Raw genomic sequence first — 57525 nt, forward strand, 5'->3', positions numbered from 1 at the left:
GAATTGATTATCGTGGGTTTCCAAACCCACGTTCAAGGTTCCACAAGTTTCAGTTTTGTTCAATTTTCAAGGTCCTGCTGTGCTGTCGCGTCTCCGTGACAGCTTGTATATTATAGCCTGTCCAACCAAAAATGTCAATAGGGTTTTTAAAAGTTTTTTGGATTTTTTTCAGAAGGGGCATTTGAGGGGAAATTGGGTGGTATAGGCAAGGCGGAGGACCGGGCATGCCCGGCCCCTACGGCGCAACAGATGGGGGAAAGTTGGTGATGCGGGCAGGGTGCGCGGGCGGCATATATGCCGCCCCTACGGGTGGGCCGTTGGGTGAGTGGTTGCCGTAAAGGGTTTGGTTGCGGGGTGCATCGGGGGAAAATATCTGCTTGCGCATCGTGCGGAAAAGCTTTATACTGATACTATAATAATGTATGGGTGGAACGAGCCATGATGAAGATTTACCGCACGCAGGACAAGCAGCTGACGCGGGTCGATGATATGAGCGAGGGGGCGTGGATCTGCCTGACCAGCCCCACCGATGAGGAAGTGCGCCGGGTAGCGGCAACACTGGACATCGAGCCTACCGATATCGTCGCGGCGACCGACCCCGAGGAATCGGCGCGTATCAGCCTGGAGGACGGCTACACCGTCATCATCGTGGACATCCCCATCAAGGTGGATGGCGCGAGCGAGGGCGTGTACACCACCATCCCCCTGGGCATCCTGCTGACGCAGGAGCTGATCGTCACGGTCTGCTCCGCTGATACCGCCGTGGTCGGCGATTTCGCCGCCTGCCGTGTCAAGGGGTTCTCAACGCGAAAGAAGATGCGGTTCGTCTACCAGCTTTTGTACCGCGCCGCCACTATGTATCAGCAGGAACTGCGGCTCATCGACCGCCGCCGCCAGGCCATTGAGAAGAATCTTGCCGGAGAGCTGAAGGACAGCGACCTGATGGAGCTGCACGCGCTGGAATCCACGCTGGTCTACTTTGCCACCAGTCTGCGCGCCAACGCCACGGTGCTGGACCGCCTGACCCGCTACAAGCGGCTGGAGCAGTACCCCGACGACCGCGAATTGCTGGACGACGTTATCGTCGAAATTCGCCAGGCCATTGAGATGACCAGCATCTACCGCGACGATATCAAGGGCACACGAGAGCTGTTCAGCTCGATTTTGGACAACCGCCTGAACAACGCCATGAAATACCTGACCAGCATCACCCTGTTGATGGCCGTGCCCACCGTTATCAGCGGTTTGTACGGCATGAACGTCCAGTCCGACGGTATGCCGTTTGCCAACACCACCGCCGGGTTTGCCATTGTGCTGGCGCTGACGCTGGCTTTGTGCGTGTTTGCGGCGTGGGTGCTGCACAAAAAGCATATGTTGTAAGGCGGGCACACACAAGTGCACCCCCACAAAAATGTAACGCCTGCCGCAAAAAGCAGGCGTTTTGTGTAACATTTGCAGGGCAAATCCCTACCTTATATATAAAGGAGGTCAAAACCATGGAGGACGCTTTGATCGTGGACCTGTACTGGGCCCGGGACGAGCAGGCACTGGCCGAGACGGCGGCCAAGTTCGGCACGTACTGCCGCAAAATTGCCGACAACATTCTGCACAGCGCCCACGACGCCGAAGAATGCGAGAACGACACCTGGCTGGCCGCGTGGAACAGTATGCCCACCAACCGCCCCGCGCGGCTGGCGCCGTACCTGGGGCGCATCACGCGGAATCTGGCGCTGGATCGCTTTGACAAGGCATCGGCCCAGAAGCGTGGCAGCGGACAGACCTGTGCCCCGCTGGACGAGCTGGCTGAGTGCGTCGCCGCGCCGGGCGGCGTGGAGGACAGTTTTGACGCCGCCGAAACCGGACGGATCATCAGCGATTTTCTGCGCACTTTGCCGGAAGAAACACGCAATATATTTTTGCGCCGCTATTGGTATTGCGACGCCACGGCAGATATTGCCGCGCGGTACGGTCTGACCGAGAGCAAGGTGCGGGTGACGCTGCACCGCACGCGCGGCAAGCTGTCCGCATACTTACAGGAAAGGGGTGCCGCGCTGTGACAGAACGTGAATTGTTTGAGGCCATCGGCCATGTGGACGATGACCTGATTTTGGCCGCCGACGCGCCGTTGAAAAAGCGCCGCAAACCGCCGGTATACTGGCGGCAGCTGGTGTCGGTGGCGGCGTGCGCGTGCATTTTCCTGGGCGGCGTGGCCGTGTGGCAGAGTGACGGATTCCGCAAAGCCAACATGACCAGCGAAGCCGCTGCCTTTGCCGACGACGCCCCGGAGGAAGCCGCCGAGATTGCCCCCGCACCGGATGTACCAATGCTGAGCGCCGCTGCGCTGCAGGCAGACAATGGGGACGCGGCCGCCAAGGAGGGGGCAACAAAGGATTCTGCCGAGTCGTCTATCGCACTGGGCCTGGCACGGTGCGTGCAGATCGACGGCGTGCGTTATTTTGAGTCGCCGAAGGTGATTGATTTCATCGCTAACCGCGACCCGGACGGCGTGATCTCCGACAGCGTCGACAGAGACGCATTCCCTGAGACAGACAGGTGCTCGAATTTTGGCACGGGGTATTCGTACTGGGTGACCGGGGACAACGCCGTGGTCGTGGAGATCGACGGGGAATATTGCGAGTTTGAGGCGAATTGAGGGTTCTACTCGCCTTCCCCTTTGGGGGAAGCCATGCTCACACAAAGTACAAATGACCCATGAGAGGCAGCCACCGTCTCCATGGGTCATTTTTTATCCCGCTCTTTGGCGGCGCTCAGGGCTTCGGGTTTGCGGGTCTCGGGGGTCAGCAGTTTGGCGCGGGTCACGGCGGCACCGCCGAACTTTTTCCGCAGGGCGTCTGCGGCGCGGTCGAGCTTTTCCTGCTTGTCGATGCGGGCGGCATCCGTGAACAGGTCCATCTGCTCAAAGTTGTCCTCGCTGGTTTTTTCGGCGCTGACACCCACCAGCCGCACCGGGCGCGCGGGCCACATCTGGCGCATCAACTCGGTGGCGACGTGATAGAGCCGGTCGGTGGAGTTCGTCGGATTGGGCAGTGTCGTCTGGTGGCTGGTGCGGCGAAAGGCGTTATCCACCAGCTGCACCGTCACCACGCGGGCGGTCTTGCCGTCGGCCCGCAGGCGGCGGCCCACCGAATCACAGAGCGCCAGCATCGTGGCGTCGGCGTCCTCGGGCCGGGGCAAGTCCCGGGGCATCGTTACGCTGTTGCCGTAGCTGTTGTCACGGCTGCCCTGCTTCGTCACCGGGTCAGACTCGCGGCCGTTGGCGTAGTTCCACAGCGTATCGCCCCGGGTGCCGAACAGCCCCACCGCCGTCTCGCGGTCGAGCTTGGCGAAATCGCCGATGGTGTAGACCCCGCAACCGTTCAGCCGCTTGGCCGCACTGGGGCCGACACCGAACAGATCGCCCACCGGCAGCGGCCACATCTTCTTTTCGACCTCGTATCTATATAAGGTATGGACCTTGTCGGGCTTTTCAAAGTCGGAGGCCATTTTGGCAAGCAGGCGGTTGGGCGCGATGCCGACATTGACCGTGAAGCCCAGCTCCCGGCGCACACGGCGGCGGATGGTGTGGGCGGCGGTCAGCGGCGGGCCGAACAGCGCCTCGGTGCCGGTCATGTCAAGGAAGGCCTCGTCGATGCTGTATTGTTCAACATCCGGGGTGTAGTCGTTCAAAATAGCAATCAGTGCCTTGCTGTTTTTGACGTAGAAGTCAAAGTCCGGCGGCACGATGGTCAGCCCCGGGCACTTGGCGCGGGCGGCGAAAAGGCTCTCCCCTGTCTGGATGCCGAATTTTTTCGCAGGGGCGCTTTTGGCCAGCACAACGCCGTGGCGCTTGGCCTCGTCGCCGCCCACAACGGCGGGGATGGTGCGCAGGTCGACGGTTCCGCCGTCCTGCAGCGATTTAAGCGCCGACCATGAGAGGAAGGCCGAGTTGACATCGACATGGAAGTAGATTTTGGGCATGGGTGAGGCGGCCTCCTTTCCATTCTCTTTGCCTTCTCCCCGAGGGGGAAGCCTTTATAAAGATTATACCACAAACTCGCTCTTGCACATAGCCTGCAAACGTGGTATAATCATATGTATATTTATACAGATAATACGTATATTTACAAAAGGAGCAACCATATGGACCTCGTAGGACATGATTTTTTGACGCTGTTGGACTTTACCCCGGCTGAGATTGGCGGCCTGCTGGACCTGGCGGCCGAGCTGAAAGCCAAGAAAAAGGCGGGCATTCCCCACGATACGCTGCGCGGCAAAAACGTGGCGCTGATTTTTGAAAAGACCTCCACCCGCACCCGCTGCTCGTTCGAGGTCGCGGCCCACGACTTAGGGATGGGCACCACCTACCTGGACCCCACCGGCAGCCAGATCGGCAAAAAGGAGTCCATCGCCGACACGGCGCAGGTGCTCTCCGGTATGTTTGAGGGCATCGAGTACCGCGGCTACGGCCAGGCCATTGTGGAAGAGCTTGCCAAGTACGCCAGCGTGCCGGTGTGGAACGGCCTGACGAACGAGTACCACCCCACCCAGATCCTGGCCGACTTTTTGACGCTGCGTGAACATTTCGGCAAGCTGCAGGGCCTGAAATTTGCCTACATGGGCGACGCCCGCTACAACATGGGCAACAGCCTGATGATCGGCTGCGCGAAGATGGGCCTGCATTTTGTGGCCTGCGCACCCAAAGCCTACTGGCCGAACCCCGAGCTGGTCGCCAAATGCCGGGAGTTTGCCCGCCTGAGCGGCGGCAGCATCACACTTTCCGAGGATACCGACGCTGTGGCCGGGGCCGATGTGGTCTACACTGATGTGTGGGTCAGCATGGGTGAGCCGGTGGAAGTGTGGGAGGAGCGTATCAATGCCCTGGCCCCCTACCAAGTCAACGCGCAGCTGATGGCGAAGGCCAAGGGCACCGCCGTGTTCATGCACTGCCTGCCCGCCTACCACGACCACAAGACCGCCGTGGGCAAGGAAATGGGCGAGAAATTTGGCCGCGACGCCATGGAAGTGACCGACGAGGTATTCAACGGCCCGCAGTCCATCGTATTCCAGGAGGCCGAGAACAGAATGCATACCATCAAAGCCGTGATGGCGGCAACGCTGGGGGCGTGAGTCCCAAGCCTTCCCCTGTGGGGGAAGGTGGCCCCGCAGGGCCGGATGAGGGGCAAAGTTTGCCGTGGCAACCCGATTGCGGGCGACAATGGTAAGGTTTTTCCTCATCAGTCAGCGGGCGGGGCCGCTGACAGCTTCAGTCTCCGCGCTAAGAGCCGCCTACGGCGGTTGCGCTCCGACACGCGCCTGCGGGCGCAGCCCCAAGGGGGAAGCCAGACACAGAAAAAGGCACGTCCAACGCAGGACGTGCCTTTCCATTTATAAAGAATTACTCCTCAACATAACCATACTGCAGGTACCAGTAGCCGTAGGGGCTGTGCCAGGTGCCCTTCAGAGAGGGGCTCTGCAGCCAGAAGTCGTTGTAGTACGCAACGGGGATGCAGGCGGCGTCGGCCATCAGCATGTCCTCGGCCTCGTGCAGCTTCTCAAAGTGGGTAGCCTTGTCGGCAACGCGGGACTCCTCGATGACCTTGTCGAAGTCGGGGTTGGCGTACTTGCCGTCGTTGTTGCCGTTGTTGGTGGTGAACAGCTCCAGCATGTTGGAGGGGTCGTTGTAGTCCATGGACCAGCCGTTGCGGCTGATGTCATAGTCACCGGCGCGGCGCATCGGCAGGAAGCTGGCCCACTCGACCTTGTTGATGTTGACGGTGATGCCCAGCTCGCCCCAGGCCTGCTGGACGTACTCAGCAACAGGGATGTGGTAGCCGGCGTCGTTGGCGCTGTACTCAACAACCGGGAAGCCCTCGCCGTCCGGGTAGCCGGCCTCGGCCATCAGCTGCTTGGCCTCCTCGAGGTTGGCCTCGTAGTCGTCGCCGATGTAGGGCTTGCCGCCGTTGGCATTGTCCATGAAGTAGCCCTCGTTGTCCACGATGCCGGGGCCAACCAGCGCAGTGGCGGGGGTGTAGATGCCCTGCATGATGGTGTTGGCAACGTAGTCGCGGTCAATGGCCAGAGACATAGCCTTGCGGACATTGGGGTCGGTGAACGGCTCCTTCTGATCGTTCAGGGAGATGTAATAGGTGCCCATGATCTCATCGAGATAGAAGTCGCCGCCGTCCTCGGCCCTGGTCAGGCTGGGGATCTCATCGGTGGGGACGTCCTTGACGAGCTGTGCCTCACCGCTGTTGTAGGCGGCGTAGGCAGCGCTGGAATCCTCGAGCAGAAGCAGGGTGATGGTGTCAGAAACGATCTTGGAGGAATCCCAGCCGCCGACGTAGTTCGGGTTCTTGGACAGAACAATACGCTCGGAGGGAGTCCACTCGGTGATCATGTAGGGGCCGTTGCAGACGTAGGTGTCGGGCTCGGTGCACCAGGCGTCGCCGTTGGCCTCCACAGTGGCCTGCTGCACGGGTGAAGTGGCGACGAAAGCGGCCAGCTTGTCAAAGTAGGAGCAGGGATAGCTCAGGGTGATGGTCAGGTCCTTACCGTCCTCGCTGGCAACGACGTTCAGGGCATCCCAGTCGGGATCGGTGGTGGTGTTGCCGTCCGCATCGGGGTTGCCGATGGCATCCTGATAGCCGTCGATCATGCCGACAACCGTCTCAGCATAGGGGGCGGCGGTGTCGGGGCAGGCCAGACGCTTGAAGCTGTACTCGAAGTCGGCGGCGGTCAAATCGGAACCGTCGCTCCACTTCAGGCCGTCGCGCAGATGGAAGGTCCAGACCAAGCCGTCATCGCTGACTTCGTAGCTCTCGGCCTGACCGGGCTGGATTTCGTTGTTCTCGTCGATGATGAGCAGGGGCTCCTCGATGGTGATGAGGGTGTTGCCGCCGTCGACGGCAGCGTTCAGGGCCGGGTCCAGGGTCTCGGGGTTGGGGCCGAGCTGGACGGTGAAGCCGGTGCCCTCGCCGGTGGCGGCGTCAGCAGCCTCGGTGGTGGCAGTATCGGCGCTGCCGTTGGTGTCAGTGGTGCTTGCGGAAGAACCGCAGGCTACCAGAGAAACTGCCATGCCGGCAGCCATCGCCGCGGCGATGATTCTCTTGTTCTTCATGTTGCTTGTATCCTCCTGATGGATCTTTCTTACACTCGTTGTCTGTCCGTGACAGGCGAACATTGACTATTATAATACGCGCAACACAGGATTGCAAGTTCGGCAACGATATGTTACTGTTTTGTAACGGTTTTGCCTTCCCCAAGAGGAAGCCTCACCAACAAAAAAAGGCACGGCCTTTTAACAGGTCGTGCCCTTTATAAAGGTTAGTTACTGCTCAACATAACCGTACTGCAGGTACCAGTAGCCGTAGGGGCTGTGCCAGGTGCCCTTCAGAGAGGGGCTCTGCAGCCAGAAGTCGGTGTAGTAAGCAACGGGGATCGCACCGGCATCCTCCATCAGGATGTCCTCGGCCTCGTGCAGCTTCTGGAAGTGGACGCTCTTATCGGCGACCTTGGAGGCTTCGATGGCGGCATCGAACTCGGGGTTGCTGTACTTACCATCGTTGTTGCCGTTGGTGGTGGTGAACAGCTCGATCATGTTGGAAGGATCGTTATAGTCCATGACCCAGCCGTTACGGCTGACGTCGTAGTCACCGGCGCGGCGCATCGGCAGGAAGCTGGCCCACTCGACCTTGTTGATGTTGACGGTGATGCCCAGCTCGCCCCAGGCCTGCTGGACGTACTCAGCAACGGGGATGTGGTAGCCGGCGTCGTTGGCGCTGTACTCGATGGTGGGGAAGCCCTCGCCGTTCGGGTAACCAGCGTCGGCCATCAGCTGCTTGGCCTCCTCGAGGTTGGCGTCATAGTCGTCGCTGATGTAGCGCTCGCCGCCGTTGGCGTTGTCATAGAACATACCAGTCTCATCGACGATGCCGGGGCCGACAAAGTTATAAGCAGGCTCGTAGGTGCCCTGCATGATGGTGCCGGCAACATACTCACGGTCGATGGCCAGGCTCAGAGCCTTGCGGACCTTGGCATCCGTGAACGGCTCACGCTGGTCGTTCAGAGAGATGTAGTAGGTGCCCAGGATGGTGTCAACGTAGAAGTCGCCGCCGTCCTCGGCCTTGGTCAGGCTGGGGATCTCATCGGTGGGGACGTCCTTGATGAGCTGTGCCTCACCGCTGTTGTAGGCGGCGTAAGCAGCGCTGGAGTCCTCGAGCAGGAGCAGGGTGATGGTGTCGGAAACGATCTTGGAGGAATCCCAGCCGCCGACGTAGTTCGGGTTCTTGGACAGAACAATACGCTCGGAGGGGATCCAATCGCTGATCATGTAGGGGCCGTTGCAGACGAAGGTGTCAGGCTGCGTGCACCAGGCATCGCCGTTGGCCTCAACAGTAGCCTGCTGCACGGGGCTCATAGCCGCGAAGGCGCAGAGCTTATCGAAGTAGGAGCAGGGATAGGACAGCTGGACGGTCAGGGTCTTGCCGTCCTCGCTGGCGTGGACGTTCAGGGCATCCCAGTCGGGATCGGTGGTGGTGTTGCCGTCCGCATCGGGGTTGCCGATGGCATCCTTATAGCCGTCGATCATGCCGACAACGGTCTCGCCGTAGGGGGCTGCGGTGTCGGGGCAGGCCAGACGCTTGAAGGAGTACTCAAAGTCCTTCGCAGTCAGGTCGGAGCCGTCGCTCCACTTCAGGCCGTCCTTCATGGTGAAGGTCCAGGTCAGGCCATCCTCGGAGACCTCGGGCAGCTCTGCCTGGCCGGGAACAACCTCGTTGTTCTCGTCGATGAGCAGCAGCGGCTCAAAGGTGGTGATGATGGTGTTGGCACCATCGATAGAGCTGTTCAGCGCGGGGTCCAGGGTCTCGGGGTTAGGTCCGAGCTGGACAGTGAAACCGGTAGCGTCGCCGGTAGCCTCGGTGGCTTCGCTGGTCGCAGCTTCGGTGGATGCAGCGGTGCTGGTCTCGGTGGAGGCTGCGGTGCTGGCAGAGCCGCCGCAGGCAGCGAGAGAAGCAGCCATGCAGCCGGCCATAGCCACGGCAGCAACGTTCTTCATCTTCATGTGAAATACCCTCCAAATTCATTATACTTTATACCCAATCCCCCTCGGGGGCAGCGCCCCCAACGGAGTGAATATTTATACTTTACCACTCTAAAGCGGCATTTGCAAGTGTTCTGTAATTTTTGTAACTGTTTTGATAGAAAATCCGTTTGTATCTCCACCGTGGACAATTCTGTGTGTCGCAGATAGATGTCTCTCTGTCGCATACAATTTTGCTTAAAACGCAAGGCGGCCACGGCTGACCGCCTTGCATATGTATAAATTTCAGGCCGAGTGAAGTCAGTCAGCGGACAGAATCGTCCAAAGGCCCTCACGGCCGCCGTCCAGCAGGTTGCAGGGGTGTCGAGGACGCCGCCCCCCCTACTTATTTTACCTTATCCAGATGGTGGCAGGCTGCCCAATGGCCGCTGCTGACCTCCTTGAACTCCGGCACCTCGGCAGCGCAGCGCTCATCGGCGTAGGGGCAGCGGGTGCGGAAACGGCAGCCGCTCGGCGGGTTCAGCGGACTGGGCACATCGCCCTGCAGCACAATGCGGTGGCTCTGGCGGGCCATCACGGGGTCAGCCACCGGAATGGCCGAGATCAGGCTGCGGGTGTAGGGGTGGACGCTGTGGGCGATCAGCTCAAAGCTGTCGGCCAGCTCGACCAGCTTGCCCAGATACATAACGCCGATGCGGTTGGAAATGTGCTTGACAACGCTCAGGTCGTGCGCAATAAAGAGGTAGGTCAGCCCCATCTCCTGCTGCAGATCCTCAAACATATTGACGACCTGTGCCTGAATTGAGACATCCAGCGCGGAGACAGGCTCGTCGCAGACGATGAACTCAGGGTCCACAGCCAGCGCACGGGCGATGCCGACACGCTGACGCTGACCGCCGGAGAACTCGTGCGGGTAGCGGTTGGCGTGCTCACTGTTCAGGCCGACACGCTCCAGCAGGGAGATGATCTTGTCGTGACGCTCCTTGGCGTTGGCGCACAGGTGGTGGATGTCGATGCCCTCACCGACGATATCACCGATGGTCATGCGGGGGTCCAGGCTCGCGTAGGGGTCCTGGAACACGATCTGCATACGGCGGCGGTAGGGCAGCATATCCACCGCGATCTTCTTTTTCTTGTCAAACAGCACCTTGCCGTCATAGATGATGGTGCCGTCCGTCGGTTCATACAAACGCAGCAGGGTGCGGCCGGTGGTGGTCTTGCCGCAGCCGGATTCGCCGACCAGACCCAGGGTCTCGCCCTTGCGGATGGCAAAGCTGACGTCATCGACAGCCTGCACATACTGCTTTTTCTTGCCCACGCCGCCGGCCGGGAAGTACTGCTGCAAATGCTTTACTTCAACAAGATTCTCGCTCATTCGGCTTTGCCCCCTTTCTCAAATTCTTCTTTCTGGCGCAGCCAGCAATAGGTGTAATGGGTGTCGCTCAATTCGGTTTTGGGCGGCATCTTATTCAGGCAGATCTTCATGCAGCTCTTGCAGCGCGGCGCGAAGGGGCAGCCCGCAGGCGGATTCAGCAGGTCGACCGGCTGGCCCTCGATGGGCACCAAGCGTTCCTTCTCCTCGGCGTTCAGCTTGGGGATGGAGTTGATCAGGCCCTTGGTGTACTCGTGCTGGGGATTGTAGAAAATCTCGTCGGTGGTGCCGTACTCGACGATGTGACCGGCGTACATGACGGCGATCTTCTCGCACATCTGGGCGACAACACCCAGGTCATGGGTGATCATGATGATGGACATACCCAGCTTGTGGCGCAGGTCGTTCATCAGCTCAAGGATCTGCGCCTGGATCGTGACGTCCAGCGCGGTGGTCGGCTCGTCAGCGATCAGCAGCTTTGGCTCGCAGGCCAGCGCAATGGCGATCATAACACGCTGGCGCATACCGCCGGACAGCTCGTGGGGGTACTGCTTTAGGCGGCGGTCCGGCTCGTTGATGCCGACCAGCTCCAGCAGCTCCTTAGCGCGGGCCCAGGCTTCCTGCTTGGTCTTTTTGGTGTGCAGCAGGATGACCTCGACGATCTGGTTGCCGATGGTGTACACCGGGTTCAGACTCGTCATAGGGTCCTGGAAGATGATGGAGACCTCGTTGCCGCGGATCTTGCGGAACTCCTTCTCGGTCATTTTGTCGATCTGGTGGCCGTTGAACCACACCGTGCCGCCGACCAGACGGCCGGGGTAAGCGGTCAGGCCCATGATGGAATACGCCGTGACAGACTTGCCGGAGCCGGACTCGCCGACGATGCCCAGCACGTCGCCCTGGTTCATGCTGAAGGACACGCCGTTCAGCGCTTTGACTTCGCCCGCGGGGGTGAAGAAGGACAGGCGTTCGTCCTTGATTTCAAGAATTTTCTCGCTCATGTTTGCTTCTCCTCCCCTCTCAGCTCTTCAGTTTCGGGTCAAATGCGTCGCGCAGGCCATCGCCGAACAGGTTAAAGACCAGGATCATAACGCTGATCATCAGCGCGGGGGCGATCAGCAGCACCGGGTAGGTGTTCATGCCCTTGACGGCGTCGGTTGCCAGAGAGCCCAAGGACGGCATAGGCGCAGCAACGCCCAGGCCGAGGAAGCTCAGGTAGCTCTCGGTGAAGATGGAGGACGGGATCTGCAGGGTGGTGGTGACGATCAGGGTACCCATGCAGTTGGTCAGCAGGTGCTTTTTGATGATGCGGCCGCCGGATGCGCCCAGTGCGCGGGCAGCGGTGACATACTCGCTCTCTTTCAGCGTCAGGACCTGGGAGCGGACGATACGCGCCATGCCGACCCAATACAGCAGCGCGAAGATGATGAAGATGGACACCATATTGGGGCCGAGGGTCTGCATCCAGCCAAAGCCGGGCTTGGTCGCCAGCGCTTCCAGCGGTTCCTTGATGGCCATAGCCAGCAGGATAATGAGCAGGATGTCGGGGATGGTGTAGAGAATATCGGTAATGCGCATCATGATGTTATCGACCCAGCCGCCCGCAAATGCGGAGATAGCGCCGTAGGTCGCACCGATGAGCAGGACCAGCACAGAGGCCAGCAGGCCGACGGACAGGGAGACGCGGGTGCCCATCATGACACGCACGGCAAAGTCACGGCCCATACGGTCGGTGCCCAAAATGTGGGGGAATACGTTCTCGCCCTGGTCGATGAGCTTCTGCTCCGCGGCAGAATACTCAAACGGAGCCAGGTTGTTGCTGCCCTTGATCTGCTGCTCGTAGCTGTACGGCCAGAAGCTGGGCAGAATGTAGGCCATGAAGGCAATCAGCAGGATGACCACCAGGCTGACCATGGCGATCTTGTTTTTCTTCAGGCGGCGCATGCCGTCCTTCCAGAAGTTGACGCTCTCACGCATGATAACAAGGCTCTTCTTCTCGTCGTTGGATGCGGGGGCGAAATCTTCCACGTTGAGTTGCAGGCTCAACGGATTCTTTTTCAGATTTTCCATTTTGTCTGCTCCTCCTTACTTCAGCTTGATGCGCGGGTCGATGATCTTGTACAGGATGTCAACGATGACGTTGGCAACAATGACGAGGGTCGCCAGCAGAATCGTGGTGCCCATGATCATCATGTAGTCACGGTTGGTGATGGCAGACACGAAGTCACGGCCCAGGCCGGGGATGGAGAAGATCTTTTCGACAACAAAGGAACCGGTCATCAGACCTGCCAGCATGGGGCCGACATAGGTGACAACAGGCAGGATGGCGTTGCGCAGGGCGTGCTTGAACAGGATCTTCACGCTGGAAACGCCCTTGGCGCGGGCGGTGCGCATGTAATCCTGACCCATGACGTCCAGCAGACTGGAACGCATCAGGCGGGTGATGTAGGCGGTGGGGTAAATAGCCAGCGCCGTCACGGGCATGATGTAGGCCGCCGGCTCATTCAAACCGACGGTGGGCAAAATTTTCAGATTCATGCCGAAGGTGTAAAGCAGCACGACGCTGGAAATAAAGCTCGGGATAGCGATGCCGCAGGTGGCGAAGACAATAATAAGGTTGTCAGCCCATTTTCCTCGGTTATACGCAGACAGACAGCCCAGCGGAATGCCAACGCACAGGGCGACCAGAACGGCCAGACCGGCGGTGCGGGCAGACACAGGCAGCTTGGAGAAGATGATCTGGTTGACGGTACGGCCGCGCTGTTTCAGGCTCAGGCCCATATCGCCGTGGACAAGGCTGTTCATGTAGTTGAGGTACTGCACACCCAGGGGCTTGTCCAGGCCGTATTTTTCGGCCAGAGCCTGCTGGGCTGCTTTACTGATGGACTTTTCCGCCACGAACGGGCCGCCGGGGACCAGGTTCATGATGAAAAAGGTAAGGGTCGCGACGATGAACACGCTGAAAATGCCCATTGCCACGCGCTTGACGATGTACTTCGCCATGGTTTAGTGCCACTCCGTTTCTTAATGGAATACAAATTGGGGTCGATTCTGGTTTATCTGTTTAATGTTCTGTACTGTGCACGCGCATTTGTGCGTACACTGTGGACACGAAAGAGAATAAAAAAGCCGATGGCGGCTGCGATTGCAAACACCATCGTTCGTAATCCAAAATCTATGAATATTATAAAATGTTGCAAAGTATTTGTCAATTCTCTGTCGCGCTCCTGGCAACGACAAACAGCCGAAAAGCCGCGCGTTTAGCTGCAAATTTTCGGTAAAGATGCCCATTTGCGGATTTTTTTGAGTTTTTTTGAAAAACCGCTTGACTTTCCCCACCGCCGGCGCTATAATAAAACACGTTCTCCGGCGAGAACGCCAAGAGAATATGCGCCGGTAGCTCAGCTGGATAGAGTGTCTGACTACGAATCAGAAGGTCGGGGGTTCGAGTCCCTTCCGGCGCACCAAGGTCACTTGCATTTGCAAGTGACCTTTTTTGTTTATTATAGTCAGGTTTCCCCTGCAAAGCAAGTGCCCCGGCAGCTGCAAACTGCCGGGGCCTTCCTTAATTATATACTATCTGACTATCTGCGTTTGTTCCAGGCTGTGCCAAAGCCCACTACGCCCGCGCAGAGCAGCGCGGCCAGTGCCTCCAGCGGGAAAGCATCCCCGGTCCGGGGCAGGGCCCCCACCGGGCGGGCCGTGTTTTTTATGGGGCGCGGCATCGGCGCGGCGCTCGGCGCATGTGTGGCCGTGGCCGCCGGGGTGGGCGAGTCATAGCGGTTGGTGAACACCACCCCCGCCGCTTTAGCAGTTCTGCCGCTGCGCACCGCCCACAGTTCGGTATCAAGGCTACCGTCGGCGGCGGTCATCACCCGCACCGTCACAGTGTAGGTGCGGCCGTCGTAGGTCGTATCGGCGGCGCGGCCTTTTACCTGGGCCAGCTTATAGCGGTAATCCCCCGGCGCGTCAAAGGTCAGGCCGGTAAAATACACCGTGCCGCCGCCCTTGACCTGCACGCTGGTCTGGGCCGGTGCCGGGGCGTTATCCAGCGGGGTGATCTCCACCGTGTACACCGTGTCGCAGGCTGCGCCGTCGGTGCGCACCGTCACCGGGATCTCGGCCCCCGCCCGCGCCGCAAAGACCGGCAGCGGGCAGAGCAGCGCCAGCACCAGCGCCGCCGCGGGCAGCCAGCGCCGCAGGGTCGTTTTGCCAAAACTCATTGTGTTTCATCTCCTTCATCCAAAGTTGCCGGGCGCAGCCGTCCCAGCAGCACCACACGGCCGTTCGTCTCGGCCCCGGCGCAGGTGGACAGGGCGATCAGCCTGTCCTGCGAGCCCACATCCAGCGCCCGCTGCTGCACAGCCCGGGCCTGCACCGCGTCAAGCAAGGCGGCAGTGTCGGCGGTGTAGCGCTCCACAGCGTAAATCTCCGCGTCGTAGGCGTCTGCCTCCAGGCAGACAAACAGCTCGATCTCATACGCTGCATCGGGCAGTATCAGACTGCCGGAAGGGTGCGCCGCAAAGTAGTCTGCCTGCACAAACTTCGATACATCGCCGAACATTGCGCCATTCTCCATATGGTGGGCGTAGACAATGGAATACCCGTCGCTGAAATCCGCCTTGCTGCGGCTGTCCAGAAACACCGCCCCCGACAGCGAAAATTCGCCGTAGACGTCGCGGTTGATGTAGTCCATATTCGTCGCGCCCTGCACAAGCGGGTAGTCGATGTGGGTGCCGTCGATGGTCAGCCAGCCGCAGACGTCGGGGTTCAGCGCCTGCAATTCGGCCAGTGTCGGGGCAGCAGTGTTCTTGTCGGCGGGCTTATATTGCAGCAGGTCCGCGCTGGCAAATGCGCCCCGGCTGACGGCTGCGTCCTGCCAGAGGGCGAACCCGCCGAAAGCCAGCAGCACCGCCATCAGCACGGCTGCCAGGGCGCTGACCACCGCACTGCCCAGCCGGGCCAGGTGTGCCGCTGCGGAAAGCATCAATCACAGCGGCGCTTGCGGAACACCACCGCACCGCTGCCCACCGCCAGGGCCAGCATAGCGCCGTAGGGCGCAGCATCCAACAGCAGGCCGGTGGGCGTGACCGCGTCACGGATGTTCGTGACCGTGATGGCCGCGTCTGCCGTACCGATGGTCTGCCGGCCCAGGCTGGTGCCTGTCCCGGTGCCGCCGGGGAACACCCAGGTGGTCGAGGTATATTTCGCCGCGTCGGTGCCGCTCTCATCGATGGTATAGGTCGCGCCCTCGGGCAGGCCGGTTACTTCCAACTGCTCGTTGCCCTTGAGAGTCACCTTGATCTCCTTCTCGCCGTTCTCCAGGGTATACACCGTGCCGGGGCCGCTCAGCTCGTCGTCTGCCTGGCCGGTGCGCAGCGTCACCGACGTCATATGGTTTTCGGTGTCAGGATCTGTGATATGCAGCGTAAAGTCAAAGCTGTCGCCATAGCTGGCAAAGTCACCCGCCAGCCGCTTGGTCACGGTCAGGCTGTGGGTCGTGTACTCGTTGGTGACGAGCTCGGCTTTTGTGCCGGTCTCTTTCTCGGCCAGGATGGCATACTCCAGCTTGAAGTGCTGTCCATCCGGCTCGGCCTCGCTCTCATTGGCGACGCTGACCTTCAGCAGGTAGAGCGGCGCGGTGGACAGACCGCTGATGCCGTGGGCCTGCTCGGTCAGACGGTAGTAGTAGATGCCGGGCTTTGTGAACTTGTCCATATTGAAATCAACGGTCACATTGCTCTCGGTGTTGGCTTTTCCTTGGGCATCGGCGGTAAATTCCGCCGTGGCCGTGGTACTGGCAAGCTGATCCGCCGTGCCGAGCATTTCGTCCGCGGTGTGGGCCTGGGGCAGGTCGCCATCCTGGCCTGGGGCCACGTTGAAAGTGATCGTGCCCTTGATGCCGCCCGCGCCGGGGGCTTTGTCCAGGTTGATGGCCTTTTTAAGGATGATGCTGCCGCCGCCGACCGTGATGCGGCTGGCAGGTCTTTCGGCATCGGCTGCATAGGCCGCCGTGGACAGCGCCCCGGCCAGCACAGCAGCGGTGAGAGCGGCAGAAAGTTTGATGGTGTTCATGGTAAGTACCTCGTTTTTATGTGATGGATGGCTCGGAAGGAAAGGCGGACGGCAGCGGCAAGGCCGCCCCTTTATATCCCATTCCGCCGCAATACAGCGATCACGCGGCCCTGTATCTCCCCTGCCTGCACCGGGCCGAACCAGCGGCTGTCGCGGGCGCCTGCGCGGGCGTCGCATAATATAAAATATTCGCCGTCGGCCAGGGTCAGCGGGTAGGTCACGTTGCTGTCATATTTCGGCGTTTCTTCGTAGATATCAGGCTCCGCCACCGTGCTGCCGTTGATGACAAGCGCCGCCGCGTCGGTCACTTCCACCGTGTCGCCGCCCCGGGCCGCGACCCGGCCTGTGCGGCGCTGGCCATCCTTGGTAAAGACAACGACCTCCCCTGCCGTGCAGCTGCGGGGCAGCCGGTAAAACAGCAGCAGGTCGCCGGGCTTCAAATGCGGGTGCATCGCGGCATCGGGCTGGATGTACAGCCCGAACACGACGCCGAACAGCATGACCAGCAGCGCGGCCAACGCCCCGGCCCGCACAAGAAACTCCCGGATATCCGCCCAGGCTGCCCGGCGCCGGGTCTGCGGCTCCATAGGTCACGCCCCCTTGCGGCGGCGCAGGCAGACCAAGCCCAGCAGGGCGCAGAGCAGCATCCAAACTGCCGGGGCCGTGTCCGGGCCAAATCCCGTGGGCGGTGCGCCGTCCTTGTTGTTGACACAGGTAAGCGTGGCGCTCTGTGCGCCCAGGGTTCCCCCGCCGCTGGTGCCGACCTCGACGCTGCCATCAAGGTCGAAGCTCGTCTCATAACCGGTGTTGTCGGTTTCGGTCACGGTGAAGGCATCCCCCGGGCGCAGGTGGCCGATGGTGATGCTGCCCCGGTGGCGCAGCGTGAAGCCGCTCCCGGTCAGGGCCGCGCCTTCCCCTTTCGTCACATAGGCGCTGGCGGCGGTGATGGCCTGGCCGGCGACCGTGGCCGTGAAGGGAAACTCACGGCGGGCGTCGCCCAGACCGCCTGTCACCTGCTTGGTGATGGTCAGCGTCAGGAACGGCGCATAGCTGTTCGTGATGGTCACTTCTGCCGTCTGGCCGGACATGACCTGCACTTCGGCCGCGGCATCGTCGGCGGTGGTCGTGCAGTAGTAGTTTGCCAGGTCGGGGTGGGCCGTCTCGGTCACGGTATAGCGGTTGACCGGGATGTCTTTCAGCGTCACGCCGGTGAGGCCCTTCAGCGCAATGGTCAGCGCGCCGCCCGCCGTTAGTTCCCGCGTTTCGGTCGTACCATCATCAAATTGCAGTGTATAGCTGCCGATGGGCAGGCTGCTGACCGTGAAGGTGTTCGTCACTGCGTCGGCTTCCGCTTGCTGCGCCTCGTCGGCCACAGCCTTGGTCAGGTGCAGGCTGCCGGTGGGGCGGGCGTAGATGTTGCGGAACTCTGCAGTCGTGTCGGCGCTTGTGGTCAGCGTAATGTCCGCCAGGCTTGTGCCTGTCTGCTCATTGTCACCGTTCACCGCCGCCTGGGTGCCCAGGTAGAGCAGGCCCGCCGGGGCATCGTGGCCAGTCTCTTCCACAGTGTAGGTGTAGTTTACGCTGCCGTCGTCGCTGGTCAGCGGCAGGTCGGTCAGGGTATAGCGGCTGCGGGTGGGGTCAGCACTGTCCACGGTCATATCCGCACCGTGGATCGTCGCGACCGTACCGTTCTGGTTCGCCACGGTGAACGTCAGGTTTGCCCGCGCGGCGGTCAGCTCCTCGGCAGTCAGGCCGCCCGTTATGGTTTTGCGGATGGTCAGATTTGCGCGGCCCGCCACCGCCGGGGCAGGGTTGGTGCTGAACCAGACGTTGTCCAGCAGATTGCCCTCGGTGCGCTTGTCGTCCTGGGTTTGCACCGCCAGGAAAAAGAAGCGGCTCACATACTGCCCGCCAGGGACCTGGTATGTGCCCTTGTGTGTTGCCCAGTTGACGACGCCATCGGTCATTTCGCCGCCGACCATAAAAGTGCTGATGGGCACCTTCTGGCCGTTGTACTCGACCAGATCGTTCAGGGCATTGCGCACACTGTCTTTAGCCTCGTTCTGGGCGGCGGCAGTCAGCGTTTTGGTGATTGCTTCGGCCACCGTGACCGGCGCGATCAGCAGCACCATCGTGTCCGCGCCGTTGCGGCCCTTGTGGGCCAGCGACCAGTTCAGCGTGGAGCCGGGCACGGTCAGCACATCCTGATAGAGCGCACCGTAGGCTTCGCAGTTCAGCTCGGCGAACTGATTGCCGTCCTGGGCGCTGCGGGTGTTGTAGCTGACCCTGGGGTCGTTGTTTTCTAAGTCGTCATTATAGTTGTGGTTGGTTCCGTCTACAATTTCTATGTAGTTGGCCCACTGGGTTTTATCGGCGCGTGTTTCTTCCTCGTCCGTCCAGTGGTAGTACAGGCCCGTCGTGTGCCATACAAGCCCCTGTGTGGTGTCCGCCAACTGGGCAAAATGGCTTTTTATGGTCTGCTCTTTGTCCTCCGGTGCGTAGGAAAGCACGCCGGTCCGGGTATGCTCCACCGCCATGCTGTGCAGGCTCGGGCTTTCAAAGCTGCCGTTTTGCAGCTGCAAATGGTAGGGCACACGGGCTTCGGCCGCCTTAGTACCGTTGAAGCCGGTGACTTCCACTTTGTAATACAGCCGCTCGGTAGGGCCGACATTGGCGATGCAGGAATCAATGGCGGCGTTCAGCTTGTGCTCGCCGCCCTCGGTGATGTTCCACTCGCTGCCGGTGCAGATGCGCGGCGTGACCTGCTCCCAGTTCTGGCCATCGTGGCTGCGGTACCAGGTGTAGGTCACGTCCTGCCGTTCCGCGCTGCCGTTGACGACAGCGGTAAAGCAGCCGTCTGTGCTGATGGTGTCCTGTACTTCCAGCGTGTCCACTACAAGGGGCACGGCCGTCGGCTCTGGTATAGGCGCTGCCAGCACGGCGGCATATTTCGTCTCCTCCGCAGTCTGCTGTGAAACCGGGCTGGCCGTGGGCTGCGGTGCCGGGCTGGCCGTGGGCGCGGGGGGCACGGTAGGCAGCGGCGCAGCGGTAGGCTGCGGCGTTGGGGCCACCGTCGGCTCCGGGCCAGCCGGGGCCTGGGTTGGCGCGGCGGTGGGGTCCGGGATGGGCGGTTCCGTCGGTTCGGGGGCAGGTTCCGCCGTCGGCTCGGGTGTTGTCTCGGCTGTCGGCTCCGGGGCAGGGGCCTCGGTGGGCATGGGTTCCGGGGTCGGCTCGGCAGCAGAGTCCGGCGGGGTTTCGGTGGTTTCCGGAGCCGGTTCCGCCGTGGGGTCGGGCACTTCGGTCTCGACCACGACTTCTTCCGCCGCAGGCGGGTCAGGGTCAGCCGGGGCAGCCACGGCGGGCAGCTCGGCCAGGGCGGGCAGATCGTCCGCCGCGAACACTGTGCTGGCCGTGCTTGCCGCCATACAGCAGGCCAGAAACACAGCCAACAGACGTTTTCTCATATGCTGTTCCTCCTCACACAGTCTCCCATGGGGGTTGTCCCCCACAGGGATCGCTTTGGAGTATACAGCCCCCGCCCCGCAAAAGGCGTCGAGGTGCGTGGATGTGCAAAAGGTTATATTTTCCAGCAAAAAGAAAAAGCACCCGCCAAAACTGGCAGGTGCTCGGGTAAATTATGCAGTTTTTACGCCTGGTCGTACTTGCTGGGCACGGCGCGCAGGGAGATCGTGCGGTCAAAGGTGCTGTATGCGGTCAGGTAGGCGGTAAAGCAGCCGTCCATCCGGCCCATGCTGCCCTCCTTGCCGGCGGTGTAGTTATGCTCGGCAAAGCAGGGGCCGACCGAAATACCGTTCACGCCCTTGGATGCGACCAGCGTGCCGTCCTTGACGACGACACCGCCGCCGTCATTGCCCTCGAGCATGAAATGCTCGTTCTCGACGCGGCAGCCCGCGTTGAAGGCCAGTTCCACCCGCAGCGGGCCGCGTCGCTGTATTGCAGGGCGTAGTTCTGCTCGGGGTCCCCCACCGGGGCCACGCCGAACCGCACGCCGTACCGCCGGGCCGTGGCGTGGCACAGCTCCACCAGCGCGTTCACGTTCTCCCGCCGCCAGTCGTCCTGGGTCAGCGCCGTGCCGCTGGCCGCGTAGTCCGCCGCGTCAAAGGCCGGGTCGGTGGTGGGGTAAAAATAGTCGTCGAAATGGATGCCGTCCACATCATAGTTGGCGCACAGCTCTCCCACCGCGTCGGCTATGTACTGCCGCACCGCCGTGTTGGCCGGGTCCAGGTACGCGCCGGTGTCGGTGTATTTGACCCAATCGGGGTGCAGCTTGGCCGGGCTGGCGCCGCAGAGCGCCGGGGTCAGCCCAGCCTGGATGCGGTAGGGGTTGACCCAGGCTTCCAGTGCAAGCCCCCGGTCATGGGCGGCCTGCACCAGCAGGGCCAGCGGGTCATAGCCGGGGTCCCGCCCCTGCTGCCCGGTGCAAAGGTGGCTGAACGGGTAGTAGCTGCTGGGGTAGAGTGCATCCCCAAAGGGCCGCACCTGCGCCAGCACGACAGTGGCCCCCAGGTTCCGGATATTGTCCAGTATGACCGCTATATCGCCAGAAAACGTCTCCGGCGTGGAAAAATCCACCTGCTGCCATTCCAGGTAACTGACCCACACGGCGCGGTAGGGCGCGGCGGCGGTTGGCTCTGCCGTGGCCGTGGGCGCAGGGGTGGCAGCGGGCGCAGTCTCCCCCCGCCGGGGCAGTGCTGCCAGCGGGGCCGCCAGAAAAACAGCTATTATAAATAGATAGAATACAACTCGGCGCATAGGTCGTCCCCCCTCACGGTACAAGCCTATGCGGCGCTGCCCACGGTTATGTACGACATCGCCACAAACAAATTGACATTTTTCGCCGCACGATGTTATACTGTTGTAGTATATAACACAATAAATCCACAAAAGGCGGCAGAATATGACCAGAGAACAGGTCGAAAAGGAAATGGCCCAATACCGCACGATTTTTACGGTCGTGCGCCTGTTGGAGGCTGCGCAGGTCGGCAGTGACAAGACTCTCAGCGACTACTGCAAATGCTACGACTTTTGGCAGAAGCACACCCAGTGCCAGAACTGTATCTCGGCGCAGGTCCTGCGCGACCACACCCAGCGCACCAAGCTGGAATACATGGGCAGCCAGGTCTTTCAGGTCACGGCGGTCTACCGTGAGGTGGACGGCCAGCCCTGCGTGATGGAGCTGATCCAGCAGCTGGACAGCGAGACCCTTATTGACCCCGAAAACAGCAACCGCCTGATGGACAGCGTGACCGGCTACCACTTCAAGCTCTACCACGATGCCCTGACCGGCGGCTACAACCGCCGTTATTTTGAGGATGTGCTCAAGGACAAGACCGCCCCTGCCGGTGTGGCCGTGCTGGACCTGGACGACTTCAAGCTCTACAACGATACCTACGGCCACCACGCGGGCGATCTGGCCCTGCGCACCGCCGTGGAGGTCGTGCGCGCCAACATCCGCAAAAGCGACAGCCTGATCCGCTACGGCGGCGACGAATTTCTGCTGGTGCTGCCGGGCATTGAGCGGGGCGCGTTCAACGCGAAATTACAGCGCATCTGCAAGAAAATCCACGCCGCCACCGTGCCGGGGTACAGCTGTCTGCAGCTTTCTGTCAGCATCGGCGGCGTGATGTCCCAGCCGGACGAAACGGTGGAGCACGCCGTTGGCCGCGCCGACAAGCTGATGTACCAGGCCAAGAACCACAAAAACACGGTCGTGACCGAGGACACCGCCGCCCCCAGGGCCAGCACCGCCGCCGGGCGCGAGAACCAGACCCGCCAGAACATCCTGATCGTTGATGATTCCGAGATGAACCGCGCGATTTTGTCGGAGATTCTGGGCAGCGACTACAATATATTGGAAGCCGCCAACGGCGAGGAATGCCTGGCCATGCTGGAGCAGTACGGCACCGGCATTGCGCTGATTCTGCTGGACATCGTCATGCCGGTGATGGACGGCTTTGAAGTGCTGGCTGCCATGAACCGCAACCACTGGATCGAGGATATCCCGGTCATCATGATTTCCAGCGAGGACTCCGACCCGGTCGTGCGCCACGCCTACGAGATGGGCGTCTCGGACTATGTCAGCCGCCCCTTTGACGCGAGCATCGTCTACCGGCGCGTCTTTAACACCATCAAGCTCTACGCCAAGCAGCGGCGGCTCATCTCGCTGGTGACGAGCCAGACCCGCGAGAAAGAGAAGAACACCCAGATGATGGTCTCGATTTTGAGCGAGGTCGTTGAGTTCCGCAACGGCGAGAGCGGCCTGCACGTGCAGCACATCGGCACGCTGACCCAGCGCCTGTTGGAGCGCCTGACCCAGAAAACCGACAAGTACGACCTACCGCCCGAGAAGCAGGAGCTGATCGTGCTGGCATCGGCGCTGCACGACATCGGCAAAATCGCGATAGACGACAAGATTTTGAACAAGCCCGGCCGCCTGACGCAGGAGGAGTTCAACATCATGAAGACCCACACGGTCATCGGCGCAAATATGCTGGACAAGCTGGGCATATACCGCAGCGAAGCACTGGTGCGCACCGCGTATGAAATCTGCCGTTGGCATCACGAGCGTTGGGACGGCCGCGGCTACCCTGACGGCCTGTCCGGGGACCGCATCCCGATTTCGGCGCAGGTCGTCTCGATGGCCGACGTGTACGACGCGCTGGTGAGCAAGCGCGTGTACAAGGCCGCCTACGCCCCCGACACCGCTGTACAGATGATTTTGCACGGCGACTGCGGCACGTTCAATCCCCTGCTGCTGGAATGTCTGGTGGAGATACAGGACGTGCTGAAAGAGGATGTTACCGAGGTGCTACCGAATTAAATCAGTGGATTGCATCAGAGAAGCAGGAACTTGCGACAGTCATGGAGCGATATGGTGTGGAATAGCTGCAAAAGGGTACACATGAGAAACATTTGTCGGTGCTTGAATTTGAAAAGAAAGAGCGGGCAAGGGAAGTAGCTGAATTGGATAGCCAGAAGCGGGAAATATCTTCGGTGGTTGCACAGCTTGGAGAAGAGGTTTCTGTAAAGAAACAGGAATTAAAGAACCATGTTTGAAAGGGTGAATTAGATGATATTAAGCGTAAGTAGAAGAACTGATATTCCTAATTATTATTCAGAATGGTTCTATAATAGAATAAAAGAAGGATTTTTATATGTTCGTAATCCGATGAATGCTCATCAGATAAGTGAAATAAAAATCACTCCAGATGTTGTAGATTGCATAGTGTTTTGGACAAAGAATCCGTTGCCAATGATGAAAAGGTTAAACGAGATAAAAGATTATAATTACTATTTTCAATTCACATTGACTGGATATGGAAATGATGTTGAGGTTAATTTACCAAATAAAAAAACAGAAATGATTCCGGTATTTCAAGAACTGTCAGAAAAAATTGGCAAGCAGAAAGTGATTTGGAGATATGATCCTATATTCTTTTCTGATAGATATACGAAAGAATATCATTTGAAGGCATTTAAAAGCATTGCTGAGGCTTTAAGTGGATACACGGAAAAATGCGTGATTAGTTTTGTTGATATGTATCCTAAAAATCAAAAAAATATGGATGGATTGTCAAGTTATGAATTAAATGATGATGAGCTGCGGGAATTTGCTGAGAAATTAAGTAAGATAGCTGCGGATAATAATATTAAGATTGGAAGTTGTGCAGAAAAAATAGATTTGGATGAATGTGGTATAATTCATAATTGTTGCATAGATAGAGAATTAATTGAAAAAATTATCGGATGTAAACTTAATGTTGGCAAAGACAAAAATCAGCGCAAAGAATGTGGATGCGTTGAAAGCGTTGAAATAGGTACTTATAATACATGCAAAAATGGATGTGCATATTGCTATGCAAATTATAGTTCAAAAAGTGTAGAAACAAACGCTGCCAAATATGATTCTTCGTCACCTCTTCTATGTGGGCAAGTTCAAGAAGATGACAAAATAACGATTAGAAAAGTTGAGTCATTAAAAGAAACACAGCTAAGTATTTTTGATATGTGAGTTCATTATTATAACGTATATTTTTAAGAGTATATTTGGCTCCATTTTAGCTCTAAAAATTTTAGATGAGGTACACAAAAAATGCGAAATAAGATGAATATGACGAATAAAATGCACAAATGTGCACCTAGAAACAGCCAGATAAATCTCTCCGCCCAAGAGTTTGAATAATGCCTGCGGCGGCCAGAGGACCGGCCACCTTACAACACGATAGGGGCGGAGTTCTGCTCCGCCCCCTACAAACACACGCCGCTTATTTCCCGATTTCTTACAGATTTATTACGCTTCAGCGGAACTATGTTGAAAATTGTCTCGTTTTGTGATAAAATACAGTGATATGTGTGTCATTGCATTGTATGCCGCCGCTATCATGCGCGGCATCTGCCACTATATACGAGAGGAATCTTCACCGATATGACGAGCAAACGTGAAAAATTACAGTATGCTTATGTGTTTCTCACCGATTTTGTGACCACGGGCATCAGCGTTGTGCTGGCATGGCTTATCACGGATAACGTGTTCAACAAGCTGCAGGATTACGCAACTTTTGACTGGATCCAGGCGCTTTGCCTGCTGCTGCTGGCCTTTGTGCTGACGTTTTTGTGCTTTGATCAGGATCAGAACATCGTGACCCGCTCCAAGGGCGACGAAATCATTCTGGCGCTGAAATTCAACGTCGTGCTCGGCGTCGTCAATGCGGCCTGCCTGGTGCTGGCGAAAGCCACGCTGCTGGACTCCCGCTATTTTGCGGTCATGGTCCCCATTGTGAACGTGGTGCTCATGCCCATCACCCATGGGCTGCTGAAGAAGTTCCTGCTGAAATTGCAGCACAGCCGCGGGTCGGAGAGCCTTGTGGGCTTTGTGACGACCGGCGACCGCGCCGAAAAGCTCATCGCCGAGATCCAGGGCGACTGGTCCCGCCGTATCATCGGCGTAGCCCTGCTGGAAGCCACACCCGAGACCGTCGGCACCAGGGTGGCCGGGGTCGAGGTCAAGGCAACGTTTGATGATTTCATGGCCTGGCTGCGGCGCGAGGCGCTGGACGAGGTCTATGTGGACGTGCCGATAGACAGCGGCGAGAGCTTCATCCCCTACCTGGAAGAGATGGAGAGCATGGGCTTGACCGTGCATTTCCGGCTGCCGCTGCTGGACCATATCGAGGCGCGCTGCTGCGACGAGACGAGCTCGGCACGGCTGAGCCGCACGCTGGGCCGTTGCGCGGGGGGCAACATCGTGACGATGGGCACCGTGGAAACGAAGCTGCGGGACCGCGTTGCCAAGCGCGCCATGGACATTGCCGGTGCCATTGTGGGCTGCGCCATCAGCATCCCCATCATTGCGGTGGTAGCCATCCCGCTGAAGATCGAAAGCCCGGGGCCGCTCTTCTTCAAGCAGAAGCGCGTGGGCCTGAACGGCCGGTATTTCTACATCCACAAGCTGCGCAGTATGTACATGGATGCCGAGGAACGCAAGAAAGAGCTGATGGCCAAGAACGAAATGAACGGCCTGATGTTCAAAATGGAGGACGACCCCCGCGTGACGAAGGTGGGCAAGTTCATCCGCAAGACGAGCATCGACGAGCTGCCGCAGTTCTTTGATGTGCTGCGCGGCGACATGAGCCTCGTGGGCACCCGCCCGCCGACGGTGGATGAGTACAAGCAGTACGAGAGCCACCACAAGCGCCGCCTGTCGATGAAGCCGGGCATCACCGGCCTGTGGCAGGTCAGCGGCCGCAGCAACATCGAGGACTTTGAGGAAGTCGTCAAGCTGGACGTGACCTACATTGATAACTGGTCGCTCTGGAACGACGTAAAGATTTTGTTCAAGACCGTGTACGTGGTTTTCGCGGGGCGCGGCGCGAAATAAAAGCACATTCCCGGGCGGCTCACCGTGAGCTGCCCGGGATTTTTTGCGGGGAAGTCTTTGGCAGTCTGTGCTTTCCCCCTTTGGGGAGAAGGTGTCTGCGGCCCCGACCTCAAACGGATGAAGGGGAAGTTCACGGCCGCAGTCTGTTTGCGTGCAGCCTCGGCAAGGCTTGCCTTCATCCGTCACCTTCGGTGACAGCTTCCCCCGTGGGGGAAGCCTTTTCCTCCCACGCCAAAATGGGGTCTGCCGGTCGGCAGGCCCCATTTTGGTTGGTATAGGAAAATAAGGGAATGGCTTGTTTTGCCCCGCGTTACACGATCTTGCGGGATTTGTGAACGCCGGTCTTTAAGAACTCGACCCACTCGGCGATATTGACCGCGTGGTCGCCCAGGCGCTCTAGGTATTTGTCGATCATGAACAGATCCAGCGCCGTGCTGGCGTCGTCGGGGTGGGCGGCGATGTAGGCGGCAATTTCCTGGGAAATGCGGCTGAACATCGCGTCACACTCGTCGTCGCGGGCAATGACCCGGGCTGCGGTGGACAGGTCCACCTGCACGTAAGCGGCAATGGAATCCTTGACCATCCGCAGGGCGATATCGCCCATGGTGTACAAATCATCCAGCACGCCGACGGTGCGCGCCCCCTCAGGGTGCAGATGCAGGGTGATTTCGGCAATATCGCTGGCCTGGTCGGCAATGCGCTCGATATCCGTGACCATTTTTAAGGCCGTGGACACCTTGCGCAGGTCGCCCGCCACCGGCTGCTGCCGCAGGAAAAGCGTTAAGCAGCGGTGCTCGATCTCATGCTCGGCGGAGTCGATCTCGCTGTCCCGGGCGATCACGCTGCGGGCCAGCTCGGTGTCGCCGGTGCGCAGGGCGGTCATGGCGCTCTCGATGGCGCCGCCCGCCGCGTGGCCCATGCGGGCCAGCATCGTGTCCAGCTGCAACAATTCCGCATCGTACATTTTGCGTACACTTGTACCCATTGTAAACCTCCTCAACCGAAACGGCCCGAGATGTAATCCTCGGTACGTTTGTCCACCGGCGTGGCAAAGACGCGCTCGGTCGGGCCCATTTCCACCAGCTCACCCAGCAGGAAAAACGCCGTCTTATCGCTGATACGCGCGGCCTGCTGCATATTGTGGGTGACCATGACGATGGTGTAGTTCTCTTTCAGCTCGGTCGCCAGTTCTTCGACTTTCGAGGTCGAGATGGGGTCCAGGGCGCTGGTGGGTTCGTCCATCAGCAGGACCTCCGGCTCGACCGCCAGGGCGCGGGCAATGCACAGGCGCTGCTGTTGGCCGCCGGACATACCCAGTGCGCTCTTGTTCAGGCGGTCCTTGACCTCGTCCCAGATGGCCGCGCCGCGCAGGGATTTTTCGACGATCTCGTCCAGCTGCGCCTTATTGCGGATGCCGTGGGTGCGCGGGCCGTAGGCAATGTTGTCGTAGATCGACATCGGGAACGGGTTCGGCTTCTGGAACACCATGCCGACGCGCTTGCGCAGGACGTTGACGTCCATCTTATCCTTATAGATATCGACGCCGTCCAGTTTGATATCGCCGGAGATGCGGCAGCCCTCGACCAGGTCGTTCATCCGGTTCAAGCTCTTCAAAAACGTGGATTTACCGCAGCCGGAAGGCCCGATGAAGGCAGTGATCTCCTTTTCCGGGATGTCGATGTTGATATTTTTCAGCGCATGGAAGCTGCCATAGTACAAATCCATGCCGCGGACTTCAAATTTGTTCATGAAATGACCTCTTTGCTGTATCTTTGTTTATAGACCGCATATATGCCTTTGCCGAGCCGTAGGGGCCGGACATGTCCGGCCCTCAGCCTTACGGAAGCAGAGCGGTAATGGGTCTGCCGAGGGCCGGGCATGCCCGGCCCCTACAAGCTGCTGCGTATGCAGGGGGCGGCGTCCTCGACGCCCCGCAGGCGGCTTTACTTCTTCGCCAGCTTGCCGGCCAGAAAGCCGGACAGGCAGTTGATGACCAGCACCAGCACCAGCAGCACCACGGCGGTGCCGTAGGTCTGGCCGATGTAGAGACCCTCGTTGGAGAGCAGGTACATATGCACGGCCAGCGTACGGGTGGAGCTGAATACGCTGGTGGGGATCTTGGCGACCGAGCTGGCGGTGTAGATCAGCGCGGCAGTCTCGCCCACGATGCGGCCCGTGGCGAGGATAACACCGGACAAAATGCCGGGCATGGCGCTGGGCAGCACGATGGTGAACACTGTGCGCAGCTTGCCCGCGCCGAGGCCGAAGCTGCCCTCGCGGTAGGAGTCGGGCACGGCGATGAGCGCTTCCTCGGTCGTGCGCATGATGACGGGCAATACCATGATGGCCAGCGTGAATGCACCGGCGATCAGCGAGTAGCCCCAGTGCAGCTGGGTGACGAAGAACAGCATACCGAACAGGCCATAGACGATGGACGGGATGCCCTGCAAGGTCTCGGTGGTGACGCGCACGACCTTGACCAGCTTGCTGCCGCGGCGGGCGTACTCGACCAGCCAGATGGCGGCAAAGATGCCCAGCGGCGTGGCGATAAGCAGCGCGAAGGCGGTCATCAGCACGGTATTGATGAGGGCGGGCATCAGCGAGACATTCTCGGAGTTATACTCCCATGCGAAAAGCTCGGGCTTGAGGTTGGGGATGCCCATGACGAGGATGTAGCCAATCAGGAACACCAGCACGGCGGCCGTCAGGAAGGCGGCGATCCGCACCAGCCACCGCAGCGCGGCAGCCTGTGCGCGGGCGGCGCGGCGGTTCTGCCTGCCGCTGGGCATGAACTCATGGGGTTTTGCGTAGGTCATATCGGCAGCCGTTTGCGTTGCGGTGATCTCAGGCATGGTCGCTGCCCCCTTTCACAAGGCTGAAGCAGAGGTTGATGAGCAGGATAAAGATGAACAGCACAACGCCGGTGGCGATCAGCGCCTCGCGGTGGAGGTCGGCGGCGTAGCCCATCTCGATGACGATGTTGGAGGTCATCGTGCGCAGGCCCTGGAACAGGCCCTTGGGCATCCAGGTCTGGTTGCCTGCGACCATGACGACCGCCATCGTCTCGCCGATGGCACGGCCGATGCCAAGAATGACCGCCGACAGCACACCGGACCTGGCGGCGGGCAGCACCGCGCAGAAAACGCTGCGCTCATGGGTCGCGCCCAGGGCCAGGCTGCCCTCATAGTAGCTGTTGGGAACGGCGTCCAGGCTCGTCTTGCTGACCGTGATGATGGTGGGCAGGATCATGATGCCCAGCAGCACGGCGGCGGTGAAAAGGCTCATGCCCTTGCCGCTTTTGACGTGGAGCACCGTCTTGAAGAAGGGCGTCTTGACCATGGCCTGCACGGCGGGCACCAGCACGATCATACCGAAGAAGCCGTACACGACCGACGGGATACCCGCCAACAGCTGCACTGCCGGGAGCATGATTTTGTTGATGCGGGGCGAGGCAAACCTGGACATATAAATGGCGGTCAGCAGGCCGATGGGCACGCCGACGAGGATAGCCCCCGCCGTGACGTAGATGCTGCCCAGGATCATCGGCAGGATGCCGAAGATATCGTTGCCGGGCTTCCAGGTGGTGCCGAGCAGGAACTTGAGCGGGCCGATTTTGAACAAAGTAGGCACACCGTTCGCAAACAGGAAGATGCAGATGAGCGCCACTGCCAGAATGGATACACAGGCGCAGAGTGTGAACACTACCTGCATGACGCCTTCTTTTAGCTTGGAGGTCATTTCCTATACTCCTTTGGTTATATGCCATGTAGGGGCCGGACATGTCCGGCCCGCGGCCTTCCCATAACCGCGCGGTCACGGGTACGCTGCGGGCGGGGCATGCCCCGCCCCTACGGTGCTGCTATACTTTACTGCACATCGGCCCAGGTGGTCAGCTCGCCGGTGTAGATGCCCTTGATCTGGTCAACGGTCAGATCCTCGGTGGTGTTGGCGGGGTTGACGACGACTGCGATGCCATCCAGTGCCAGAACGGCAGCCTTGGCACCGCCCTCGACCTCGGAGTCCTTCAGCTCACGGCTGGCCATACCGATGGTGTAGGTGCCGTCCAGCGCACCGGAAACACCGGTGGTGGAGTCGGTGGTCAGCAGCTCAAGCTCGGCGTTGGGGTTGACGGTCTTGTAGGCCTCGATGAGCTTCTCCATCAGCGGAGAGACGGAGGAAGAACCACCGACGGTGATCTTGCCGGCAGGCTGGGCGGAGGTGTAGTCCGCGCCGTCCTCGCCGATGTAGCCCTTATCGGTGGCGAGTGCCTGACCGTCCTTGCTCAGGCAGTAGGCGATGAAGTCCACGGCCACGGGATCGGTGGCATCGCCGTTGGTAACGATGTTGAACGGACGGGCCAGTACATAGCTGCCGTCCTTGACGGTCTCGGCGGAGGCGGCCACACCGCCGACCGTAACGGCCTTGACGGTGTCGTTCAGAGAGCCAAGACTGATGTAGCCGATAGCGGTCTCATCGTTGGCAACAGCGGTCATGACACCGTTGGTGCTGGACTGGATGGCGGCTGCCTCGGTGGTGTTGTCGACCTTCTTGCCGTCGGCGTTCTTCTCCTCAACGCCGGTCAGCTCAATGAAGGCACCGCGGGTGCCGGAGCCGTCCTCGCGGGAGATGACGGTGATATCCTGGTCGGTGTCGAAGTCGCCAGTGCTCTCGGCAGGGGCAGCCTCGGAAGCAGCCTCCGAGGAGACAGCCTCGGTGGAAGCCGCCGTGCTCTCGACGGCGGTGTCAGCGGTGGAATCAGCGGAGCCGCAGGCGGCAAGGCTCAGTGCCAGAGCGGCAGCGGTAAAAGCAGCGATTGCAGAAGTACGTTTCATGTAAAGTATTCTCCCTTTTCCCCAATATTGTTTTTGGTATAGTGTTTTGGGTGTGTTCTCATCGGAACGACCCTATTGTACCGCCTTTTTTTGCGGGTATCGACCATGGTACGGTACAATCGCGGTAAAGCTTTTGCAAAGATGTCCCCGGTTTTGTGTGGGAACGGTAAAGTTTGTAAAGAATATGCAAAAACAGCGGGGGTGCGGGATGGGAAGAGAGGCGGAGGGGTGAGGGCACCCCGCCCCCTGCGGCTTTACACAAATTTTACACAACATTTACTTTCCTGTGGTGGTGTAGCCTGCGCGCATACATTATAATAGAAGGCGGTATAGTGTAAACAAAATAAGAGAATGGATGTGTAACACCGGATGACCATTTTTAATGTGTTCACCCTGATGGGCGGCATTGCCATGTTCCTGTATGGCATGGACCTGATGGGGAAAGCGCTGGAGCAGACCGCCGGCAGCAAATTACAGGGTATCCTGTCCACCATGACCAGCAGCCCCATCCGCGGCTTGCTGCTCGGCATGGCCGTCACCGCCGTGATCCAGTCCAGCGGCGCCACCACCGTTATGGCCGTTGGTTTCGTCAACTCCGGTTTGATGGAACTGCACCAGGCCATCAGCGTCATTATGGGCGCGAATGTCGGCACCACCGTCACCGGCTGGCTGCTGTCGCTGTCCGGCCTCGAGGGCGACAACTTCATCACCCAAATGCTGAACCCCACCGCCTGGAGCCCGATCCTCGGCTTCATCGGCATCTGGCTGTATATGATCGGCAAGGACCGCAAGCGCGGCGTCGGTAAAATCCTGCTGGGCTTCTCTATTTTGATGGCCGGCATGAACACGATGTCCCATGCCATGTCCCCGCTGGCCGACGAGCCGTGGTTCATGGATCTGTTCCTCAGCTTCAAAAATCCCATCCTCGGCGTTATCGCGGGCGCAGTGCTGACGGCTGTTTTGCAGTCCTCGTCGGCCTCCGTCGGTATCTTGCAGGCGTTGACCAGCACCGGCGCGGTCACCTACTCCGCCGCCGTGCCCATCATCATGGGCCAGAACATCGGCACCACCGTCACAGCGCTGATTTCCTCCGCCGGTGCCAACAAAAACGCCAAGCGCACCGCCTTTGTCCATCTGTATTTCAATGTCATCGGCACGATTCTCTTCCTGTGCGGGTTCTACGGGCTGAACGCGCTCATCCAATTCTCTTTCTTTAACGAGACCGCCAACACCTTCGGCATCGCCATCGTTCACACGGTTTTCAACGTGGTAACGACCGCTATTTTGCTGCCCTTCAACCGCCTGCTGGAAAAGCTGGCCATCCTGACCGTGCCCGACTCCCCCGCCGACAAAAAGCAGGAGAACACCCTGCTGGACGAGCGTCTGCTCACCACCCCCTCTGTGGCTGTTGGCCGCGCCATGCTGACCGGCAGCGATATGGCGGAAATCTGCCGCACCGCGCTTTTGCAGGCCATGTCCACCACCCGCGTCTGGAACGACGCCATTGCGGATGAAGTCCTGCGCAAAGAGGACGCTGTTGACCATTATGAGGACGTGCTGGGCACCTACCTGGTCAAGCTGAGCGCCAAGCATCTTTCGGGCGAGGATAACCGCACCATCAACACGCTGCTGCACACCATCGGCGATTTTGAGCGTGTGTCCGACCACGCCGTGAACATCATCAAAACGGCCGAGGAGATCCGCACGAAAAACATCAAATTCAGCGAGGAAGCCCTCAACGATTTGTCCGTTCTTGAAGCCGCCGTGCAGGATATCGTCAACCGCACGGTGGACGCATTCCAGAAGGGCGACACCTACGCCGCCGGCAAGATCGAGCCGCTGGAGCAGGTCGTGGACGGCCTGGTGCGCGAGGTCAAGACCCGCCACATTGCCCGTTTGCAGGCCGGTGTCTGCACCATCGAGTACGGCTTTGTGCTGGATGATCTGCTGACGAACTACGAGCGCATCGCCGACCACTGCTCGAACATTGCGGTCGCGATGATCGAGGTTGCGGCGGACAAGTTCGACACCCACGAGTATCTTGCCAACGTCAAGCACGGCGGCAGCGTAAAATTTGAGCAGCGCTACGAGAAATACCGTGGCCGCTACACCTTCCCGCCGGAGGCATATTCCGAGCCTGCGGAGAATCAGGCCGAAGGCTGAAAGCCTTTCCCCGAGGGGGAAGCCTTTTTGTAGGGGCGGGGCATGCCCCGCCCGCAACAGAAAAGCAGCCGCCCGTTATCGGACGGCCACGCAAAGCCGCGGGCCGGGCATGCCCGGCCCCTACGTTTATAGTAAGGAGTATTTACTATGATCTATATCGTCGAGGACGATTCCAGCATCCGTGAGCTGGAGCAATACGCGCTGCAGTCCAACGGCTATGACGCACGCGGCTGCGAGGACGCGGCCAGCTTTTGGGCTGCACTGCGCGATACCCGGCCCGAGCTGGTCATTCTGGACGTCATGCTGCCTGACGAGGACGGCTACCAGATTTTGACCAAGCTCCGCGCCAACACCGCCACGGCGTCCATCCCGGTCATTATGGTCACGGCCAAGACCAGCGAGATCGACGTCGTCAAGGGGCTGGACCACGGCGCGGACGACTACCTGTGCAAGCCCTTCGGCATCATGGAGTTCATCTCCCGCGTCAAGGCTGTGCTGCGCCGCGCGGGGGCGGCCGCCCCCGCGCCCGCTGCGTCGACGCTGCATTTTGGCGAAATCGTACTGGACGACATGGCCCGCACGGTCCGCGTCGGCGGTGCGCCGGTAGAGCTGACCTTTAAAGAATATGCGCTGCTGCATCTGTTTTTGGAGCACCCGGAGGAAGTCCTGGCCCGTGAACGCATCATGAAGGACGTCTGGGACACCGATGATCTGCTGGAATCCCGCACCATCGATATGCACGTGCGCACGCTGCGCCAAAAGCTGGGCGCGGCGGGCGAGGCTATCCGCACCGTGCGCAAGGTGGGCTACAAGCTGAGCACGGAGGGCAGTGATGACTGACGAGCAGCGCCGCGAAAAACAGCCCCTGAGCATGACCCGCCGCTATCGGCGCGGCCTGATCCTGACCGGCGTGCTCTGCGTACTGGCCATGCTGGCGGCGGCCACCGTTCTGTTCCAGCGCAGCTACACCGACCGCGTGGACGACTACCTGGCCCAGCTGGGCGGCAGCTACGCCGCTGCCTACAAGGCCCAGCCCACCCACGACGCCAAAACGCTGGTCAGCCTGCTGCCGAAACCGGGCGTTGATGCGCCGCGCTTTACGCTTATCAACGGCGACGGCACCGTGCTGTTTGACAGTAAGACCTCGGCCCTTGTCTACGATGCCGCAAACACCGTGTACGCCGTCATGGACTCCCACCTGCCCAGCCACGCCGACCGCCCGGAGTTCCAGCAGGCCATGGCCGACGGCACCGCCAGCGCCACCCGTGAGAGCGAGACCGTGCGCCGGGAGACCCACTACTACGCCGTGCGCATCGACACGCCCGACGGTGCGCAGGTGCTGCGCGTGGGCGAGGATATTGCCAACATCTGGGGCCTGAGCACCGACACCCTGCCGCTGCTCTGCGCGGCCATGGTTCTGATTTTGGCCGCTGCAACGCTGTTCAGCTGGTGGCTGACCCGCCGCATGGTGCAGCCTATCAACCACCTGGCCGAGCACCTGGACACCATCGAGGCCGATGTGCCCTATCAGGAGCTTATCCCCCTGGCACGAACCATCCAGACCGACCGCAAGCTGCGGGAGGACAACGAGACGATGCGCCGGGAGTTTACCGCCAATGTCAGCCATGAGCTGAAAACCCCGCTGACGAGCATTTCCGGCTATGCCGAGCTGATCGAAACCGGCATGGCAAAGCCCGCCGACGTGCCGACGTTCGCCGCGCGCATCCACAAGGAAGCACAGCGGATGATCGCGCTGGTCAGCGATATTTTGCAGCTGAGCGAGCTGGACAGCACCCAGGCCAGCCACAGCCGTGAGACCGTGACCGAGTTTGCCCCGGTGGATCTGGCCGCGCTGGTCAAGGAGACGGCCCAGAACATGACGGTGAACGCCCGCCGGGCCTATGTAACGCTGCAATACGACGTCAGGCCCGCCACCGTGCGCGGCAGCCGCGACCAGTTGAGCGAGCTTGCGCAGAATTTGTGCGACAATGCCATCCGCTACAACCGCCCGGGCGGCCATGTGGAGCTGCGCTGCGGCGTTGGCAATGACGGCTGCCCCTATTTTGAGGTCGAGGACAACGGCATCGGCATCCCGCAGGACAGCCAGACCCGCGTGTTTGAGCGGTTCTACCGCGTGGACAAGAGCCGTTCCAAAGCCACCGGCGGTACAGGCCTGGGATTGGCGATCGTCAAGCACATTGCCCTGCTGCATGATGCGAAGATAGACCTGCAAAGCCAGGTCGGGACCGGCACGACGATACGGGTGACGTTTCCGAAGGGGTAAGGCTGCCATAAAGGCTGGATTGCTAAAGCCCCTATCCCCTTAACACCCCCACCACCGGGACGGCCCCCAGCCGTTCCGGTTTTTTCTTTCTCATTCCCCAAAATTTTCCCACCCATCTTGCATTTTACCCGTGTGCGTATTAAAATGACTTTATATAGTATTTTATTACAGGAAAGGACGCGAACCCATGAAACACAACAGCAAGTTCCTAAGTCTGCTGCTGGCGCTGGTGCTCTGCTTCACCGCACTGCCCATCTCGGCTTTCGCCGTCACCCCCCCCCAATGAATTTTTGAGCGGGGGCAGCGGCACGCAGGACGACCCCTGGCTTATCAGTACCGCCGCCGATTTAAAGGCGCTGGCGGATATTTTAAATAGCGGCAATGCCAGCACTTATGATGCCCACGGTGACGATTGCGGCGCAGGCAACTTCCACGGCTACTACTTCAAACAGACTGCGGATATCGACCTACAAGGCATCGAGAATTGGGAACCTATCGGTTACAATGGTAGTACCTACTTTGCGGGCAACTATAACGGTAATGGCTACATCATTCGCAACGCCAAATCTACCGGTAAAGTAGATGTTGATGGCTATGCCACCGCAGGAATTTTCGGTTGGGTTGCCTTTGGTTCCGTCAGCAATCTGCATATAGAAAATGTAACGTTTTCTGCGGCAGGTGATGGCAACTACGCTTACGCTGGTGGTCTTGCCGGTACTGTTTATGCTTCCGAAATTACAAACTGCTCCGTTTCCAATTCCAAGATAAGCAGTACCGCTGCCTATAATAGCAACAACTGTGCGGGCGGCCTTGCTGGATATTTTGTTGGTAGCACTTTTTCAAAATGCGCCGCCAACAACAATAGCGTTACATCAACCTCATACAGTGGCGGCTTTGTTGGCGAGCAGGACGATGATTACGAGGGTGTTGACGCCAGTAAATTTGTAGATTGTTATGTAGCTGGCTCTACTGTCAATGTCTCATCGCCTAACTCCAATGGGTTCAGTATGGCTGGCGGCTTCTGCGGCGAGGTCACTAATGATGTTCTCGACCTGACAAACTGCTTCGTTTACGACACTGCTATTTCCGTTACTGCCGACAATAATGCAGTCCTTAACAGTGTTGGTACTTTTGCTGGCGGCCTATATACCAATACACATACCACCCCGCCGTATTACGCAACCGTAACTACTAATAACTGCTACTACGGCAAAGTTACTCTTACCCCCGGCAGCAACCCCGACACCATAAAAGATACTTCCACCGAAAAGACTGCGGAAGAGTTCGCCGACGGCACGGTTACAGGTCTGTTAGGCGCTTCTTTCGCGAACGGCAACGGTTTCCCCATTCTGGGTTCCAGCCCCGCCGATTATACCGCAGTCGACGCCGCTCTTGCCGAGGCCAACGAGCTTGACCGCACGCTGTACACCGACCTTTCTGCCGTGGATACCGCCGTTGCCAATGTCGTGCGCGGCTATGACCGCACCCGCCAGTCCGACGTAGACGCCATGGCGCAGGCTATCCTGAACGCGTTGGAGCATCTGACGCGGAAAGGCGCGGACTACACTGCCGTGGACGCCGCCATCACCAAGGCCAACGCCCTGAACAAGGACGATTACACCAATTTTGCGGCGGTGCAGGCGGCCATTGATGCCGTTGACCGCACGAAGGATATTACCCAGCAAAGCGAAGTGGACGCCATGGCCGCCGCCATCCAGAGCGCCCTTGCCGCGTTGGAGAAAAAGCCCGCACCGACGGCAGCCCCCACAGCGGTGCCTACCGCGGCCCCCACCCAGGCCCCGCAGGAGAGCACCGCCCCGGCTGCGACCCAGGCCCCCACGCCTGCACCGACTACGGCTCCCACCGCTGCGCCCACAGCCACCCCTGCCCCGCAGGCGGTAAGCGCGATTCCCGCTACCGGGGATGGCGCGAATATTGCCCTGCTGTGGGTGATGCTGGTGGTGAGCGGCGGCGTGGCCCTGTGGATCGGGCGCAAGAAAGGGTAACGTTCCCGAAAAATCCATAAAGTTGTAGGGGCCGGACATGTCCGGCCCGCAACAGAAAGGTAAAATCGCGCCTGCGGGAAAGCCGCGGGCCGGGCATGCCCGGCCCCTACCGCGCAACCGCCACAAAAAATCCGCTGCTTCCCCGGCATGGGGAAGCAGCGGATTTTCTATTGTGTATTTTACGCCAGCACGAAGCTCTGCAATGCCCAGATGCCCAGAACCAGGATGCCCAGGGCGATGCGATACCAGCCGAAGATCGTGAAGGTGTGCTTCTTGACATAATCCATCAGGAAGCGGATTGCCATGATGGACACGACAAACGCCACGATGCAGCCCACCAGCAGGGCACCGACCTCGGCAACGGTGAACACACCGCCGCCCACCAGGAACTTGACGAGCTTGAGGCCCGACGCACCCGCCATGACCGGGATTGCCAGGAAGAAGGTGAACTGCGACGCGCAGGCGCGGCTCATGCCGCAGAGCAGGCCGCCAATGATGGTCGCGCCGCTGCGGGACGTGCCGGGGATGAGCGCCAGCACCTGCCATGCGCCGACGATGATCGCCTGCTTGTAGGTGATGCGGCTCAATTTGGTGGTGGCGGGCACGCGGGGGCGGCGCTCGATGAGGATAAACGCGATGCCGTAGACGATGAGCATGACCGCCACGACGACGCTGTTGTAAAAATGCGCGTCCATCCAGTCGTCCAGCAGCAGGCCCAGCACGGCAGCGGGCAGGCAGGCAACGATGATTTTCAGCCACAGGCGCAGCACAGGCCAGCGGATGTGCTTTGCCAGGCCGGAATCACAGCCGTTGTCGCCGCAGAACGGCCACAGTTTTTTAAAATACAGCACCACGACTGCCATGATCGCGCCCAGCTGGATGACGACGCGGAACATCTCCATAAATTCCGCGCTCAGGCTGAACTTGAGCACCTGCTCGGCCAAAATCATGTGACCGGTGCTGGAGATGGGCAGCCATTCGGTAATGCCCTCGATCACGCCGTAGACGACCGAGCGCAGCAGGTCCAAAAACAATTCCATAAGTGGGAAGCCTCCTTATTTGCTACCTACTATCATACCATAAAACAAGAAAATGGGAACATTTTTTTGAGATTTTACATCTTTTTTACTGAAAATGGGCGCGGTGGGTTGCTGTTTTCGTCAAATGCAACTATAATAAGAGTGATTTCTTGTGCAAAGAGGTTTTGGAAAATGTATAAAACCGTACTGTTTGATTTGGACGGCACACTTTTGAATACCATCGACGATCTGGCCGACTCGGCCAACCGGGTCTGCGCGGCCCACGGCTGGCCCCAGCACACGGCGGCCGAATACTGCTACTTTGTGGGCAACGGCATCCCCAAGCTGGTGGAGCGGTTCAGCCCCGCCGACTGCCGCAGCCCGGCCCAGCTGGCCGCCACGCTGGCCGAGTTTGACAAAGTATACGGCGCGCATATGCACGACAAGACCGCGCCCTACCCCGGCATACCGACACTGCTGGCCCGGCTGAAAGCCGCCGGGGTGCGGATGGCCGTGTTCTCCAACAAAGCGGACGAGTTTGCCCGCGCGGTGGTGGCCCGGTATTTTGACGCCAGCCTGTTTGAAATCGTGCGCGGTGCCCTGCCCGACGTACCGACAAAGCCCGCCCCCGAGGGCACGCGGGCGCTGATGGCAGCGCTTGGCGTAAAGCCTGACGGCGGCGTGCTGTATGTGGGTGACAGCAATGTGGACGTGGAGACCGCCCACAATGCAGGCCTGCCCTGCTGCGGCGTGCTGTGGGGGTTCCGGACCCGCGAGGAGCTGACCGAAGCCGGGGCAGAGTACCTGGCCGAGGACGCCGCCGCCCTGGAAAAGGTGATTTTGGGGTGAGGGTGCCCGGGAGGGATGAATCCCGCCCCTCCGGATTGACCGTAAAAGGGATTTGTCGGTAAGTTGCGGGCCGGGCATGCCCGGCCCCTACAGGGTGGCCGGAAGGTTTACGGCAAGGATTGTAGGGGGCGGCGTCCTCGACGCCCCGCAGGGGAGCAGCCTTTCCCGTGTCACATGTAGGGCGGCCAGCCCTCTGGCCGCCGTGGCCGTTTGCGGCGGCGGGAAGTGCCCGGGAGGGATGAATCCCTCCCCTACGGATTGACCGTAAAAGGGATTTGTCGGTAAGTTGCGGGCCGGGCATGCCAGGCCCCTACAGGGTGGCCGGAAGGTTTACGGCAAGGATTGTAGGGGGCGGCGTCCCCGACGCCCCGCAGGGGAGCAGCCTTTCCCGTGTCACATGTAGGGCGGCCAGCCCTCTGGCCGCCGTGGCCGTTTGCGGCAGCGGGAAAGTGCCCAGTAGGGACTGCCGTTCCCCCTCCCGCATCTCGACAAACATTTTACAAAGGAGCTGTTATTATGATTGCACAGCACTATAAAGATATGCTGGGGGCCAAGTCGGTTATCCGCCAAATTTCTGAGTGGAGCACCGCGCGGGGCAAGGAAATCGGCTACGAGAATGTCTTTGACTATTCGCTGGGGAATCCGTCCGTCCCCTGCCCGCCGCAGTTCACCGAGACCTGCGAGGACCTGCTGAAAAACACCGACCCGGTCCAGCTGCATGGCTACACGCCGACGCTGACGCTGCCCTCGACCCGGAAGGCCGTGGCCGAGAGCCTGAACCGCCGCTTTGGCATGGACTACACCGCCGACCATATCTTTATGACCACCGGCGCGGCGGGTGCGCTGGCCCACGCCCTGCGCTGCGTGGCTGTGCCCGGGCAGAACATCGTGACCTTTGCCCCCTTCTTTCCCGAGTACAAGCCCTATGTCGAGGGCGCGGGCCTGACGCTGCGGGTCACACCGCCCCGGTGCGCGGATTTCCAGATCGACTTTGATGCCTTTGCCGGACTGGTGGACGAAAACACCGCTGCCGTGCTCATCAACAGCCCCAACAACCCCAGCGGCACCGCGTACAGCGAGGCGACCCTGCGGCAGCTGGCGGACTTTTTGACCGAGGCGTCCGCCAAGTACGGCCACCACATCTTCCTGCTGTCCGACGAGCCGTACCGCGAGATCGCGTTCGGCGGCGCCGCCACGCCCTACCCTGCCAAATTCTACGATGATACGCTGACCTGCTACTCCTTCTCCAAGAGCTTGAGCATCCCGGGTGAGCGCATGGGCTATGTGGCCGCCAACCCCCGGTGCGAGGGGGCCAAGTACATCGTGCCGATGTGCGGCCAAATTTCCCGCGGGACCGGCCACAACTGCCCTTCGTCCCTCATCCAGATGGCCGTGGAGCGCTGCTTGGACGTGACCAGCGACCTGTCCGTGTATGAGACAAACATGAACCTGATCTACGACGAGCTGAAAGCCCTGGGCTTCACGGTCGTAAAGCCCGACGGTACGTTCTATATCTTCCCGAAAGCGCTAGAGGACGACGCGAAGGCGTTCTGCCAGAAGGCGCTGCAATATGACCTGGCACTGGTCCCCGGCGACAGCTTCGGCTGCCCGGGCTACTTCCGCATGGCGTACTGCATCGAAACCGAGAAGGTTCGCCGCAGTTTTGCCGCGCTGGAAAAATTCGTCGCCGAGGAGTACGGCGTCACCAAACACTAAGGAGCATTTATGTCGATTTTACGCCGTATTCTTCCGCTTTTGCTGGTTGTCACCCTGCTGTGCAGCTGTGTAGAAATGCCCAACGCCGCACCGGACCCCACCCCTGTGCCCACGGCACAGCCCACCGCCACGCCGGAAAGCACCCCCGCCCCTACCGCCACGCCGGAGCCGACGATGGTGCCCGCCATGGCCTCCGCCACGAACAACGCCACCAAGGACGCCCCCGACGTGAAGGACCCCGCGACCTGGGATGACAACGCCGCCGAGACGCTGGCGAGCCTGGTGGAGCAGTTCGGCCGCTGGGGCCTGACGCTGGACGCCAAAGCCGATTACCCCTATCTGCTGGCGGTCAACCGTGAGGCGGGCGTCGTCACGGTCTACACCGTAGATGCCGCCACCGGCCAGTACGCCGTGCCCTACATGGCCATGGTGTGCAGCGCGGGCAACGACACCCCCACCGGGTACTACGCCACGCCGGTCAGTTACAGCTGGCGGCTGCTGATGGGCCCGAGCTACGGCCAGTACGCCACCCGCATTTACGACGGCTACCTGTTCCACAGCGTGCCGTATTACAGCCAGCACAAGGACGACGTGGAGTACGACGAGTTCAACAAGCTGGGCACCGTCGCCAGCCTGGGCTGCATCCGGCTGGCCGTGGTGGACGTGAAGTGGATCTACGACAACTGCCCGCTGGGCACGCCGGTCGTGATTTATAACGACAAGGACCCCGGCCCGATGGGCAAGCCCGGCACGATCTACACTGACCCCGACGACGAGGACAAGCGCGGCTGGGACCCCACCGATCCCGACCCGGTCAACCCCTGGGACGATAGCTTCGAGAGCGGCACGGCCATCCGCAGCCAAGCCGCCTGGGACCAGTGGGAGAACGAGCACGAGAATTGGATGTCCAGTTTGACGCCCACCGATTTGCAAGGCTGGAGCACGGATTCCAAGATTGAGGGAACGAGAGGGTAAAAAAGAGAAGCCGCACCGTAGGGGCCGGACACGCCCGGCCCTCAACATAAAATCAGACGGTCGTCTGCGGGAAGGCCGCGGGCCGGGCATGCCCGGCCCCTACAAGCCGACCAACAAAAAAGCACCTGCTTTCTCACGAAGGCAGGTGCTTTTTTGTGGTACTTTTAGCTGAACATCACCACATCCTGGGCGGGCTTCTCGCCCGGCTCCACGGTGACTGCGGTCAGGACCGGGCCGGTGGAATCCGGGGTCTGGCCTTTGTAGATGGGATGATACTTGACGTTGACCTTGGCGGTAATGTTGATCCAGCTGCGCTGTTCAAGCTTTTTGTAGTCGTCGTACTTGCAGGGCATACCCACAAACTGGATGTCCTGCACACAGCAGGTCATGGCGAAGCGGCCGGGCACGAACGCGCCCTTGCCGGCCTGCGGGGTCTGGCAGACCTGGGCCAGATATTTTACCGTCTTGCCGTCGTATTTCTTCGGGTCATCCATGCAGTCCATGTACCAGACGCCGAAGAACTCCTCGGGGATTTCGATGACCGGGGCGTCAATATCAAAGGGCAGCGGGTCGGGGATGTCGTCGTAGGCAACGCTGCCGTCCTTGAACTCGTAGGCGATATCGCAGCGGCGGCTGGCCTGGCGTACCAGCTTGTGGATAAGCTGGCGGCTCTCGTCGTCGTTGACGGCCTCGGCACGGTTGACGACCAACAGTTCACTGCCGCGAATCTTATCCAACAGCAGGCTGCGCATGGCGCTGTCGCCCGCGTAGGTCTTGATGGTCGTGCCGTCTGCAGTCGCCAGGCACTGGTAGACGAGCCAGTTGTCCGGCATGGCGTCGTACAATTCCTGCACGAGCCACATACCATTGTACTCGATGATGACGCGGCCGCAGCCGGATTTCTTTTCCAGGGCGGTCAGGTTCTCCTGGGTCAGCTCGCTCTTGTCCTCGATCTGGGCAACGTGTACGCCGCCGAAAGCGAACTTGGAGGGGTCGTACTCGACCTCACCTTCCTCGCAGACCAGCAGCAGGGTCTTGTCGCCGGAGTCGAAGTTGGGGTCCTCCATCGTTTCCTGGATGAATTTCGTCTTGCCGCTTTCCAGCTGGCCGACAAAGAGGTAGACAGGGATTTGTTTAGGCATAGGGGTGTCCTTTCGGGAGAAATATTCGTAGGGGAGGGATTTATCCCTCCCGAGCCGTGCGCCACAACTGCGGCGTTCCATCGCAGCCGAGTTGTAGGGGCCGCATATATGCGGCCCGCGCGTGTACGGCAGACGGTCGTTTGCGGCAAAGCTGCGGGCGGCATATATGCCGCCCCTACCCGGTGGTATAAGGCAAAGGGGCATTATCCGCCGGGCCTGCGGGAGGGATGAATCCCTCCCCCTGCAACATCAAACGTGGAACAACTCCGCGATCTCGTGTTCCTTCAGCTCGGAGCCGATGACGCAGAGCTTGCCGGTGACGTCGGGGCCGCAGGTGCGGATCTCATGCTCGCCGGGGACCATGTCGAACTCGTACCAGGTGTCGCCGCCGTCCACGATGCCCTTGGCGCGCAGGATCATGCCGTAAGCGCCCTCGTCCAGGGCGTGCAGGGCCTTGTCCAGGTCCTTACGGCTGTACTTGTGGGCCGTCTCCTTGCCCCAGCTCGTAAACACCTCGTCGGCGTCGTGGTCATGGTGGTGGTGATGATGCCCGCAGGAGCAGACACCGTGCTCGTCGTAGTGGTGCTCATGATGATGCTCGTGCTCATGCTCGTCCTCATCGTCGTCATGGTGGTGATGGCAGCACTCGTGGTCATGCTCATCCTCGTCATGGTCGTGGTGGCAGCACTCGTGGTCATGCTCATCCTCGTCGTTATCATCGTCATGATGGTGATGGTGGCAGCACTCGTGCTCGTCGTGGTCATCCTCATCATGGTGATGGTGGTGGTGATGATGTTCGTCCTCGTCCGCGTGGGCCACGTTGGCAGCGCGAGCCTCGGTCAGCAGCTCGGCGACCAGGTCGCGCTTGCCGTCCATGACGGAGACGATCTGTGCGCCGGTCAAGGCGGTCCAGTCGGTGGTCACGATGGTGGCGGTGGGGTTCTTCTCGGCCAGCAGGGCGACGGCGGCAGCGATCTTCTCCTCGCTGGCGTTGCCGGTGCGGCTCAGGATGATGCAGGACGCATGGCTGACCTGGTCGTCGTAGAACTCGCCAAAGTTTTTCATATACATTTTGACCTTGTTCACGTCGGCGACGGTGACAAAGCTGTTCAGGATGACCGGCAGGCTCTCGGCCACGCCCTCCACAGCGCGGGTAACGTCGGACAATTTACCAACACCCGACGGCTCGATGAGGATGCGGTCGGGGTGGTAGGTCTCGACGACCTTTTTCAGCGCCTCGCGGAAGTCGCCGACCAGGCTGCAGCAGATGCAGCCGGAGTTCAGCTCGTTGACCTGGATGCCGGCCTCACGCATGAAGCCGCCGTCGATGCCGATCTCGCCGAACTCGTTCTCGATCAGGACGATCTTCTCGCCTGCGAACGCCTCTTTGATGAGCTTTTTGATAAGGGTAGTCTTGCCGGCGCCGAGGAAGCCGGAGAAAATGTCGATTTTGGTTTTGTTTTCTGCCATAGTTGGGTACCTCTATTCAAGATGTGTTCAAATGTTCAGATAGTTGGCAATCTATTACACTAACTGCTAATACTATTATAACAAACGCGTCAAGGGGTTTTGCGCCATTTTGTGCCGTAATTTTTGAATTTTTTGCAAAATTTATTGGATTACTGCCTCCCTGTAGGGGCGGCATATATGCCGCCCGTGCAATTTGGCGGCGGCCACCGCGCTGCCGGTCCGCATATATGCGACCCCTACCGGCAAAACCCAACCATTCGCGCGCTTTTTATGCCGCGGGCCGGGCATGCCCGGCCCCTACAACTCTATAAAAATTCCTATTTATTATTTCCCCAAAAAGTGGTATGATATACCTAACCCACATTTATATACAAAAAGGAGCGATCCATTTTGACTACCAATGAAAAAATCGCCGCGCTGCGTGCTGCTGCCAAGGCCGCGGGCGCAAACGGCGTGCTCATCATGACCAGCGACCCCCATTGCAGTGAGTATCTGCCCGGCTACTACAACGCACTGCCGTGGTTTTCCGGCTTTATCGGCGAGAACTCGACCCTTGTTGTGACCCTGAGCGGCAGCGCCCTGTGGTGTGATGGCCGCTTCTACGTCCAGGCCGACAAGCAGCTGGCCGGCAGTGAGATTGAATGTATGCACGCCGGTTCCGCCGGGGTGCCCACCGTGGCGGAATACCTCGAGAGCCACTTTGGCGCGGGTGACACCCTGCTGCTGGACGGCAGCTGCGTACCCGCCACGATTGCCAAAGAGTACATCGACGCCTTGGCCAAGAAGGGCGCCTCCCTCAAGAGCCAGGACGTGGCAAGCCCGATCTGGGACGCCACCGGCGAGCGTCCGGCCCTGCCCGACACCCCCTGTGAGCTGCTGACCCCCGCCCAGACCGGGGCCACCGCCGCCGACCGCATCGCCATGGTCCGCGCCGAGCTGCAAAAGGCCGGGGCCACCGCCCTGGCCGTCACTGGCCTGGACTGTGTGGGCTGGCTGCTGAACCTGCGTGCCCGCGACCTGCCCTGCACCCCGCTGGCCGTCGCCTACGCACTGGTCACGATGGACGCCTGCACGCTGTTTATTGCGCCGGGCCGCCTGTCTGACGCCGATGCCGCCACACTGGCCGAGAACGGCGTGACGCTGCGCGGCTACAATGAACTGATTGACGCCGTCCACGCCCTGCCTGCCGAGGAAGTGTTCCTGGTGGACGAGAAGGCCACCAACTACGCCCTGTACGAGGCCTTGACCGCCCACAAGACCGTGGCCGGTGCCGACCCGATCTTTGCCCTGAAGGGCATCAAGAACGAGGTCGAGCTGAAGAACATCCGTGAGTGCCACATCCGCGACGGCATTGCGGTCGTGCGGTTCCAGATGGATCTGGAAAAAGCCCTGGCCGAGGGCAAGACCCTGACCGAGATCGACATTGACACGATGCTGCAAAAGCGCCGTGCCGAGATGCCCGGCTACTTTGAGGACAGCTTCTCCACCATTGCGGCCTACGGTACCAACGCCGCCATGATGCACTACCACGCCGAGGGCGACGTGAACAGCGTCATTGAGCCGCACGGTTTCCTGCTGGTGGACAACGGCGGCCAGTACGACTGCGGCACCACCGACATCACCCGCACCTACCCCGTCGGCCCGCTGACCGACAACGAGCGCCGCTACTACACCTGGGTGCTGCAGAGCCACATCGACATGGCCCGCGCGGTCTTTCTGGACTACTGCACCGGCTTTGCGCTGGACACCTTCGCCCGCGGCCCGGTCTGGGCGCACAAGGTCAACTACCGCTGCGGCACCGGCCACGGCGTCGGCTTTATCTCCGGCGTACACGAAGGCCCCCAGAGCCTGCGCCCGAACAACCCCATCATCTTCAAGCCCGGCATGACCATCACCGACGAGCCGGGCATCTACGAGACCGACGAGGTCGGCATCCGCATTGAGAACGAGCTGGAGTGCGTCGACCTGGGCGACAACCAGTACGGCCACTGGCTGGGCTTTGCGCCGCTGACACTGGTGCCCATCGCCACTGAGCCTGTGCTTGTGGACGAGATGAGCCGCGACCAGATCAACTGGCTGAACGACTACCACGCCCACGTCTACGAGATGCTCAGCCCCCGCCTGCACGAGGACGAGAAGGTCTGGCTGAAGGAGAAGTGCGCACCGATCGGCCGTTGATTTTCGGGTTGCGCTTGACAAACCGCCCGCTTACGTGTATTATAGTAGTAATTCTAAAATGTATAAAGGGGTGACTGTTTTATGAAGCACATCCAGACTCTCGAGACCCGCGACATGGCTAAGAGCCTGCTGAACGGTGGCTGCGGCGAGTGCCAGACCTCCTGCCAGAGCGCCTGCAAGACCAGCTGCGGCATTGCCAACCAGCCTTGCGAGAAGACCGACAAGTAATTTTTGCTGGCTTTGATGCCGGGGTGCCGCATGGCAGCCCGGCATTTTCTATGATACAAAGGGTGCGGCGGGCGGATATAGAATGCGCCCCTACAAGGGGAATGCCGTAGGGGCGGATTCCATATCCGCCCGTGGCCGTCCGCCGCATTGCACCATAACAAAACGGAGAAAACCATGATCCATCAATACAAATTAAGCGGCTACAATATCGTGCTGGATGTGTACAGCGGCAGCGTACACGCGGTGGACGATGTAGCCTATGACGCCATCGCCCTGATCGACCAGGGCAGCAGCCGGGAGCAGGCCGCCGCCGCCCTTGCCAAAAAATACGCAGACCGCGCCGACGTGACCGAGAGTGACATCAACGACGTGCTGGACGATATCGACGAGCTGACCGCCGCGGGCCAGCTGTTTGCGCCCGACGCCTACGCCGACCACGCCTTTGACTTCAAAAACCGCTCCAACGTCGTCAAGGCGCTCTGCCTGCACGTTGCGCACACCTGCAACCTGAATTGCAGCTACTGCTTTGCCGCGCAGGGCAAGTTCCACGGCGAGGCCGGCCTGATGAGCTTTGAGACCGGCAAGCGCGCGCTGGATTTCCTCATCGAGCATTCCGGCACCCGCCGCAACCTGGAGGTTGACTTCTTCGGCGGTGAACCGCTGATGAACTTCGAGGTCTGCAAACAGCTGGTCGCCTACGCCCGCAGCATCGAAAAAGAACACAACAAGAACTTCCGCTTCACGATGACCACCAACGGCATCGGCATCACCGATGAAGTCATCGACTGGTGCAATAAAGAATGTCACAACGTTGTTTTGTCGCTAGACGGCCGCAAGGAAGTCAACGACCGTTTCCGCGTGGACCTGGCGGGCAACGGCAGCTATGACCGCATCGTGCCCAAGTTCCAGAAGCTGGTCAAGGCACGCGGCGGCCAGGGCTACTATATGCGCGGCACCTTTACGCATCACAACGTGGATTTCACGAAAGACCTGTTCCACATGGCTGACGATCTCGGCTTTACGGAGCTGTCCATGGAGCCGGTCGTGGCCCCGCCGGATTCCCCCGAGGCCCTGACCGAAGAGGATCTGCCCAAGCTGTTTGACCAGTACGAGCTGCTGGCCAACGATATGCTGCGCCGCCAGAAAGCGGGCAAGCCCATCACGTTCTACCATTATATTCTGGACCTGAAGCACGGGCCCTGCATTTACAAGCGCATTTCGGGCTGCGGTTCCGGCACCGAGTACATGGCCGTGACCCCCTGGGGCGACCTGTACCCCTGCCACCAGTTCGTCGGCGACCCGAACTACAAGCTGGGCAACGTCTGGGACGGCGTGACCAACACCGCCCTGCGCGACGAGTTCAAGCTGTGCAACGTCTACGCCCGCCCCGACTGCAAGGACTGCTGGGCACGCCTGTACTGTGCGGGCGGCTGCGCGGCCAACGCCCTGCACGCCACCGGCGACATCCACGGCACCTACGAGTACGGCTGCAAGGTGTTCCGCAAGCGGATGGAGTGCGCCCTGATGATGCAGGTCGCCCAACGCCTGGACCCCGAGCTGGCGAAGAACGCCGTCAAGTTCGAGAGCGACTGCGACGGATGCGGCGAGGGCAACGACGGGGCGTGTGAGAAATAACGTAAAAATTCAATAGTACAGCGTAGGGGCGGGGCTCTGCTCCGCCCGGGAAACCGTCCACAGCCGCGAACGGCTCCGGGCGGAGTAGAACCCCGCCCCTACTGACATTATGAGGAAAATACCATGCCCTACGATTTTACCACCATTTACGACCGCCACGGCAAAGATGCACTCGCTGTGGAGGGCCTGGGCAAACCCGGCTTTGCGCCGCCCACACCCAAAAACGGCTTTTCTGCTATCCCCATGTGGGTGGCCGACATGAACTTTGCCACCGTACCCACCATCCCCGCCGCTATCATTGCGCGCGCGTCCCACCCGTTGTACGGCTATTTCCTGACGCCGGACGCCTACTATGACGCCATCATCGGCTGGCAGCGCGACCGCAACGGCGTCGAGGGGCTGACCAAGGACGCCATCGGTTACGAAAACGGTGTGCTGGGCGGCGTGGCGTCGGCGCTGGGGTGCCTGGCCGCCCCCGGCGACGCGGTGCTGCTGCACAGCCCCACCTACATCGGCTTCACTCACACGCTGGAGGATAACGGCTACCGCATCGTACACAGCCCGCTGGTGCAGGACGAGAACGGCACCTGGCGGATGGACTACGCCGACATGGACCGCAAATGCAAAGAAAACCACATCCATGCGGCGATTTTCTGCTCGCCCCACAACCCCTGCGGCCGCGTGTGGGAGCGGTGGGAAATTGAAAAGGCCATGGACGTCTACCGCGAAAACGGCGTGACCGTCATCTCCGACGAGATCTGGTCCGATATCATCCTGGGCGGCCACAAGCACATCCCCACCCAGTCCGTCAGTGAGGATGCCCGCCAGCGCACGATCGCGCTGTACGCCCCCAGCAAGACCTTCAACCTGGCCGGGCTGATTGGAAGCTACCACATCATATACAACAAAACGCTGCGGGACCGTGTGGCCGCCCGCAGCGAAAAAACACATTATAACGAGATGAATGTCCTGTCCATGCACGCACTGCTGGGAGCCTACACCCCCGAGGGCCGCGCCTGGGTGGACGAGCTGTGCGCCGTGCTGACCGAGAACGTAGACTACGCCTGTCGGTACATTGCCGAGCATTTCCCGGGTGTGCGCGTGGCCAAGCCCGAAGGGACATACCTGCTGTTTTTGGACTGCACCGACTGGTGCGCCGCCCACGGCAAGACCATCGACGAGGTGGAACAGGCCGGCTGGGACGTCGGCGTGGCCTGGCAGGACGGCCGTATGTTCCACGGCCCCTGCGCTGTCCGTATGAATCTGGCCCTGCCGAAATCGCTGGTGGTTGAGGCGTTTGAACGGTTGGATAAGTACGTGTTTAACGCATAACACGCAGCTCCATTTTCCCGCTGCCGCCGATATGCTTCAGCCGCGTCCCTGCCGCCTCCAATTCACGGCAGGCCGCCAAAAATTCCGGCGTCACTTCCTCGCCGGGGGCCAGCAAGGGCACACCGGGCGGGTAGGCCCAGATATACTCCGCTGCTGTCTCGCCTGCGGCATCGGCCAGCGGCACGGTATGGGCCGGGCGCAGCAGCGCTTCGGCGATCGTGCACCGCGCCGCGCCCGGGGGCGGCAAAATGTGTGCCGCAGGGGCAGGCGGCACGGCCTGTTCATCCCAGGCGTGCAGCACAGCGGTCAGCCGATCCAGGGCGTTTTCCTCGTCGCAGGGGCTGGTCATGGCCAGTACATTGGGGCCGCAGACCATCTCCGGCTCAAAGCCGTCAGCCCGCAGGTATGCCGCGCCCTCTGTGCCGATCTGCAATAAAATTTTACCGCTGTCATGTGCAAAAAAGCATGGATGTGCGTCCAACGCGTCCCTGCCGAAGCACATGACTTTTGTTTTTTGCAGGTCTTTTACCGCGGCGTCAAAGCGGTCCAGCCGGGCACGCCAGGCCGCAAAGGCCGCGCTGCCCTCCTCGGCCAGCCACCGCGTGCAGCCGTCTAAGCTCGCCATCAGCGGGTAGCTGGGCGAGCTTGTCTCGAACACATCCAGCTGGCGCTCCACCTCGGCGGGGTCGGCCAAATCGCCGTTCAGCTGCAAAAACGCGGTCTGGGTCAGGCTGGGCAGCGTCTTGTGGGCGCTCTGCACGACCAGGTCAGCCCCCGCCGCCACCGCGCCGCCCTGCCAGCCGTACTGCGCGGCAAAGGGCAGATAGTGTGCACCATGGGCCTCGTCCACCAGCAGCGTTACGCCGCGGGCGTGGCAGATTTTCGCGATGGATCGCACATCCGAGAGCACGCCCTCGTAGGTCGGGCTGGTCAGGATGACGCATTTTGCGCCCGGCTCCGCGTCCAGCGCAGCGGCCACATCGGCGGGGCGCACGCTGCCGTAAACGCCGAACTGCGGGTCTGCCGGCGGCGTCAGATAATGGACCGTCAGATGGCCCAGCTCGATGGCGTGGTAGACGGCCTTGTGGCAGTTGCGGGCCGCGATGACCGTGCTGCCAAAGGGTGCCAGGGCGCGAATGCCCGCCAGCAGGCCGACGGTGGAGCCGCCCACCAGATACCAGCACCGCCGCGCGCCGTACAGCGCCGCCGTGCGGGCCATGGCGTCAGCCAGAATGCCGTCAGCGTCGTGCAGGTCGTCCGCGCCGTCGATCTCGGTCAGGTCCCAGGCATAGCAGTCCAACCCCGGCGCAGGCCGCACCCGCCGCTTATGCCCCGGCATATGCAGCGGATAGCGGGCAGTGGAGAGGGTTTCTAATTGTTGTTGCAGCGTTGATTTTACAGTCATAGGTTACCTTCCAACAGAAAAGCCTTCCCCCTGGTGGGGGAAGGTGCCCGAGGCCCCGCCCGAGGGCGGATGAGGGACGGGTCTGCCGTGCTCTCCCTTTTACGGCTGGCAGCGGCAGACTCTCCCCTCATCAGCCGCCTGCGGGCGGCAGCTTCTCCCCCAAGGGGAGAAGCCTTTGGGGTTACGAAATCTCAATTTCCGCCTTGCTGCCCGCCCGGGTCTTGGTCACATGGATCTGGCGGGTCAGGCGGTCTTGCAGGGCTTCGACGTGGGAGATGACGCCGATGAGCTTATCGCCCCCGGCCAAACCGGCCAACGTATCCACGGCCTTTTCCAAGCTGTCAGAGTCCAGCGAGCCGAATCCCTCGTCGATGAACAACGTCTCGATGACGACGCCGCCTGCGTTCTGCTGGATCGTGTCGCTGATACCCAATGCCAAGCTCAGCGCGGCCATAAAGCTCTCGCCGCCGGACAGGCTCCCCACCGGGCGGGTCTTGCCGGTGTAGGCGTCGAACACATCCAGATCCAGCGCGGTCTTGCCGCCCACGGCCTCACTCTTGCGGCGCAGCAGGCGGTACTGACCGTCGGTCATGCGGGTAAAACGCAGGTTTGCGGCCTCGACCACGCCGTCAAAATAGAACGCCTGGACGTACTGTTCAAAGGGCAGTTTGATTTTACCGGCCAAATTCCCGTTGATGGTTTTGGACAGGTTATCCCACATGGCACGCTTTTCGCGGGCGACGGCGCTCTCCCTCATCGCCTTTTGCAGCGCGTCGATGGCGGCGCGGTTCGTGTGCAGGCGGTGTACGGCGGCGTCCCGGGCCTCCATGGCGGCGGCGCGGTCGCGGCGCAGCCGGGCCAGCGCGTCCTGCAGCTGGGTCAGCGCATCGGGGTTGTCCCGCTTGGGCATCGTCTCGCGCATCTGCTGCACCCGGGCGGTGGCGGCGGCATGGCCCGCCTTGGCGTTGGCGGCGCGGCGGTTGGCCGCAAAGCTCTGTTTTTCCAGATCGGCCAGCTGGCGGTTCAAAATTTCCGCCTGCTTCGCCAGATTTTTGGCGCGGTCGGTCTTTTGCTTCAGCTTCAGGTGGTCGGCCTGCAGGCCGCGCAGGCCATCGGCCAAGCTCTTTTGCTGGGCCGTCAGGGCGTCGCGCAGCTCGTCGGCGGTCAGTTCGGCGGCGGGCTTGCCGGTGTAGCGGTCTCCGCGGCGAGCGAAAAATCCATCTACATCCCGCTGCAAAGCGGTCTGCAGTTCGTTGGCGTGGGCCGCGGCGTCACCGGCCGTGCGGCTGGCGGCGGCAGTGCTGCGGCGCTGGGCCGTCAGTTCTTTCTCGCGCTCCTCCAACTGTTTTTCGGTGATATGATCCTTCGGCAGCGCCGCGATTTTGGGGTGCCGGGTCGAGCCGCAGACCGGGCAGGGCTTGCCGTTTTTCAAGTCCTTGGCCAGCAGGCCCGCGCGGTTGGCGTTTACTTGGCGCTGCATCGTGCTGTATTCTTCCTCGGCGGCATCCAGCGCAGCCTGGGCGGCCACGTACTCCGCCTGGCGGGCAGCGGCGTCATGCTGGGCTTTCTCGGCGTCGGCCTCGTTTTGCAGCAGCCGCTTACAGTCGGCGGAAAGTCCTTCCGCCAGCTCAATGCGGTGGTCGGTCTTGAGCAGGTCAGCCTCGGCCTGGCTCAAGGCCGCGCGGTCGGCCTCGTTTTTGGCAATGTTCTCTTTCAAACTTGCCGTGCGCTTCTCCAAGTCGGTCATGACCAGGTCAGTCTGGTGCTCCACATCGGCGGCGCGTTGTTCTTCGGCCACCAGCCCCGCCAGCTGGCGGCGGCGGGCGGCGCGTTCCTCGGCGATTTTCAGCCCGGCATCGCCCCGGGCGATCTTCTCATCCAGATCCTTCATGACGTTGGTCTGGCGCTTTTCGTTGGCGTCGTCGGCTTCCAGCAAAATTTTCCCCAGTTCAGCGGCGGCACCGGCGGTGAAGGGATCCCGCTCGGCCTGCATTTCCCGCAGATCCTCGGCGGTCTCCTCGTCGGCGCCATCGCCCAGCAGTGTGCCCATGTGCATCAAAAGTACATCGTCCAGCCGCTTGCATTCCTCGTCCGCCTTGCGGGCGTGGTCCACAGCGGCCTGGCCCACACGCTGATGATCCGCCGTATCAAAAATGCGGCGCAGGATGGCCGCACGCTCGGCGGACGGCGCGTTGAGCAGCCTGGTAAAGTCGTTCTGTGCCAGCATCGACACCTGGGCAAACTGTTTGGCGTCGATGCCCAGCAGCTTGACGACGGCGTCGGTCACAGCGGATGCGCCGCTGACCGGCTCGTCCGGCTCGCGGATGAGCTCGGCCTTGGCGGGCACCTTGACCATGCCGCTGCCGCGCTTGGCCGCGCGCTGCTGGTCGGGCCAGCGACGCACCGTGTAAGTACGGCCCCGGTGGGTGAAGGTAAGCTCCACAGAGGTCTCTGCATCGGGCGCAGCGAAATCGCTGCGCAGCATCGTTGTTTTTCTGTTCTCGCCCGATGTTTCGCCGTACAGGGCAAACGTAATGGCGTCGAACAGGGCGGTCTTGCCCGCGCCGGTGTCGCCGCCGATCAGAAACAGTCCGTTGCCGCCGAACACCGAGAAATCCAGCTCGGTGCGGCCCGCGTAGGGGCCGAAGGCGGTCAAGATCAACTTCTGGGGTTTCATTCGATTTTTGACGCCTCCTCGCGCAGTTTTTTCACAGCCAGCACTTCCTCGGTCGTCAGTGGGCGACCGTTCATCTTTGTGAAAAAGTCCTGGAACAGCTCGGCAAAGGGCTTGCCGCGCACGGCCTGGGTCATATCGGCGGGCAGCGCGGCCGCGCCCTGGGGCTGGTAGTCCAGCCGCATTGCGTTGGGGTAGGCGGCACGCAGCTGGGCCATGGCGTCCGGCAGCGGCGTCGGGTCGGTCAGGGTCGCCCAGATGTAATCCTCGGTGTCGGTGGGGTGCTCAACGAGCTTTGCCAGCGGGCCGGTCAGGTGGCGCATGGCGCGGCGCGGCGTCAGGGGCAGCGGCTCGATCTTTTCTACGCCGCGCTTGCCGATGCGCACGAGGGTGACGGATTTCTGGGCCCCGCACTCGTCCAGGTGGTAGCACAGCGGCGAGCCCGCGTACCGCACGGCATCGATGCCGACGCGCTGGGCGCGGTGGATGTGGCCGAGCGCCGCATAGCAGAAGCCCGCAAACCGCGCTGCATCGATGGAATCCACCGTGCCGACGGTCAAGGGCGCGGTCTCGCTGCCGGAAAGCTGCGGCGGGCACACGCCGGAGACGACCATCTGGTGTGCCACCAGCACCCGGCGCGGGGCAGCAGGCTCGCAGACGGCCAGCGCTGCGCCGACGGCAGAGTCGTAGTCGGTGATATCGGCATCGGGCAGGTAGTGGCGCACCGTGGCGGCCCGCACAAAGGGCAGCAGTGTAAATTCAATGGCACCGTGGCGGTCGTGCAGCACGACCTGGCGCGGCGCACCGGTGAAACGCCCGGCGATGTAGACGCCCTGTTCGGCCAGCAGGCCGCTGGCGAAGTCAAGACGTTCGGCGCTGTCGTGGTTGCCGGAGACCGCCAGCACCGGAATTTTGCGGGTGGCGAGCTGGGTCAAGAACCAGTCCAGCAGCGTGCAGGCGGCGGCAGGCGGCACCGGCGTGTCGTAGATATCTCCCGCCAGGACCACAGCCTCGGCGCCGTGTTTATCGCAGAGGGTCAGAATCTGGTCCAAAATGAACCGCTGATCCTCCAGCATATCAAACCCGTTGACCCGCTTGCCAAGGTGCAGGTCAGCCAAGTGTAGGAATTTCATGATATATCTCCAAATTTTGCATTTGCCGTGCGGCTTTGCGGATATTGGGTGCTTGCCGGAATGTTGGGGGCCGGGCGTGCCCGGCCCCTACCCGGCAGCCTGCCGTTTGCAGGGGGGGCGGCGTCTCCGACGCCCCGGCGCTTTACCGCCACAGCTTTTCCCAGGTTGTGATATCCAGCGTGGTGCCGGGCAAAACCTCCATGGGGGCGGTCTCGGCCTTGCGGAAGCGGCACTTTTTTGCAAAGCCCTCGGCCTTCAGGTCGCGGGCCCAGACTTTCATATACAGGCGGCTGCGGCCGTCGCCCTCGGCCAGCTTTTGGGCGTAAGCCACGATGCTGCGGCCAATGCCCTGGCCGCGCGCCTTTTCCTTCAAGAACAGGCGGCTTAAACACATTGCGCCCGCAGGCCCCAGGTCCAGCGCAAAATAGCCCACCGGCTCGGTGCCGAGGTAGATCAGAAAATAGTTGATGACACCGCTGTGGATCTCGTCATCGGTCAGGATGTCGCTCTGGTATTTATCGGCCAGTGCGGCGGCGACCTTCGGCGTCAGCTTGGTATAGTGCTGGACGAAAATCTCCTGCGCCAGCTCGGCCACCAGTTCCACATAGCGGGTCTTGGTCACTTGCTTGAATGTTGGGTTCATGGCAACTCCTTTTATCTTACTCTATCGTCAAACTTGCCTTTGCCGGCATACACGCGGCCCAATCGCCCTGGTTTTTCAAAACGCCAAAGCCCTCGCAAGTGTGGTCGGGGCAGGGGCTGTTCACAAAGGCGATGCCGCCGTTTTCCACGTGTAAGTGAATGGTGTACAGGCCGGTGTCAATGTCATAATCGGCGTTCTTTCGTAAATCTATGCGCTGTTCGACCTGCGGGTCTCCATAGCGCAGCACGGCCGTTTTGCCGCTGCCGCCCGGGCGGGTGGCAAGCCACAGCACCGCCGCAGCAGCCAGAACGACCGCCGCAAAAATCAGATTCTTTTTCCACTTTGTCATGTTTTGTCAAATTCCAGTTCTTCCGTCAGGCCGTCGTACCCGGCCACGGCGGCGGGGCAGGCGGCCCGGGCGGCGGCCAGGCCGGGGGCGGTGTCGCTGACAGCGGCGCTGTAATGGGTCAGCCACAGCCTGCGCACCTGGGCGGCAGCGGCGGTCTCGCCGGTCTCGCGGCAGGTAGCGTGACCATAAAGCTTTGCCTTGTCGAGGTCGGCATCGTCGGCGTAGGTCGCGTCCATGCAGAGCAGGTCGGCGTCCCGGGCTGCGTCCACAATGGCCGGGCAGGGGCGGCTGTCGGTGGCGTAGACTACTTTCAGCCCGCGCCGGGGTGCGCCCAACACCTGTTCGGGCGTGAAGCCGCCGACGGTCTCCCCCTTTTGCAGGGTGCCCCAGTATTCGATCGGGATGCCCGCCGCCCTGGCGCGGGCGGGGTCAAACTTGCCCGCGCGGGGCAGCGCCAGCGCGTAACCACAGCAGGGCACGCGGTGGGTCAGCGGGAACGGCGTGATTTGCAGCTCATTCACGGTGAACGGCGCGTCGGCCTGCTGCCAGCGCACCGGGTAGGCCTGCGGCCCGGCCAGCGCCATGATGGCTCGGCTCACAGCCTCGATGCCCCGGGGGCCGTAGATGGTCAGCGGCTCGGTGCGGTTCAGACTGCCCAGCGTTTGCAAAAGCCCGGGCAGCCCCAGAATGTGGTCGCCGTGGTAGTGGGTGAGCAGCACCGCCGAAAGCCGATACGCACTAACGCCGTACCGCCGCAGACCGACCTGCGTGCCCTCGCCGCAGTCGAGCAAAATGTTATGCCCGCCCACCGACACCGCTGCCGCGGCCAGCGCCCGTTCCGGCAATGGCTGCGTGCCGCCGGTGCCCAGCAGGGTAACTTTCAGCATAGATGCACCTCTTTCCAACATTATCCCATTATTAAACGTATTATAGCATAGATTTCAGTGTTTCGCAAATTTTTGAAACACCCCACCCGATTTTGTCGTATAATCTTGATGAAAGGGGGCGGCGCGGATGACGGAACGCGAGTTGGACATACTCCTGCGGGAGTACAGCGGTGCCGTGCGGGCGGTCTGCCGGGCCATTTTGCCCGGCCACCCGCAGGAC

General features: G+C 60.7%; 48 protein-coding genes and 1 tRNA gene (1 of these 49 only partly in view). 21 read left to right on the forward strand and 28 right to left on the reverse strand.

The annotated features are described in order from the left end of the window. Window positions 1–438: 438 nt before the first annotated feature. From GPK89_RS03385 to GPK89_RS03395, 3 genes are all read left to right on the forward strand, one after another. Window positions 439–1380 (forward strand): magnesium transporter CorA family protein, encoded by a 942-nt coding sequence (locus GPK89_RS03385; RefSeq protein ID WP_215691584.1) that lies wholly within the window; start codon window positions 439–441, stop codon window positions 1378–1380. Between the two features lie 116 nt (window positions 1381–1496). Next, on the forward strand, window positions 1497–2057 hold the full coding sequence (locus tag GPK89_RS03390; RefSeq protein WP_215691585.1) for an RNA polymerase sigma factor: 561 nt from the start codon (window positions 1497–1499) through the stop codon (window positions 2055–2057). Then, complete coding sequence (locus tag GPK89_RS03395) at window positions 2054–2653, forward strand: hypothetical protein (protein ID WP_215691586.1); 600 nt, start codon at window positions 2054–2056, stop codon at window positions 2651–2653. Before GPK89_RS03390 ends, GPK89_RS03395 begins: the two co-directional genes overlap by 4 nt. An 86-nt stretch (window positions 2654–2739) precedes the next feature. Here GPK89_RS03395 and GPK89_RS03400 read toward each other — a convergent pair whose 3' ends face one another. Further along, on the reverse strand, window positions 2740–3978 hold the full coding sequence (locus GPK89_RS03400) for a DNA polymerase Y family protein (RefSeq protein WP_215691587.1): 1239 nt from the start codon (window positions 3976–3978) through the stop codon (window positions 2740–2742). A 162-nt stretch (window positions 3979–4140) separates the two neighbouring features. Here GPK89_RS03400 and argF point away from each other — a divergent pair, with 162 nt between their 5' ends. Further along, the gene (argF, locus tag GPK89_RS03405; RefSeq protein ID WP_215691588.1) at window positions 4141–5127 is read left to right on the forward strand and encodes an ornithine carbamoyltransferase; all 987 of its coding nucleotides are present in this window, start codon (window positions 4141–4143) and stop codon (window positions 5125–5127) included. Between the two features lie 268 nt (window positions 5128–5395). Here argF and GPK89_RS03410 read toward each other — a convergent pair whose 3' ends face one another. The 6 genes from GPK89_RS03410 to GPK89_RS03435 all read right to left on the reverse strand — a co-directional run bounded on the left by GPK89_RS03410 (window position 5396) and on the right by GPK89_RS03435 (window position 13415). Continuing rightward, window positions 5396–7117 carry a peptide ABC transporter substrate-binding protein gene (locus GPK89_RS03410; protein ID WP_215691589.1) on the reverse strand — a complete coding sequence of 574 codons (1722 nt, stop codon included), beginning with the start codon at window positions 7115–7117 and terminating at the stop codon, window positions 5396–5398. Between the two features lie 210 nt (window positions 7118–7327). After that, window positions 7328–9061 (reverse strand): peptide ABC transporter substrate-binding protein, encoded by a 1734-nt coding sequence (locus tag GPK89_RS03415; protein WP_215691590.1) that lies wholly within the window; start codon window positions 9059–9061, stop codon window positions 7328–7330. A gap of 364 nt (window positions 9062–9425) precedes the next feature. Next, on the reverse strand, window positions 9426–10415 hold the full coding sequence (locus GPK89_RS03420) for an ABC transporter ATP-binding protein (protein WP_215691591.1): 990 nt from the start codon (window positions 10413–10415) through the stop codon (window positions 9426–9428). After that, entirely contained in the window at window positions 10412–11413 is a 1002-nt protein-coding gene (locus GPK89_RS03425) for an ABC transporter ATP-binding protein (RefSeq protein ID WP_215691592.1), read from the reverse strand. Before GPK89_RS03425 ends, GPK89_RS03420 begins: the two co-directional genes overlap by 4 nt. Before the next feature lie 19 nt (window positions 11414–11432). Further along, entirely contained in the window at window positions 11433–12482 is a 1050-nt protein-coding gene (locus GPK89_RS03430) for an ABC transporter permease (RefSeq protein ID WP_215691593.1), read from the reverse strand. A 15-nt stretch (window positions 12483–12497) separates the two neighbouring features. Then, the gene (locus GPK89_RS03435; protein WP_215691594.1) at window positions 12498–13415 is read right to left on the reverse strand and encodes an ABC transporter permease; all 918 of its coding nucleotides are present in this window, start codon (window positions 13413–13415) and stop codon (window positions 12498–12500) included. A 387-nt stretch (window positions 13416–13802) separates the two neighbouring features. Between GPK89_RS03435 and GPK89_RS03440 the strand changes: the two genes are divergently transcribed. After that, window positions 13803–13879 (forward strand) — tRNA-Arg (locus GPK89_RS03440). A 117-nt stretch (window positions 13880–13996) separates the two neighbouring features. Here the strand turns inward: GPK89_RS03440 and GPK89_RS03445 are convergent. From GPK89_RS03445 to GPK89_RS03475, 7 genes are all read right to left on the reverse strand, one after another. Continuing rightward, window positions 13997–14635, reverse strand: a complete 639-nt coding sequence (locus GPK89_RS03445; RefSeq protein ID WP_215691595.1) for a Spy0128 family protein — start codon at window positions 14633–14635, stop codon at window positions 13997–13999. After that, on the reverse strand, window positions 14632–15399 hold the full coding sequence (gene srtB, locus GPK89_RS03450) for a class B sortase (protein ID WP_215691652.1): 768 nt from the start codon (window positions 15397–15399) through the stop codon (window positions 14632–14634). Before srtB ends, GPK89_RS03445 begins: the two co-directional genes overlap by 4 nt. Next, window positions 15399–16487: a DUF7601 domain-containing protein gene (locus GPK89_RS03455; protein ID WP_215691596.1), complete on the reverse strand. Its 1089-nt coding sequence runs from the start codon at window positions 16485–16487 to the stop codon at window positions 15399–15401. Before GPK89_RS03455 ends, srtB begins: the two co-directional genes overlap by 1 nt. 71 nt (window positions 16488–16558) lie before the next feature. Then, window positions 16559–17074 carry a signal peptidase I gene (lepB, locus tag GPK89_RS03460; RefSeq protein ID WP_215691597.1) on the reverse strand — a complete coding sequence of 172 codons (516 nt, stop codon included), beginning with the start codon at window positions 17072–17074 and terminating at the stop codon, window positions 16559–16561. A 3-nt stretch (window positions 17075–17077) separates the two neighbouring features. After that, a complete protein-coding gene (locus GPK89_RS03465; RefSeq protein ID WP_215691598.1) occupies window positions 17078–19951 on the reverse strand; it encodes a DUF7601 domain-containing protein in 2874 nt (957 codons plus the stop codon). Window positions 19952–20133: 182 nt separating this feature from the next. After that, complete coding sequence (locus tag GPK89_RS03470; protein ID WP_215691599.1) at window positions 20134–20370, reverse strand: hypothetical protein; 237 nt, start codon at window positions 20368–20370, stop codon at window positions 20134–20136. Beyond that, on the reverse strand, window positions 20301–21260 hold the full coding sequence (locus GPK89_RS03475) for a glycoside hydrolase family 10 protein (RefSeq protein WP_215691600.1): 960 nt from the start codon (window positions 21258–21260) through the stop codon (window positions 20301–20303). Before GPK89_RS03475 ends, GPK89_RS03470 begins: the two co-directional genes overlap by 70 nt. Window positions 21261–21405: 145 nt before the next feature. Here GPK89_RS03475 and GPK89_RS03480 point away from each other — a divergent pair, with 145 nt between their 5' ends. The 4 genes from GPK89_RS03480 (at window position 21406) to GPK89_RS03495 (ending at window position 26385) form a co-directional block, all read left to right on the forward strand. Then, on the forward strand, window positions 21406–23328 hold the full coding sequence (locus GPK89_RS03480; RefSeq protein WP_215691601.1) for a diguanylate cyclase: 1923 nt from the start codon (window positions 21406–21408) through the stop codon (window positions 23326–23328). A 98-nt stretch (window positions 23329–23426) separates the two neighbouring features. Beyond that, the gene (locus GPK89_RS16580; protein ID WP_346344824.1) at window positions 23427–23564 is read left to right on the forward strand and encodes a hypothetical protein; all 138 of its coding nucleotides are present in this window, start codon (window positions 23427–23429) and stop codon (window positions 23562–23564) included. 13 nt (window positions 23565–23577) lie between these two features. Next, on the forward strand, window positions 23578–24519 hold the full coding sequence (locus GPK89_RS03490; RefSeq protein WP_215691602.1) for a DUF1848 domain-containing protein: 942 nt from the start codon (window positions 23578–23580) through the stop codon (window positions 24517–24519). A 414-nt stretch (window positions 24520–24933) separates the two neighbouring features. After that, complete coding sequence (locus tag GPK89_RS03495; protein WP_215691603.1) at window positions 24934–26385, forward strand: sugar transferase; 1452 nt, start codon at window positions 24934–24936, stop codon at window positions 26383–26385. A 310-nt stretch (window positions 26386–26695) separates the two neighbouring features. Here GPK89_RS03495 and phoU read toward each other — a convergent pair whose 3' ends face one another. From phoU to GPK89_RS03520, 5 genes are all read right to left on the reverse strand, one after another. After that, window positions 26696–27370: a phosphate signaling complex protein PhoU gene (gene phoU / locus GPK89_RS03500; protein ID WP_215691604.1), complete on the reverse strand. Its 675-nt coding sequence runs from the start codon at window positions 27368–27370 to the stop codon at window positions 26696–26698. An 11-nt stretch (window positions 27371–27381) separates the two neighbouring features. Next, the gene (gene pstB, locus GPK89_RS03505) at window positions 27382–28134 is read right to left on the reverse strand and encodes a phosphate ABC transporter ATP-binding protein PstB (RefSeq protein ID WP_215691605.1); all 753 of its coding nucleotides are present in this window, start codon (window positions 28132–28134) and stop codon (window positions 27382–27384) included. A gap of 194 nt (window positions 28135–28328) precedes the next feature. Next, window positions 28329–29174 (reverse strand): phosphate ABC transporter permease PstA, encoded by an 846-nt coding sequence (gene pstA, locus GPK89_RS03510; protein ID WP_215691653.1) that lies wholly within the window; start codon window positions 29172–29174, stop codon window positions 28329–28331. A gap of 55 nt (window positions 29175–29229) precedes the next feature. Next, window positions 29230–30123 (reverse strand): phosphate ABC transporter permease subunit PstC, encoded by an 894-nt coding sequence (pstC, locus tag GPK89_RS03515; RefSeq protein ID WP_215691606.1) that lies wholly within the window; start codon window positions 30121–30123, stop codon window positions 29230–29232. Between the two features lie 128 nt (window positions 30124–30251). Continuing rightward, window positions 30252–31217 (reverse strand): substrate-binding domain-containing protein, encoded by a 966-nt coding sequence (locus tag GPK89_RS03520; RefSeq protein WP_215691607.1) that lies wholly within the window; start codon window positions 31215–31217, stop codon window positions 30252–30254. 369 nt (window positions 31218–31586) lie between these two features. Here GPK89_RS03520 and GPK89_RS03525 point away from each other — a divergent pair, with 369 nt between their 5' ends. The 4 genes from GPK89_RS03525 to GPK89_RS03540 all read left to right on the forward strand — a co-directional run bounded on the left by GPK89_RS03525 (window position 31587) and on the right by GPK89_RS03540 (window position 37670). Then, window positions 31587–33380, forward strand: a complete 1794-nt coding sequence (locus tag GPK89_RS03525; RefSeq protein WP_215691608.1) for a Na/Pi cotransporter family protein — start codon at window positions 31587–31589, stop codon at window positions 33378–33380. 147 nt (window positions 33381–33527) lie between these two features. Then, the gene (locus GPK89_RS03530) at window positions 33528–34220 is read left to right on the forward strand and encodes a response regulator transcription factor (protein WP_215691609.1); all 693 of its coding nucleotides are present in this window, start codon (window positions 33528–33530) and stop codon (window positions 34218–34220) included. Beyond that, the gene (locus tag GPK89_RS03535) at window positions 34213–35664 is read left to right on the forward strand and encodes a sensor histidine kinase (RefSeq protein ID WP_215691610.1); all 1452 of its coding nucleotides are present in this window, start codon (window positions 34213–34215) and stop codon (window positions 35662–35664) included. Before GPK89_RS03530 ends, GPK89_RS03535 begins: the two co-directional genes overlap by 8 nt. A gap of 290 nt (window positions 35665–35954) precedes the next feature. Beyond that, complete coding sequence (locus tag GPK89_RS03540) at window positions 35955–37670, forward strand: LPXTG cell wall anchor domain-containing protein (RefSeq protein WP_215691654.1); 1716 nt, start codon at window positions 35955–35957, stop codon at window positions 37668–37670. Between the two features lie 179 nt (window positions 37671–37849). Here the strand turns inward: GPK89_RS03540 and GPK89_RS03545 are convergent, their stop codons facing one another. Then, complete coding sequence (locus tag GPK89_RS03545) at window positions 37850–38710, reverse strand: undecaprenyl-diphosphate phosphatase (protein ID WP_215691611.1); 861 nt, start codon at window positions 38708–38710, stop codon at window positions 37850–37852. A gap of 171 nt (window positions 38711–38881) precedes the next feature. Here GPK89_RS03545 and GPK89_RS03550 point away from each other — a divergent pair, with 171 nt between their 5' ends. The 3 genes from GPK89_RS03550 to GPK89_RS03560 all read left to right on the forward strand — a co-directional run bounded on the left by GPK89_RS03550 (window position 38882) and on the right by GPK89_RS03560 (window position 42229). After that, window positions 38882–39538 (forward strand): HAD family hydrolase, encoded by a 657-nt coding sequence (locus tag GPK89_RS03550; RefSeq protein ID WP_215691612.1) that lies wholly within the window; start codon window positions 38882–38884, stop codon window positions 39536–39538. 516 nt (window positions 39539–40054) lie between these two features. Beyond that, entirely contained in the window at window positions 40055–41254 is a 1200-nt protein-coding gene (locus tag GPK89_RS03555; RefSeq protein WP_215691613.1) for a pyridoxal phosphate-dependent aminotransferase, read from the forward strand. Between the two features lie 9 nt (window positions 41255–41263). After that, window positions 41264–42229, forward strand: coding sequence for a L,D-transpeptidase (locus GPK89_RS03560; protein WP_215691614.1), 966 nt, complete (start codon window positions 41264–41266; stop codon window positions 42227–42229). Window positions 42230–42393: 164 nt separating this feature from the next. On the opposite strand, the gene GPK89_RS03565 is transcribed toward GPK89_RS03560, so the two are convergent. Beyond that, window positions 42394–43371 carry a TIGR03943 family putative permease subunit gene (locus GPK89_RS03565; RefSeq protein ID WP_215691615.1) on the reverse strand — a complete coding sequence of 326 codons (978 nt, stop codon included), beginning with the start codon at window positions 43369–43371 and terminating at the stop codon, window positions 42394–42396. 249 nt (window positions 43372–43620) lie between these two features. Next, a complete protein-coding gene (locus tag GPK89_RS03570; protein WP_215691616.1) occupies window positions 43621–44841 on the reverse strand; it encodes a GTP-binding protein in 1221 nt (406 codons plus the stop codon). 390 nt (window positions 44842–45231) lie between these two features. Between GPK89_RS03570 and GPK89_RS03575 the strand changes: the two genes are divergently transcribed. The 4 genes from GPK89_RS03575 (at window position 45232) to GPK89_RS03590 (ending at window position 50214) form a co-directional block, all read left to right on the forward strand. Beyond that, complete coding sequence (locus tag GPK89_RS03575) at window positions 45232–47019, forward strand: aminopeptidase family protein P (RefSeq protein ID WP_252261453.1); 1788 nt, start codon at window positions 45232–45234, stop codon at window positions 47017–47019. Window positions 47020–47100: 81 nt separating this feature from the next. Then, window positions 47101–47247, forward strand: a complete 147-nt coding sequence (scfA, locus tag GPK89_RS03580; RefSeq protein ID WP_078784854.1) for a six-cysteine ranthipeptide SCIFF — start codon at window positions 47101–47103, stop codon at window positions 47245–47247. 174 nt (window positions 47248–47421) lie between these two features. After that, complete coding sequence (gene scfB / locus GPK89_RS03585) at window positions 47422–48882, forward strand: thioether cross-link-forming SCIFF peptide maturase (RefSeq protein WP_215691617.1); 1461 nt, start codon at window positions 47422–47424, stop codon at window positions 48880–48882. 123 nt (window positions 48883–49005) lie between these two features. After that, entirely contained in the window at window positions 49006–50214 is a 1209-nt protein-coding gene (locus GPK89_RS03590) for a MalY/PatB family protein (RefSeq protein ID WP_215691618.1), read from the forward strand. Here GPK89_RS03590 and GPK89_RS03595 read toward each other — a convergent pair. The 6 genes from GPK89_RS03595 to GPK89_RS03620 all read right to left on the reverse strand — a co-directional run bounded on the left by GPK89_RS03595 (window position 50204) and on the right by GPK89_RS03620 (window position 57305). After that, window positions 50204–51619 carry an aminotransferase class I/II-fold pyridoxal phosphate-dependent enzyme gene (locus GPK89_RS03595; RefSeq protein WP_215691619.1) on the reverse strand — a complete coding sequence of 472 codons (1416 nt, stop codon included), beginning with the start codon at window positions 51617–51619 and terminating at the stop codon, window positions 50204–50206. The two genes, GPK89_RS03590 and GPK89_RS03595, sit on opposite strands and share 11 nt — an antisense overlap. Window positions 51620–51800: 181 nt before the next feature. Further along, entirely contained in the window at window positions 51801–54296 is a 2496-nt protein-coding gene (locus tag GPK89_RS03600; protein WP_215691620.1) for an AAA family ATPase, read from the reverse strand. Further along, a complete protein-coding gene (locus GPK89_RS03605) occupies window positions 54293–55426 on the reverse strand; it encodes an exonuclease SbcCD subunit D (protein ID WP_215691621.1) in 1134 nt (377 codons plus the stop codon). Before GPK89_RS03605 ends, GPK89_RS03600 begins: the two co-directional genes overlap by 4 nt. Before the next feature lie 142 nt (window positions 55427–55568). Further along, window positions 55569–56069, reverse strand: coding sequence for a GNAT family N-acetyltransferase (locus GPK89_RS03610; RefSeq protein ID WP_215691622.1), 501 nt, complete (start codon window positions 56067–56069; stop codon window positions 55569–55571). A 16-nt stretch (window positions 56070–56085) separates the two neighbouring features. After that, window positions 56086–56418: a NusG domain II-containing protein gene (locus tag GPK89_RS03615; RefSeq protein WP_215691623.1), complete on the reverse strand. Its 333-nt coding sequence runs from the start codon at window positions 56416–56418 to the stop codon at window positions 56086–56088. Next, window positions 56415–57305, reverse strand: coding sequence for a ribonuclease Z (locus GPK89_RS03620; RefSeq protein WP_215691624.1), 891 nt, complete (start codon window positions 57303–57305; stop codon window positions 56415–56417). The genes GPK89_RS03615 and GPK89_RS03620 overlap by 4 nt, the downstream gene beginning before the upstream one ends. 127 nt (window positions 57306–57432) lie before the next feature. Between GPK89_RS03620 and GPK89_RS03625 the strand changes: the two genes are divergently transcribed. Further along, window positions 57433–57525 carry the start of an RNA polymerase sigma factor gene (locus tag GPK89_RS03625; protein WP_215691625.1) on the forward strand. The gene runs 396 nt beyond the window's last position, so the window shows 93 of its 489 coding nt (coding positions 1–93); the start codon lies at window positions 57433–57435; the stop codon falls past the right edge of the window.

Source organism: Gemmiger formicilis (assembly GCF_018784445.1).
Lineage (GTDB): Bacteria > Bacillota > Clostridia > Oscillospirales > Ruminococcaceae > Gemmiger.

What these genes read in the sequence shown, in the direction of transcription:
- GPK89_RS03385 (WP_215691584.1), top strand. Translation starts at nt 439, where the DNA reads ATGATGAAGATTTACCGCACGCAGGACAAGCAGCTGACGCGGGTCGAT.
- GPK89_RS03390 (WP_215691585.1), top strand. Translation starts at nt 1,497, where the DNA reads ATGGAGGACGCTTTGATCGTGGACCTGTACTGGGCCCGGGACGAGCAG.
- GPK89_RS03400 (WP_215691587.1), bottom strand. Translation starts at nt 3,978, where the DNA reads ATGCCCAAAATCTACTTCCATGTCGATGTCAACTCGGCCTTCCTCTCA.
- argF (WP_215691588.1), top strand. Translation starts at nt 4,141, where the DNA reads ATGGACCTCGTAGGACATGATTTTTTGACGCTGTTGGACTTTACCCCG.
- GPK89_RS03410 (WP_215691589.1), bottom strand. Translation starts at nt 7,117, where the DNA reads ATGAAGAACAAGAGAATCATCGCCGCGGCGATGGCTGCCGGCATGGCA.
- GPK89_RS03415 (WP_215691590.1), bottom strand. Translation starts at nt 9,061, where the DNA reads ATGAAGATGAAGAACGTTGCTGCCGTGGCTATGGCCGGCTGCATGGCT.
- GPK89_RS03420 (WP_215691591.1), bottom strand. Translation starts at nt 10,415, where the DNA reads ATGAGCGAGAATCTTGTTGAAGTAAAGCATTTGCAGCAGTACTTCCCG.
- GPK89_RS03425 (WP_215691592.1), bottom strand. Translation starts at nt 11,413, where the DNA reads ATGAGCGAGAAAATTCTTGAAATCAAGGACGAACGCCTGTCCTTCTTC.
- GPK89_RS03430 (WP_215691593.1), bottom strand. Translation starts at nt 12,482, where the DNA reads ATGGAAAATCTGAAAAAGAATCCGTTGAGCCTGCAACTCAACGTGGAA.
- GPK89_RS03435 (WP_215691594.1), bottom strand. Translation starts at nt 13,415, where the DNA reads ATGGCGAAGTACATCGTCAAGCGCGTGGCAATGGGCATTTTCAGCGTG.
- GPK89_RS03445 (WP_215691595.1), bottom strand. Translation starts at nt 14,635, where the DNA reads ATGAGTTTTGGCAAAACGACCCTGCGGCGCTGGCTGCCCGCGGCGGCG.
- srtB (WP_215691652.1), bottom strand. Translation starts at nt 15,399, where the DNA reads ATGCTTTCCGCAGCGGCACACCTGGCCCGGCTGGGCAGTGCGGTGGTC.
- GPK89_RS03455 (WP_215691596.1), bottom strand. Translation starts at nt 16,487, where the DNA reads ATGAACACCATCAAACTTTCTGCCGCTCTCACCGCTGCTGTGCTGGCC.
- lepB (WP_215691597.1), bottom strand. Translation starts at nt 17,074, where the DNA reads ATGGAGCCGCAGACCCGGCGCCGGGCAGCCTGGGCGGATATCCGGGAG.
- GPK89_RS03465 (WP_215691598.1), bottom strand. Translation starts at nt 19,951, where the DNA reads ATGAGAAAACGTCTGTTGGCTGTGTTTCTGGCCTGCTGTATGGCGGCA.
- GPK89_RS03470 (WP_215691599.1), bottom strand. Translation starts at nt 20,370, where the DNA reads ATGCTCGAGGGCAATGACGGCGGCGGTGTCGTCGTCAAGGACGGCACG.
- GPK89_RS03475 (WP_215691600.1), bottom strand. Translation starts at nt 21,260, where the DNA reads ATGCGCCGAGTTGTATTCTATCTATTTATAATAGCTGTTTTTCTGGCG.
- GPK89_RS03480 (WP_215691601.1), top strand. Translation starts at nt 21,406, where the DNA reads ATGACCAGAGAACAGGTCGAAAAGGAAATGGCCCAATACCGCACGATT.
- GPK89_RS03490 (WP_215691602.1), top strand. Translation starts at nt 23,578, where the DNA reads ATGATATTAAGCGTAAGTAGAAGAACTGATATTCCTAATTATTATTCA.
- GPK89_RS03495 (WP_215691603.1), top strand. Translation starts at nt 24,934, where the DNA reads ATGACGAGCAAACGTGAAAAATTACAGTATGCTTATGTGTTTCTCACC.
- phoU (WP_215691604.1), bottom strand. Translation starts at nt 27,370, where the DNA reads ATGGGTACAAGTGTACGCAAAATGTACGATGCGGAATTGTTGCAGCTG.
- pstB (WP_215691605.1), bottom strand. Translation starts at nt 28,134, where the DNA reads ATGAACAAATTTGAAGTCCGCGGCATGGATTTGTACTATGGCAGCTTC.
- pstA (WP_215691653.1), bottom strand. Translation starts at nt 29,174, where the DNA reads ATGCCCAGCGGCAGGCAGAACCGCCGCGCCGCCCGCGCACAGGCTGCC.
- pstC (WP_215691606.1), bottom strand. Translation starts at nt 30,123, where the DNA reads ATGACCTCCAAGCTAAAAGAAGGCGTCATGCAGGTAGTGTTCACACTC.
- GPK89_RS03520 (WP_215691607.1), bottom strand. Translation starts at nt 31,217, where the DNA reads ATGAAACGTACTTCTGCAATCGCTGCTTTTACCGCTGCCGCTCTGGCA.
- GPK89_RS03525 (WP_215691608.1), top strand. Translation starts at nt 31,587, where the DNA reads ATGACCATTTTTAATGTGTTCACCCTGATGGGCGGCATTGCCATGTTC.
- GPK89_RS03530 (WP_215691609.1), top strand. Translation starts at nt 33,528, where the DNA reads ATGATCTATATCGTCGAGGACGATTCCAGCATCCGTGAGCTGGAGCAA.
- GPK89_RS03535 (WP_215691610.1), top strand. Translation starts at nt 34,213, where the DNA reads ATGACTGACGAGCAGCGCCGCGAAAAACAGCCCCTGAGCATGACCCGC.
- GPK89_RS03545 (WP_215691611.1), bottom strand. Translation starts at nt 38,710, where the DNA reads ATGGAATTGTTTTTGGACCTGCTGCGCTCGGTCGTCTACGGCGTGATC.
- GPK89_RS03550 (WP_215691612.1), top strand. Translation starts at nt 38,882, where the DNA reads ATGTATAAAACCGTACTGTTTGATTTGGACGGCACACTTTTGAATACC.
- GPK89_RS03555 (WP_215691613.1), top strand. Translation starts at nt 40,055, where the DNA reads ATGATTGCACAGCACTATAAAGATATGCTGGGGGCCAAGTCGGTTATC.
- GPK89_RS03560 (WP_215691614.1), top strand. Translation starts at nt 41,264, where the DNA reads ATGTCGATTTTACGCCGTATTCTTCCGCTTTTGCTGGTTGTCACCCTG.
- GPK89_RS03565 (WP_215691615.1), bottom strand. Translation starts at nt 43,371, where the DNA reads ATGCCTAAACAAATCCCTGTCTACCTCTTTGTCGGCCAGCTGGAAAGC.
- GPK89_RS03570 (WP_215691616.1), bottom strand. Translation starts at nt 44,841, where the DNA reads ATGGCAGAAAACAAAACCAAAATCGACATTTTCTCCGGCTTCCTCGGC.
- scfA (WP_078784854.1), top strand. Translation starts at nt 47,101, where the DNA reads ATGAAGCACATCCAGACTCTCGAGACCCGCGACATGGCTAAGAGCCTG.
- scfB (WP_215691617.1), top strand. Translation starts at nt 47,422, where the DNA reads ATGATCCATCAATACAAATTAAGCGGCTACAATATCGTGCTGGATGTG.
- GPK89_RS03590 (WP_215691618.1), top strand. Translation starts at nt 49,006, where the DNA reads ATGCCCTACGATTTTACCACCATTTACGACCGCCACGGCAAAGATGCA.
- GPK89_RS03595 (WP_215691619.1), bottom strand. Translation starts at nt 51,619, where the DNA reads ATGACTGTAAAATCAACGCTGCAACAACAATTAGAAACCCTCTCCACT.
- GPK89_RS03600 (WP_215691620.1), bottom strand. Translation starts at nt 54,296, where the DNA reads ATGAAACCCCAGAAGTTGATCTTGACCGCCTTCGGCCCCTACGCGGGC.
- GPK89_RS03605 (WP_215691621.1), bottom strand. Translation starts at nt 55,426, where the DNA reads ATGAAATTCCTACACTTGGCTGACCTGCACCTTGGCAAGCGGGTCAAC.
- GPK89_RS03610 (WP_215691622.1), bottom strand. Translation starts at nt 56,069, where the DNA reads ATGAACCCAACATTCAAGCAAGTGACCAAGACCCGCTATGTGGAACTG.
- GPK89_RS03615 (WP_215691623.1), bottom strand. Translation starts at nt 56,418, where the DNA reads ATGACAAAGTGGAAAAAGAATCTGATTTTTGCGGCGGTCGTTCTGGCT.
- GPK89_RS03620 (WP_215691624.1), bottom strand. Translation starts at nt 57,305, where the DNA reads ATGCTGAAAGTTACCCTGCTGGGCACCGGCGGCACGCAGCCATTGCCG.